Origin of the sequence: Pseudomonas sp. NCCP-436, from assembly GCF_019656335.1 — a bacterium.
Classification (GTDB): Bacteria; Pseudomonadota; Gammaproteobacteria; order Pseudomonadales; family Pseudomonadaceae; genus Aquipseudomonas.
Map to the genome: position 1 here is coordinate 1 of NZ_BPLZ01000015.1, position 56596 is coordinate 56596.

At 63.4% G+C, this 56596-nt stretch carries 49 protein-coding genes, 1 tRNA gene and 3 pseudogenes (1 of these 53 cut by a window edge); 26 read left to right on the forward strand and 27 right to left on the reverse strand.

Translation table 11 applies throughout. The features are described 5' to 3' along the window. Positions 1–211, forward strand: a pseudogene (gene glyA / locus NCCP436_RS14475) (serine hydroxymethyltransferase); the annotation flags it as partial. Between the two features lie 97 nt (positions 212–308). Further along, positions 309–1433: a glycine cleavage system aminomethyltransferase GcvT gene (gene gcvT / locus NCCP436_RS14480; protein ID WP_220804694.1), complete on the forward strand. Its 1125-nt coding sequence runs from the start codon at positions 309–311 to the stop codon at positions 1431–1433. A 55-nt stretch (positions 1434–1488) separates the two neighbouring features. Here gcvT and NCCP436_RS14485 read toward each other — a convergent pair whose 3' ends face one another. Both NCCP436_RS14485 and NCCP436_RS14490 read right to left on the reverse strand, forming a co-directional pair. Beyond that, positions 1489–1848, reverse strand: coding sequence for a glyoxalase superfamily protein (locus NCCP436_RS14485; protein ID WP_220804695.1), 360 nt, complete (start codon positions 1846–1848; stop codon positions 1489–1491). 58 nt (positions 1849–1906) lie between these two features. Next, the gene (locus NCCP436_RS14490) at positions 1907–2485 is read right to left on the reverse strand and encodes an NADPH-dependent FMN reductase (protein ID WP_220804696.1); all 579 of its coding nucleotides are present in this window, start codon (positions 2483–2485) and stop codon (positions 1907–1909) included. Between the two features lie 78 nt (positions 2486–2563). On the opposite strand from NCCP436_RS14490, the gene soxR reads away from it, so the two are divergent. Then, a complete protein-coding gene (gene soxR / locus NCCP436_RS14495) occupies positions 2564–3025 on the forward strand; it encodes a redox-sensitive transcriptional activator SoxR (RefSeq protein WP_220804697.1) in 462 nt (153 codons plus the stop codon). 88 nt (positions 3026–3113) lie between these two features. Here the strand turns inward: soxR and NCCP436_RS14500 are convergent, their stop codons facing one another. Further along, complete coding sequence (locus tag NCCP436_RS14500; RefSeq protein WP_220804698.1) at positions 3114–4241, reverse strand: M14-type cytosolic carboxypeptidase; 1128 nt, start codon at positions 4239–4241, stop codon at positions 3114–3116. Positions 4242–4393: 152 nt separating this feature from the next. Between NCCP436_RS14500 and NCCP436_RS14505 the strand changes: the two genes are divergently transcribed. Then, positions 4394–4930, forward strand: coding sequence for a tetratricopeptide repeat protein (locus tag NCCP436_RS14505; RefSeq protein ID WP_220804699.1), 537 nt, complete (start codon positions 4394–4396; stop codon positions 4928–4930). Between the two features lie 125 nt (positions 4931–5055). Here the strand turns inward: NCCP436_RS14505 and NCCP436_RS14510 are convergent, their stop codons facing one another. Beyond that, complete coding sequence (locus NCCP436_RS14510; RefSeq protein ID WP_220804700.1) at positions 5056–5775, reverse strand: UTRA domain-containing protein; 720 nt, start codon at positions 5773–5775, stop codon at positions 5056–5058. A 315-nt stretch (positions 5776–6090) separates the two neighbouring features. Between NCCP436_RS14510 and NCCP436_RS14515 the strand changes: the two genes are divergently transcribed. The 6 genes from NCCP436_RS14515 (at position 6091) to NCCP436_RS14540 (ending at position 11336) form a co-directional block, all read left to right on the forward strand. Next, a complete protein-coding gene (locus tag NCCP436_RS14515) occupies positions 6091–7149 on the forward strand; it encodes an ABC transporter substrate-binding protein (protein ID WP_220804701.1) in 1059 nt (352 codons plus the stop codon). A gap of 124 nt (positions 7150–7273) precedes the next feature. Continuing rightward, positions 7274–8080 carry an alkaline phosphatase family protein gene (locus tag NCCP436_RS14520; RefSeq protein WP_220804702.1) on the forward strand — a complete coding sequence of 269 codons (807 nt, stop codon included), beginning with the start codon at positions 7274–7276 and terminating at the stop codon, positions 8078–8080. Next, on the forward strand, positions 8077–8919 hold the full coding sequence (locus NCCP436_RS14525) for an ABC transporter permease subunit (RefSeq protein ID WP_220804703.1): 843 nt from the start codon (positions 8077–8079) through the stop codon (positions 8917–8919). The genes NCCP436_RS14520 and NCCP436_RS14525 overlap by 4 nt, the downstream gene beginning before the upstream one ends. Next, the gene (locus NCCP436_RS14530) at positions 8906–9700 is read left to right on the forward strand and encodes an ABC transporter permease (protein WP_220804704.1); all 795 of its coding nucleotides are present in this window, start codon (positions 8906–8908) and stop codon (positions 9698–9700) included. The genes NCCP436_RS14525 and NCCP436_RS14530 overlap by 14 nt, the downstream gene beginning before the upstream one ends. After that, positions 9697–10683, forward strand: coding sequence for an ABC transporter ATP-binding protein (locus NCCP436_RS14535; protein WP_220804705.1), 987 nt, complete (start codon positions 9697–9699; stop codon positions 10681–10683). Before NCCP436_RS14530 ends, NCCP436_RS14535 begins: the two co-directional genes overlap by 4 nt. After that, on the forward strand, positions 10683–11336 hold the full coding sequence (locus tag NCCP436_RS14540; RefSeq protein WP_220804706.1) for an HAD family phosphatase: 654 nt from the start codon (positions 10683–10685) through the stop codon (positions 11334–11336). Before NCCP436_RS14535 ends, NCCP436_RS14540 begins: the two co-directional genes overlap by 1 nt. Before the next feature lie 88 nt (positions 11337–11424). On the opposite strand, the gene NCCP436_RS14545 is transcribed toward NCCP436_RS14540, so the two are convergent. The 4 genes from NCCP436_RS14545 to NCCP436_RS14560 all read right to left on the reverse strand — a co-directional run bounded on the left by NCCP436_RS14545 (position 11425) and on the right by NCCP436_RS14560 (position 14999). After that, positions 11425–11919, reverse strand: a complete 495-nt coding sequence (locus NCCP436_RS14545) for a hypothetical protein (protein ID WP_220804707.1) — start codon at positions 11917–11919, stop codon at positions 11425–11427. A 96-nt stretch (positions 11920–12015) separates the two neighbouring features. Then, positions 12016–13767, reverse strand: coding sequence for a sodium:solute symporter family protein (locus NCCP436_RS14550; RefSeq protein WP_220804708.1), 1752 nt, complete (start codon positions 13765–13767; stop codon positions 12016–12018). Between the two features lie 6 nt (positions 13768–13773). Next, complete coding sequence (locus NCCP436_RS14555) at positions 13774–14031, reverse strand: DUF4212 domain-containing protein (protein WP_220804709.1); 258 nt, start codon at positions 14029–14031, stop codon at positions 13774–13776. A 110-nt stretch (positions 14032–14141) separates the two neighbouring features. Continuing rightward, positions 14142–14999 carry a LysR substrate-binding domain-containing protein gene (locus NCCP436_RS14560; RefSeq protein WP_220804710.1) on the reverse strand — a complete coding sequence of 286 codons (858 nt, stop codon included), beginning with the start codon at positions 14997–14999 and terminating at the stop codon, positions 14142–14144. Positions 15000–15135: 136 nt separating this feature from the next. Here NCCP436_RS14560 and NCCP436_RS14565 point away from each other — a divergent pair, with 136 nt between their 5' ends. Further along, positions 15136–15978 carry a bifunctional allantoicase/(S)-ureidoglycine aminohydrolase gene (locus NCCP436_RS14565; protein ID WP_220804711.1) on the forward strand — a complete coding sequence of 281 codons (843 nt, stop codon included), beginning with the start codon at positions 15136–15138 and terminating at the stop codon, positions 15976–15978. Positions 15979–16050: 72 nt separating this feature from the next. On the opposite strand, the gene NCCP436_RS14570 is transcribed toward NCCP436_RS14565, so the two are convergent. The 3 genes from NCCP436_RS14570 to ung form a co-directional block, all read right to left on the reverse strand. Further along, the gene (locus tag NCCP436_RS14570) at positions 16051–16353 is read right to left on the reverse strand and encodes a ribbon-helix-helix domain-containing protein (RefSeq protein ID WP_220804712.1); all 303 of its coding nucleotides are present in this window, start codon (positions 16351–16353) and stop codon (positions 16051–16053) included. A 37-nt stretch (positions 16354–16390) separates the two neighbouring features. After that, a complete protein-coding gene (locus NCCP436_RS14575) occupies positions 16391–16975 on the reverse strand; it encodes a DJ-1/PfpI family protein (RefSeq protein ID WP_220804751.1) in 585 nt (194 codons plus the stop codon). 80 nt (positions 16976–17055) lie between these two features. After that, on the reverse strand, positions 17056–17754 hold the full coding sequence (gene ung, locus NCCP436_RS14580) for a uracil-DNA glycosylase (RefSeq protein ID WP_220804713.1): 699 nt from the start codon (positions 17752–17754) through the stop codon (positions 17056–17058). 151 nt (positions 17755–17905) lie between these two features. On the opposite strand from ung, the gene NCCP436_RS14585 reads away from it, so the two are divergent. The 4 genes from NCCP436_RS14585 (at position 17906) to NCCP436_RS14600 (ending at position 22681) form a co-directional block, all read left to right on the forward strand. Next, positions 17906–18721 carry an HDOD domain-containing protein gene (locus NCCP436_RS14585; protein WP_220804714.1) on the forward strand — a complete coding sequence of 272 codons (816 nt, stop codon included), beginning with the start codon at positions 17906–17908 and terminating at the stop codon, positions 18719–18721. A gap of 248 nt (positions 18722–18969) precedes the next feature. After that, positions 18970–20217 carry a substrate-binding protein gene (locus tag NCCP436_RS14590; protein ID WP_220804715.1) on the forward strand — a complete coding sequence of 416 codons (1248 nt, stop codon included), beginning with the start codon at positions 18970–18972 and terminating at the stop codon, positions 20215–20217. Between the two features lie 438 nt (positions 20218–20655). Continuing rightward, positions 20656–21474, forward strand: a complete 819-nt coding sequence (locus tag NCCP436_RS14595; protein WP_220804716.1) for an enoyl-CoA hydratase — start codon at positions 20656–20658, stop codon at positions 21472–21474. Positions 21475–21577: 103 nt separating this feature from the next. Further along, on the forward strand, positions 21578–22681 hold the full coding sequence (locus NCCP436_RS14600; protein WP_220804717.1) for an enoyl-CoA hydratase/isomerase family protein: 1104 nt from the start codon (positions 21578–21580) through the stop codon (positions 22679–22681). A gap of 275 nt (positions 22682–22956) precedes the next feature. Here NCCP436_RS14600 and NCCP436_RS14605 read toward each other — a convergent pair whose 3' ends face one another. Beyond that, positions 22957–23349 (reverse strand): hypothetical protein, encoded by a 393-nt coding sequence (locus tag NCCP436_RS14605; protein ID WP_220804718.1) that lies wholly within the window; start codon positions 23347–23349, stop codon positions 22957–22959. 164 nt (positions 23350–23513) lie between these two features. On the opposite strand from NCCP436_RS14605, the gene NCCP436_RS14610 reads away from it, so the two are divergent. From NCCP436_RS14610 to NCCP436_RS14625, 4 genes are all read left to right on the forward strand, one after another. Then, positions 23514–23723, forward strand: a complete 210-nt coding sequence (locus NCCP436_RS14610; RefSeq protein ID WP_220804719.1) for a cysteine-rich CWC family protein — start codon at positions 23514–23516, stop codon at positions 23721–23723. A 78-nt stretch (positions 23724–23801) separates the two neighbouring features. Beyond that, positions 23802–24494 carry a pseudouridine synthase gene (locus tag NCCP436_RS14615; protein ID WP_220804720.1) on the forward strand — a complete coding sequence of 231 codons (693 nt, stop codon included), beginning with the start codon at positions 23802–23804 and terminating at the stop codon, positions 24492–24494. A gap of 354 nt (positions 24495–24848) precedes the next feature. Next, entirely contained in the window at positions 24849–25736 is an 888-nt protein-coding gene (locus NCCP436_RS14620) for an alpha/beta fold hydrolase (RefSeq protein WP_220804721.1), read from the forward strand. A gap of 85 nt (positions 25737–25821) precedes the next feature. Continuing rightward, positions 25822–25895, forward strand: a tRNA-Gly gene (locus NCCP436_RS14625). A 145-nt stretch (positions 25896–26040) separates the two neighbouring features. Here NCCP436_RS14625 and NCCP436_RS14630 read toward each other — a convergent pair. The 4 genes and pseudogenes from NCCP436_RS14630 to zwf all read right to left on the reverse strand — a co-directional run. Further along, a pseudogene (locus NCCP436_RS14630) lies at positions 26041–26198 on the reverse strand (IS3 family transposase); the annotation flags it as partial. 504 nt (positions 26199–26702) lie between these two features. Beyond that, positions 26703–27374, reverse strand: coding sequence for a bifunctional 4-hydroxy-2-oxoglutarate aldolase/2-dehydro-3-deoxy-phosphogluconate aldolase (locus NCCP436_RS14635; RefSeq protein ID WP_220804722.1), 672 nt, complete (start codon positions 27372–27374; stop codon positions 26703–26705). 1 nt (position 27375) lies between these two features. Next, positions 27376–28089 (reverse strand): 6-phosphogluconolactonase, encoded by a 714-nt coding sequence (pgl, locus tag NCCP436_RS14640; protein ID WP_220804723.1) that lies wholly within the window; start codon positions 28087–28089, stop codon positions 27376–27378. Beyond that, a complete protein-coding gene (zwf, locus tag NCCP436_RS14645) occupies positions 28076–29545 on the reverse strand; it encodes a glucose-6-phosphate dehydrogenase (protein ID WP_220804724.1) in 1470 nt (489 codons plus the stop codon). Before zwf ends, pgl begins: the two co-directional genes overlap by 14 nt. Before the next feature lie 224 nt (positions 29546–29769). Here zwf and NCCP436_RS14650 point away from each other — a divergent pair, with 224 nt between their 5' ends. Both NCCP436_RS14650 and sugE read left to right on the forward strand, forming a co-directional pair. Continuing rightward, on the forward strand, positions 29770–30630 hold the full coding sequence (locus tag NCCP436_RS14650; protein ID WP_220804752.1) for a MurR/RpiR family transcriptional regulator: 861 nt from the start codon (positions 29770–29772) through the stop codon (positions 30628–30630). Between the two features lie 133 nt (positions 30631–30763). Further along, positions 30764–31078, forward strand: a complete 315-nt coding sequence (gene sugE, locus NCCP436_RS14655) for a quaternary ammonium compound efflux SMR transporter SugE (protein WP_220804725.1) — start codon at positions 30764–30766, stop codon at positions 31076–31078. A gap of 54 nt (positions 31079–31132) precedes the next feature. On the opposite strand, the gene NCCP436_RS14660 is transcribed toward sugE, so the two are convergent. Then, the gene (locus NCCP436_RS14660) at positions 31133–33007 is read right to left on the reverse strand and encodes an MFS transporter (protein ID WP_220804726.1); all 1875 of its coding nucleotides are present in this window, start codon (positions 33005–33007) and stop codon (positions 31133–31135) included. A gap of 322 nt (positions 33008–33329) precedes the next feature. Between NCCP436_RS14660 and NCCP436_RS14665 the strand changes: the two genes are divergently transcribed. After that, positions 33330–34046: a 4'-phosphopantetheinyl transferase gene (locus NCCP436_RS14665; protein ID WP_220804727.1), complete on the forward strand. Its 717-nt coding sequence runs from the start codon at positions 33330–33332 to the stop codon at positions 34044–34046. Here NCCP436_RS14665 and NCCP436_RS14670 read toward each other — a convergent pair. After that, positions 34020–35660: an ATP-binding protein gene (locus NCCP436_RS14670; RefSeq protein ID WP_220804728.1), complete on the reverse strand. Its 1641-nt coding sequence runs from the start codon at positions 35658–35660 to the stop codon at positions 34020–34022. The genes NCCP436_RS14665 and NCCP436_RS14670 overlap by 27 nt on opposite strands. 7 nt (positions 35661–35667) lie before the next feature. Next, positions 35668–36423: a response regulator gene (locus NCCP436_RS14675; RefSeq protein WP_220804729.1), complete on the reverse strand. Its 756-nt coding sequence runs from the start codon at positions 36421–36423 to the stop codon at positions 35668–35670. 738 nt (positions 36424–37161) lie between these two features. Here NCCP436_RS14675 and NCCP436_RS14680 point away from each other — a divergent pair. The 3 genes from NCCP436_RS14680 to NCCP436_RS14690 all read left to right on the forward strand — a co-directional run bounded on the left by NCCP436_RS14680 (position 37162) and on the right by NCCP436_RS14690 (position 42592). Continuing rightward, a complete protein-coding gene (locus NCCP436_RS14680; protein ID WP_220804730.1) occupies positions 37162–40056 on the forward strand; it encodes a ribonucleoside-diphosphate reductase subunit alpha in 2895 nt (964 codons plus the stop codon). 378 nt (positions 40057–40434) lie between these two features. Continuing rightward, the gene (locus tag NCCP436_RS14685; protein WP_220804731.1) at positions 40435–41685 is read left to right on the forward strand and encodes a ribonucleotide-diphosphate reductase subunit beta; all 1251 of its coding nucleotides are present in this window, start codon (positions 40435–40437) and stop codon (positions 41683–41685) included. Between the two features lie 511 nt (positions 41686–42196). Beyond that, positions 42197–42592 carry an NUDIX domain-containing protein gene (locus NCCP436_RS14690; RefSeq protein WP_220804750.1) on the forward strand — a complete coding sequence of 132 codons (396 nt, stop codon included), beginning with the start codon at positions 42197–42199 and terminating at the stop codon, positions 42590–42592. Positions 42593–42621: 29 nt separating this feature from the next. On the opposite strand, the pseudogene NCCP436_RS14695 reads toward NCCP436_RS14690, so the two are convergent. The 8 genes and pseudogenes from NCCP436_RS14695 to malE all read right to left on the reverse strand — a co-directional run. Next, a pseudogene (locus tag NCCP436_RS14695) lies at positions 42622–42928 on the reverse strand (glucose-6-phosphate dehydrogenase); the annotation flags it as partial. Positions 42929–42935: 7 nt separating this feature from the next. Further along, positions 42936–43562 carry an alpha/beta fold hydrolase gene (locus NCCP436_RS14700; RefSeq protein WP_259651504.1) on the reverse strand — a complete coding sequence of 209 codons (627 nt, stop codon included), beginning with the start codon at positions 43560–43562 and terminating at the stop codon, positions 42936–42938. A gap of 802 nt (positions 43563–44364) precedes the next feature. Next, entirely contained in the window at positions 44365–45480 is a 1116-nt protein-coding gene (gene malK, locus NCCP436_RS14705) for a maltose/maltodextrin ABC transporter ATP-binding protein MalK (RefSeq protein ID WP_220804732.1), read from the reverse strand. Between the two features lie 358 nt (positions 45481–45838). Continuing rightward, entirely contained in the window at positions 45839–47467 is a 1629-nt protein-coding gene (locus tag NCCP436_RS14710; protein ID WP_220804733.1) for an alpha-glucosidase, read from the reverse strand. A 262-nt stretch (positions 47468–47729) separates the two neighbouring features. Further along, positions 47730–50474: an HTH-type transcriptional regulator MalT gene (gene malT / locus NCCP436_RS14715; RefSeq protein ID WP_220804734.1), complete on the reverse strand. Its 2745-nt coding sequence runs from the start codon at positions 50472–50474 to the stop codon at positions 47730–47732. Positions 50475–50619: 145 nt separating this feature from the next. Next, positions 50620–51510 (reverse strand): maltose ABC transporter permease MalG, encoded by an 891-nt coding sequence (gene malG, locus NCCP436_RS14720; protein ID WP_075748848.1) that lies wholly within the window; start codon positions 51508–51510, stop codon positions 50620–50622. A gap of 10 nt (positions 51511–51520) precedes the next feature. Continuing rightward, positions 51521–53053, reverse strand: a complete 1533-nt coding sequence (gene malF, locus NCCP436_RS14725; RefSeq protein WP_375709499.1) for a maltose ABC transporter permease MalF — start codon at positions 53051–53053, stop codon at positions 51521–51523. A gap of 101 nt (positions 53054–53154) precedes the next feature. Next, positions 53155–54342: a maltose/maltodextrin ABC transporter substrate-binding protein MalE gene (gene malE, locus NCCP436_RS14730; RefSeq protein ID WP_125881655.1), complete on the reverse strand. Its 1188-nt coding sequence runs from the start codon at positions 54340–54342 to the stop codon at positions 53155–53157. 254 nt (positions 54343–54596) lie between these two features. Here malE and NCCP436_RS14735 point away from each other — a divergent pair, with 254 nt between their 5' ends. Then, positions 54597–56596, forward strand: the 5' portion of a protein-coding gene (locus tag NCCP436_RS14735) for an alpha-amylase (protein ID WP_179591948.1). 64 nt of this gene lie beyond the right edge of the window; 2000 of the gene's 2064 nt are visible here — the first part of the coding sequence; its start codon is at positions 54597–54599; its stop codon lies off the right edge, out of view.

Genomic DNA, 56596 nt, shown 5'->3' on the forward strand with positions numbered 1-56596 from the left:
GCCGAACGATCCGCAGTCGCCGTTCGTGACTTCCGGCATCCGCATCGGCACCCCGGCGGTGACTACCCGTGGTTTCGGTGTCGAGCAGTGCCGGCAACTGGCCGGATGGATCTGCGACATCCTCGATGACCTGGAGAACCCGGCGCTGATCGAGCAAGTGCGTGGTCAGGTCGCCGAGCTTTGCAGCCGCTTCCCGGTCTACGCTGACTGAGTCACGGGCGGCGCTGCAGCGCCGCCGCAACCGTACAACGAGCCGCGGCCGCTGCGGCTCCCAACCGATGCGCAGCGCGCATTTACAGGAACCGTCCATGAGCACTGAAAACCTCGCCAAGACTCCGCTCCATGCCCTGCACCTGGAACTCGGTGCACGCATGGTGCCTTTCGCCGGCTACGACATGCCCGTGCAGTACCCGCTGGGCGTGATGAAGGAACATCAGCACACCCGCAATGCAGCCGGCCTGTTCGATGTCTCACACATGGGGCAGATCCTGCTGCGTGGCGAGAACGCCGCCCGCGCACTGGAAACCCTGGTGCCGGTGGACATCATCGACCTGCCGCAAGGCATGCAGCGCTATGCCATGTTCACTGATGAAAACGGCAACATCCTCGATGACCTGATGGTGGCCAACCTGGGTGACAACACCCTGTACCTAGTGGTCAACGCCGCCTGCAAGCATCAGGATCTGGCCCACCTGCAACAGCACATCGGCAACCAGTGCGAGATCCAGGCGCTGTTCGAGGAGCGCGCCCTGCTTGCCCTGCAAGGCCCCAAGGCCGCCGAGGTACTGGCCCGTCTGGCTCCGGAAGTAAGCAAGATGACTTTCATGCAGGTCGCCCGCGTACGCCTGCTGGGCAATGACTGCATCGTCAGCCGCAGCGGCTACACCGGCGAGGACGGCTTCGAGATTTCTGTGCCGGCCGATCAGGCCGAAGTCCTGGCCCGCAGCCTGCTGGCCGAAACAGAAGTCGAGGCCATTGGCCTGGGCGCACGTGACTCGCTGCGTCTGGAAGCCGGCCTGTGCCTGTACGGCCACGACATGAGCAGCACTACCACCCCGGTCGAGGCCAGCCTGCTCTGGGCCATTTCCAAGGTACGTCGTGCCGGTGGTGAGCGTGCCGGCAACTTCCCGGGTGCCGAGCGCATCTTCGCCCAGCAACGTGACGGTGTGGCCAGCAAGCGCGTTGGTTTGCTGCCGCAGGAGCGCGTACCGGTACGTGAAGGTGCGGAAATCGTCGACGCCGATGGCAATGCAATCGGCCAGGTGACCAGTGGCGGCTTCGGCCCGACCCTGGGTGCACCGGTGGCCATGGGCTACGTGGCACTTACCCACAGCGCCATCGACAGCGAGGTCTGGGCCGTGGTGCGCGGCAAGCGCGTGGCCATGAAAGTCGCAAAGACCCCTTTTGTAGCGCAGCGCTACTACCGCGGCTAACCCCGCCGCAGGTCGAGCCTGACGACAGAGCCCGGATATCCTCCGGGCTTTGTCGTTACTGGGTGTCGGTAAAGATCAGGCGGTTGCCGGACGGATCAGTCAACGTCAGGTCACGCCCCCAGGGCTGGCTTACTATCGCCGGGCGGGCGAATCCGTAGTCCCGGCCAGTCAGCTCTGCCAGCAGAGCGTCCAGATCAGCACAGAAAATGCGCAACGCCGCCCCCGGGCAGCAGTCGCCGTGATGCTCGGACAGATGCAGCACACAGTCACCACGGGAAACCTGCAGGTACAGGGGCAACGCGGGCTCGAAGCGATGCGCCCAATCCTCGACAAATCCGAGATAGTCAATATAAAACGCACGCGCGCACCCTTCATCGAAGCTGCGTAGCACAGGAATCGCGGCTGCCAGTCGCATGTGCCCTCCTTTGGCAAAGATGCCAGCTTCCACCTGACGACAACCGGATGCAAGCAACTTAGCCACGGATCCGCTCATAAGGCACCTGCCTGCGCCCCTCGCGCAAGGTACGTGCCCACCAGTTCAACTGCACCAGCATATGCGCCATGGCCGAGTTGGCCCGTCGCGGGTCGACCAATTTGCCCTGCTCGTCGAACTGTTCCCAGGCATTGGTAAAACTTACCGAACTGCGCACCGTCATCGCGTGCAGCTCCGCCAGCACCAGACGCAACTGTTCTACCGCACGCAGCCCGCCGGAGACCCCGCCATAGCTGACGAAGCCCACCGGACGCGCCTCCCAGGAGGCTGGCACCTCATCGATGAAACGCTTGAGCGCCGCCGGGTAGCCATGGTTGTACTCTGGCGTAACAATCACAAAGGCTTCGGCATGCAGCAGTTGCTGCTGTGCCTGATGGCGCAGTTGGGTGATGTCCGGCCCTTCGTCTGGCTCACGAAACATCAGCGCCGGATCGACTGTTGCCAGCTCGAATTCGTTGCGCTGAGCGATCTGCTCAGCCGCCCAGGCCACCACCTGATCGCAAAAGCGTTTCTCGCGCACACTACCGTAAATCATCACCAGCCGAATCGACTCCTGCATGACCTCGTCCCTATGGTTGTCTATCGAGGCCAGCAAGGGTAAAACCTCAACTTAACTTGAGGTCAAGAGACATTTGTCATGAAAAACCCAACCTGTGGCGGCCCGGAACAGCCCCTGACTGTCGGCCAGGTCGCCCGGCGCAGCGGCCTGCCTGTCTCCACCCTGCACTTCTACGAAGCCCGGGGGCTGATCCACAGCCAACGCAACGCCGGCAACCAGCGGCGCTACCGGCGTGAGGTTCTGCGCCGAGTAGCAATCATCAAGGTGGCACAGCGCCTGGGCATTCCCCTGGCCGAGATAGGTGCGGCCCTGAGCAGCCTGCCCGACGGGCAAACCCCATGCGCGCAAGACTGGCAGCGCCTGTCGGCCAAGTGGCAGCAGGATCTGAATGAGCGGATCGAAAAACTGGTCCGCCTGCGCGACCAACTTACCGGCTGCATCGGCTGCGGCTGCCTGTCGACCGAGCTGTGCCCGCTGCGCAACCCTGCCGACACTCTGGCCTGCCGCGGCCCCGGCGCCCACCTGCTGGAGAACGACTGAGGCCGTATCTCATCTGCCCCATGCGCCTGCAGCATCAGTCATGGGAGGCCAGCCGATGACGGCAGGCGGACACTTTCCGTACAAAAACCTAGCGCAGTTTTCCGACCATTTGCGCCATCACCCGGATAACGTCTCGCGCCAGCTTGGCGGAGCGGGCGCCATTCCAGCCGGTACTCGGCTGTGGATTGTCGTCGTGATCCTTGAACGGCATCTCCAGCGTCAGCGATAGACAATCGAAGGCCTGTCCTACGGCATTGCAAGCCAGGGTCAGATTGGCCTGTCCCTGCTCGTCACGTGGATAGCCATAACGCTTCTGGAACTCCGCGCCGTTGTCGATCAGCCGCGTGCGGAACTCGTCCTCCAATGCAGCCAGACGCGGGGTGTAGCCCGGGTTGCCTTCACAGCCGGCAGCAAATACGTGGGGAATTTCTTCGTCGCCGTGGATATCCAGAAACAGATCCACGCCGATCCGCCGCATGTGCTGCTGGACGAACAGCACTTCGGGGCTGCACTCGGTACTGGCCGACTGCCAGGCGCGGTTAAGATCCTGCCCGGCGTAATTGGTGCGCAGATGGCCACGCCAGGCACCGTCCGGGTTCATGTTCGGCACCAGGTACAGCTCGGCCTGAGCCAGCAGTTGCACGACCTCGGTATCCTGCGGATCCTGCAGACGCTCGATCAACCCTTCCATAAACCATTCGGCCATATGCTCGCCCGGATGCTGCTGAGCAATGATCCACAGCTTGCGTGACCCCGGAGCCGCAGCGCCGATACGCAGCAGCGGGATATCGCGCCCTTCCAGGCTGCGACCGCAGGCCACCAACTCGGCCCCCTGTGCCAGTGCCGTGGCAACCAGGTGTTCGTGGCGCAACCGGGGATAAGGCTCGAAGTAAGCGAACCAGGCCTGCTCCTGCTCGGCCTGCAAGTGAAAATGCAGCTGCCCGTCCTCGAACCGAGTCGGCACCCGGAACCAGTTCTGCTGGTCGTAGCTGGCTACAGCCTGATAGCCGTCCCAAGCATGGTTATAGGCCGACTGACCAGCATTGGTCAGGACGAAACCATGGCTCTGCCCCGGCTGCAGCCCCTGTACCCGGAAATGAAACCACTGGAAATGCCCACTGTTGAGATCCGGCCGAATGGCCAGCAGCACCTGCTGCGGGTTGCCGGCATCGATGACCTGGATGTTGCCACTATCGAAGTCCGCACTGATCTTCATGACTGCCTCGTAAATCAAAACGACCTTCAGGATTGCAGCTACTCGCCGCAGTGTGAAGTCGCGTGCGACAGGACGACATGCAAAGCGAACTATACGCGTTGCAGCCGGCCTAATGCCCAGCCCCAACATACTTTTGCCACGGAGGCCTTGCCATGCCCAGTCCGACCCACGCACTTCATCTTGCCGGCGTCCTGCTCGCCCTGGCCGTTCTGGCCGGCTGCAGCGGACGAGCGCCGACGTCTGACGAATCGGCAACCAGCGTGCCCGAAGTACAAACAGCACCACAGAACGAGACGGATCAACTACAACAGCAGGCCCGTCGTGGCGACCTGGAAAGCCAGTTCCAGCTGGGCAGCCAATATTTCGTCGGACAACCGCAACGTGACCTGCACCAGGCCGAATACTGGTGGAAGCAGGCTGCCGACAAGGGCCACTCGATGGCCGCTGTGAGCCTGGCCTACCTCTATACCGGGCGGGACGCTCCGGAGCTGGCCAACCAGCGCGACATGCTGCGCTACCTGAACCAGTCGGCAGCAGCAGGCAATGCCATGGCCCAGCACATTCTCGGCAACCTCTACCGGCGCGGCGAAGGCGGCGTGCCACGCGACCCGGATCAGGCCCGGCGCCTGTACCAGAGCGCCTGTCTCCAGGATTACGAACCGTCCTGTACAACGCTCAAACAGCTCTAGGAACTACTCCCCCGAACCGGCAACGCCGTAGATCGCGCCCCCTCGCCCCGGGGGCGGCGCCTCTGTAAAAGCCACAACCTCGCGGCGAACAGAGCTGCACCGCATGGCGCAGCGAAAGGAACCACTTACAGATCCGGCACCTCGACGCTGACGTGAATGGCATCGTGACGCCAGAACTCCACATCGCAATCGATAACCCGCCCGTGCTGGTCACGGTTGACCCGGGTGATACGCAACGCCGGGCTGCCCGCTGCCACCCTCAGGCTGGCAGCGGCCTCTGCGTGCAGAGCGGTAGGCACCATGTCAAAGCGAACCCTGCCGTAGTGAATGCCGTACTGACTGGCATACAGATCCGTCAGCGAACGGGTCAGATCAAAATCGAGAATGCCCGGGAAATAGGCCGGATTGAGGTAATGCTCGACGTACAGCACCAGACGCCCATCGATCCGCCGAGCCCGACAGATCTGGTAGACACCGGACAACGCCGGCAATTGCAGCACTTGGCAGATCTGCGCACTGGCCGGCACCAACCGTGCACCAAGCACCTCGGTAGCCGGCTGCCGCCCCTGCCCAGCGACCATGGCGTGGAAGTGGCTGCGCACCAGCGGGTTGTAGGCCAGCCGCGCCGGTGAGACGAACCAGCCGCGCCGCTCCTCACGATAGACCAGCCCCTGAGCCTCCAACTGGCCAAGTGCCTCACGCAGGGTAATGCGCGTGGTGTCGAACAATTCGCTGAGCCTGCGTTCGGCCGGCAGCTTGCTACCGGGCGGCAACAGGCCCTGGTCGATCTGCTCCTGCAAGGCGCGGCATATGAGGCTGGCAGCTCGCGGCAGTTCTTCGCGCATCAATTTGTTTCCCTTGGACTAGTCCAGCCCCAATTCAGAGCACGACTTTATTGTGCAGAAAGGTGACAAGTTTAGGCAGTTTAGATGACGAGGCAGTGACAGAACGGTAGCAAGCACGCCACATGCCACGTTTTGTCAAAGCTGTCGCTCAGAAAATCAGCCATTTATCCATGGTCTACGCTTGATGAGCACACCAGCCAGATACGGCTGAGGCCTTGCCACCCGAGGCCGGACATAAAAACGTCACAGAAAATGCCTAGATTGGCTCGGGTATTGCTGATCTAGACCAACACTCTCACTGCAAAGGAGTTTCCAATGAAACAACTGCTGCTGGCTTCACTGATGGGCTCGGCCATCGCCCTGGCGACCTCCGCCATGGCCGAAGGCACCGACTTGCAGGCACTGGAAAAGGCCGCACGCGCCGAAGGCGCGGTGAATAGCGTGGGTATGCCCGACAGCTGGGCCAACTGGAAAGACACCTGGGCCGACCTGGCCAGGCTCTACGGCCTCAAGCATCAGGACACCGACATGAGTTCGGCGCAGGAAATCGCCAAGTTCGCCGCCGAGAAGGATAACGCCACCGCCGATATCGGCGATGTCGGCGCCGCCTTCGGCCCCATCGCCGTGCAGCAGGGCGTGACTCAGCCGTACAAGCCGAGCACCTGGGATCAGATTCCGGACTGGGCCAAGGATCAGGACGGCCACTGGTTGCTCGCCTACACCGGCTCGATCGCCTTCATCGTCAACAAGCAACTGGTCAAGGACGTGCCACGCTCCTGGGCCGACCTCAAGACCGGCACCTACAAAGTCGCCGCCGGTGACGTCAGCACCGCCGCACAGGCCACCAACGGTGTACTGGCTGCGGCCATTGCTCTGGGCGGTAACGAAAGCAACATCCAGCCTGCTCTGGATCTGTACGCGGACCTGGCCAAACAGCGCCGCCTGTCGCTGGCCAACCCGACCATCCAGACCCTGGAGAAAGGCGAGGTGGAAGTCGGCGTGGTGTGGGACTTCAACGGCCTGTCCTACCGCGACCAGATCGACCCCGAGCGCTTCGAGGTGCTGATCCCGTCCGATGGCTCGGTGATCTCCGGCTACAGCACCATCATCAACAAATGGGCGAAGAACCCCAATGCGGCCAAACTGGCCCGCGAGTACATCCTCAGCGACGCCGGCCAGATCAACCTGGCCAAGGGTCACGCCCGTCCGATCCGCGCCGAGCATATCGACATGCCGGCCGAGGTACAGGCCAAGCTGCTGCCGCAGGAGCAGTACGCCAAGGTTCAGCCGGTCAAGGACGCCGCTGCCTGGGAAGCCACCTCCAAAGCCCTGCCGCGCCTTTGGCAGGAGCACGTGATCATCAACATGAACTGATGTCCGCCTCCCCTCTCCCGTTTACGGGAGAGGGGCCGGGGGAGAGAGGCATGGGCACCACACCCTGCCAGATCTGAACGGATCCCCGGATTGGATCGGGGCTACGACCGAACGAGAGAACCCAATGAAGCACAACGTCATCCTGGTGGTACTGGATGGCCTGAGCTATCAGGTGGCCCAGCACGCGCTGGGCCACCTGTTGGCTTACTGCCAGGCCGGACGCGCCGCGCTGTACAAGCTCGACTGCGCACTGCCGGCACTGTCCCGCCCGCTCTATGAATGCATCCTCACCGGCGTGCCGCCCATCGACAGCGGCATCGTGCACAACGATGTGGTGCGCCTGTCGAATCAGCGCAGCGTCTTCCATTACGCCCGTGATGCCGGTCTGACGACCGCCGCCGCGGCCTATCACTGGGTCAGCGAACTGTACAACCGAGCGCCCTTCCAGGCCGCACGCGACCGCCACACCAGTGACGAGACGCTGCCAATCCAGCACGGCCACTTCTATTACGCCGACCACTATCCGGACTCACACCTGCTGGCCGACGCCGAAAGCCTGCGCCAGCGCCACAGCCCGGACTTTCTGCTGGTGCACCCGATGAACATCGACGACGCCGGCCATAAGCATGGCCTCGACAGTCCGCAGTACCGCAACTCGGCACGCATGGCCGACGTGCTGCTGGCCGAATACATCCAGACCTGGCTCGACGCCGGCTACCAGATCCTGGTGACGGCCGACCATGGCATGAATGCCGACCGCAGCCACAACGGCCTGCTACCGGAAGAGCGCGAAGTGCCGCTGATCGTCATCGGCAGCGCCTTCAGCCTCGATCCGGCGGCCCGTCCGCAACAGACCGAACTGTGCGGCACCATCTGCCAACTGCTCGGCGTGGCCCACGACAAACCCTGGTGCAGGGAGCTGCTCGCATGAAGTCGTCCATCTCCAGCAAGGGCTGGGCACTGCTGTGCCTGGTGCCCTTCGCCGTGTTCTTCTTCGCCTTCCAGATCGCGCCGCTGGCCTGGGTGGCGAGCAACAGCCTGAACACCAGCGCCGGCTGGGGCCTGGGCAACTTCCAGCAGGCCTTTTCCTCGCCCTTCTACCGCCAGGCCATGCGCCACAGCCTGGAAGTTGCCTTCTGGTCGAGCCTGTTCGGCATCGTCATCGCCATCATCGGCAGCTATTCGCTGCGTCAGGTCAGCAGCCGCCTGCGCGATTTCGTCATGGCCTTCTCCAACATGACCAGCAACTTCTCCGGCGTGCCGCTGGCCTTCGCCTTCATCATCCTGCTCGGCTTCAATGGTGCGCTGACCATCCTGCTCAAGCAGATGGGCGTGATCGAGGACTTCAACCTCTATTCCAAGACCGGTCTGATCGTTCTCTACACCTACTTCCAGATTCCGCTGGGCGTGCTGCTGCTCTACCCGGCCTTCGACGCCCTGCGCGAAGACTGGCGCGAGTCGGCCGAGCTGCTCGGCGCCAGCAACTGGCAGTTCTGGCGCCACATCGGCCTGCCGGTGCTGACCCCGGCGCTGCTCGGCACCTTCGTCATCCTGCTGGCCAATGCACTCGGCGCCTACGCCACGGTGTATGCGCTGACTACCGGCAACTTCAACATCCTGCCGATCCGTATCGCTGCGATGGTCTCCGGCGACATCTTCCTCGACCCGAACATGGCCAGCGCACTGGCGATGGTGCTGGTCGGCCTGATGACCCTGATCACCATCGTCCACCAATGGCTGCTGCGCCGGAGCTACCATGTCGCCCGCTGAAAAACGCTCGCCGCTGTTCCACCAGCTGGTGGTCTACCTGCTGTTTCTGATCCTGCTGCTGCCGCTGCTCGGCACCCTGGTGTATTCGCTGTCCACCAGCTGGTCGGCAACCATCCTGCCCAGCGGATTCACCTTCAAGTGGTACGTGGCGCTGTGGAGCGATGCGCGCTTTCTCGCCGCCTTCGGCCGCTCGCTGCTGGTGTGCTTCGGCGCCCTGGCCCTGGCGCTGCTGCTGATCCTGCCGCTGCTGTTCGTGGTCAACTACCACTTCCCCAAGCTCGATGGCGTGATGAACGTGCTGATCCTGCTGCCGTTCGCCATTCCGCCAGTGGTGTCCTCGGTGGGTCTGATGCAGCTGTTCGCCGCCGGTCCACTGCCGATCCTCGGCACGCCGTGGATCCTCATCGGCTGCTACTTCACCATCGCACTGCCCTTCATGTACCGGGCGATCACCAACAACCTGCAGGCGATCAACCTGCGCGATCTGATGGATGCCGCCCACCTGCTTGGTGCCAGCACCTGGCGCGCGGCGTTCATGGTGGTGCTGCCGAATCTGCGCAAGGGCCTCATGGTTTCGGTGTTCCTGTCCTTCAGCTTTCTGTTCGGCGAGTTCGTCTTCGCCAACCTGCTGGTGGGCAGCCGCTACGAAACGCTGCAGGTGTACCTGTACAACATGCGCAACGACAGCGGCCACTTCACCAGCGCCCTGGTGATCTCCTACTTCATGTTCGTGCTGCTGATGACCTGGGCGGCCAATCGTCTGAACAAGGAAAAGTCATGAGTTTCCTGCATATCCGCAACCTGCATAAAAGCTACGGCTCAACGCAAATCTTCAGCGACATCGACATCGAAATCAGCCGGGGGCAATTCATCACCCTGCTCGGCCCGTCCGGCTGCGGCAAGTCCACTCTACTGCGCTGCATCGCCGGTCTGACCGAGGTCGATGGCGGACAGATCCTGCTCGACGGCCAGGATCTGGTGCCCATGCCGCCGCAGAAGCGCGGCGTCGGCATGGTGTTCCAGAGCTATGCACTGTTTCCCAACATGACCGTGGCGCAGAACGTCGCATTCGGCCTGCGCATGCAGAAGGTGCCTGGCGCCGAGGCTAGCAAGCGGGTCGCCGAAGCACTGGAACTGGTGGAGCTGAACGACTACGCCGCGCGCTATCCGCACCAGCTTTCCGGGGGCCAATGCCAGCGTGTGGCTCTGGCCCGTTCACTGGTTACCCGACCACGCCTGCTGCTGCTCGACGAACCGCTGTCGGCACTGGATGCTCGTATCCGCAAGCACCTGCGCGAACAGATCCGCGCCATCCAGCAGGAACTTGGCCTGACCACCATCTTCGTCACCCACGATCAGGAAGAAGCACTGGTGCTGTCGGATCGCATCGTGCTGATGAACTCCGGACGGATCGTCCAGAGCGGCGATGCAGAAACCCTCTATACCGCGCCAGCCGATGCCTTCGCCGCCGGTTTCATCGGCAACTACAACCTGCTCGATGCAGAAACCGCCAGCCGCCTGCTGCAACGTCCGGTCAGCCAGCGCGTGGCGATTCGCCCGGAAGCCATCCACTTCACCAGCGACGGCATCGAAGGCACCATCCTTGGACGCAGCCTGCTAGGCAACGTGGTTCGATATAGGGTAGAAGCCCATGGCGTGGAGCTGCTGGTCGATGTTCTGAACCGCTGCGCCGACGACTTACACAACAACGGCCAGCGCGTTTGCCTGGCTATCAGTGCCAATGCGATACGGGAGGTAGCTTAATGGCTCTGGCAATTTTCGATCTCGACGACACCCTGATCCACGGCGACTGCGCCAGCTTGTGGACGGAGGAAATGGTCAGGCAAGGATGGGCCGACGGCGAATCCTTCATCGTCCACGAACAGGAACTGATGCGTCAATACGCGGCCGGCACCCTGTCCATGGAAGACTATATGGCCTTTACCCTGTCGCCGCTGGTCGGCCGCACGCCGGAAGAGGTCGCCTTCGTCGTCGAGCCTTTTGTCGAGGAAGTGATCGAACCACTGTTCTACAGTGATGCCTGCCGCTGCCTGGCCAGCCACCGCGAGGCAGGCAACCGTCTGCTGGTTATCTCCGCCTCTGCGCACTTTCTGGTCAGCGCCATCGCCGCCCGTCTCGGTATCGAAGAAGTACTGGCCATCGATCTTGAGCTGCGTGACGGCCTCTACACCGGCCGAACCCAAGGCGTACTGACCTACCGCGAAGGCAAGGTGACCCGCCTGCAGCAGTGGCTGGCCGAGCAGGGTGAAAACCTGGCCGGTGCCAGCTTCTACTCCGACTCACGCAACGACCTGCCACTGCTGCAACAGGTGGACAAGCCGCACACCGTCAACCCGGATCCGACCCTGCGCGCCCATGCCGAACAGGCCGGCTGGCCGATTCTGCACTGGCGTTGAGCACTCCCCAGACAGGCCGGCGACAGGCAAGCAGCGTCCGGTCCGACTTTCAGTCGACGTTGAGCGGCCGGCAGCAAGCCGGTTCCGCTCAGCGGCAGATCACCCGGAACAGCTCGTCGTCACGTGCCAGGCTGCGCAGCGCTGCCTGCGCAGAATCCACTGCCACCAACTCGGCCCGCGCACAGTTGAGCAGATAGGCCTGGTGAGTCAAACGGTCGATGTACTCGCGCTCGAAGCGGTAGAGGATGAACTGCCCGATACGCTCACCATTCTGCTCAAGATGCTGGACATTGCCGGTATCCACCACGCTGAAGCCAACGGTCAGGGGAAACAGGTAAGTCCAAGGCCGCAGGATCTGCTGCTCGTGCTCCAGGGCCACCACCGCCGAGCCCGCTGGCAGTTGCGCCTGCTTGTGCCCGAACCAGGAATATTCGTAGTAGATCTGATAACTCAGCATGCCCACACCGGCGCAGGCCGGGATAATCCAGCCCGGCAGGCGCCTGCGGCTTAGCGCACGCAGCAAGAAACCGAAGCCCGCCGCCCCCAGGCCTGCGGACAGCAAAGCGACCAAGTGCCAGATCATAGTGTTTCCCGAAAGTAAGGCGGGCTTCCTTTTCAGGGGAAGCCCGCTGGCTCAGAGAGAACCGGCATCCTGTCCCGGCTCGTCCAGAGAGGTCAATCAGTGGCTGATGGCAGCACCGGCACCTTTCGGGTAGCGGACGCTTTCCACCAGTTCCTGAACCTCCTTCGGCGGCGCTGCAGTAACCCGCGAGACGGCGAAGGCCACAGCGAAGTTGATCAGTGCACCGACGCTACCGATGGACAGCGGGGAGATACCCAGCAGCCAGTTGTCCGGTGTGTTCGGCAGGTTGTTGGTGCCCGGAATGAAGAACCAGCCCAGGTAAATGAAGATGTAGATCACGGTGAACAGTAGACCGGCCACCATGCCGGAAACGGCACCTGTGCTGTTAATACGCTTGGAGAAAATCCCCATCATCAACACCGGGAAGATCGACGACGCGGCAATACCGAAGGCCAGCGCCACCACCTGCGCGGCGAAGCCCGGTGGATTGAGCCCAAGGTAGGTCGCCACCAGAATCGCCACGGCCATGGAGATACGCGCCGCGAGCATTTCCGACTTTTCACTGATCTTCGGATTGATGATCGTCTTGATCAGGTCATGACTGACCGCCGACGAGATTGCCAGCAGCAGACCGGCAGCGGTTGAAAGTGCCGCTGCGATGGCACCGGCGGCAATCAGGCCGATGACCCAGCTCGGCAGGTTGGCGATTTCCGGGTTAGCCAGCACGAGGATGTCGGAGTTCACTTCCAGTTCGTTGCCGTTCCAGCCGCGCTCGGAGAAGTCGGCGGTGGGGTTGTACATCTGGATACGACCATCGTTGTTCTTGTCCTCGAACTTGATCAGGCCGGTGTTTTCCCAGTTCTTCACCCATTCCGGACGCTCGGCATATTCCAGCGACGGCTGCTCGACACCCTGCGGATACACAGTGGTGATCAGGTTCAGACGCGCCATGGAGGCAACGGCCGGTGCAGTGGTGTACAGCAGGGCAATGAACACCAGGGCCCAGCCTGCCGAGGAACGTGCATCGGAAACCTTCGGCACGGTGAAGAAGCGGATGATTACGTGCGGCAGGCCGGCGGTGCCGATCATCAGCGACAGGGTGAACAGCACCATGTTCAGCTTGTTCGACACATCGGCGGTGTAGTCCTGGAAGCCCAGATCGCGCACCACTTCATTGAGCTTGGCCAGCAGCGGAATACCGGATTCGCTATGGGTACCGAACATGCCCAGTTGCGGGATCGGGTTGCCGGTCAGTTGCAGGGAGATGAACACCGCCGGGATGGTGTAGGCCACAATCAGCACCACGTACTGAGCTACCTGGGTGTAGGTGATGCCCTTCATCCCGCCGATCACGGCGTAGACGAATACCACCGCCGAGGCAATCCAGATACCGGTGGAGTTGCTCACTTCCAGGAAGCGGGCGAAGGCCACACCGGCACCGCTCATCTGACCGATCACATAAGTGATGGAGGTGAGCAACAGGGCAATGACCGCAGTCAGCCGTGCGCCCTTGCTGTAGAAGCGGTCACCAACGAAGTCCGGTACGGTGAACTTGCCGAACTTGCGCAGGTAGGGGGCCAGCAGCATGGCCAGCAGCACGTAGCCACCGGTCCAGCCCATAAGGAAAGAGGAGTTGACGTAACCGACCGAAATCAGGCCCGCCATGGAAATGAAGGAAGCTGCGGACATCCAGTCCGCCGCAGTGGCCATACCATTGGGGATGGGACCGACGCCCCCACCCGCCACGTAGAACTCCTTGGTGGAGCCCGCGCGCGCCCACAGGGCGATCCCGATGTAGACAGCAAAAGATGCCGCTACGAACAGAATATTGATCGTGAACTGGCTCATGCGGGCTTACTCCTCGAGGCCGTATTCTTTGTCGAGTTTGTTCATTCTCCAGCTGTAGTGGAAAATCAACACGACGAAGGTAAGGATCGAGCCCTGTTGTGCGAACCAGAATCCGAGATCCGCACCACCTACGGAGATGCCTGCCAGCAAGGGTCTGAGGACGATGCCGAAACCGTAGGAACAGACCGCCCAGATCACCAGACTCCAGAAGATCAGGCGAAGATTCGCCTTCCAGTAGGCTTCCGCGTTGCTTTTATCAACCATGAGTATTGCCTCTTTCATTGTTGTTATTGGGTCTAGAGGACTCCATCCTACAAAGGGACGTTAAGAGGCGAACTACGACATTAGTCGGGATAGCCGAACCGGCACGGTCTTCAGAACATCTCCATGATGCCGTCGCACGCAGCGATCAGCGCCGCCGCCAGCTCTCGCGCATAGCTCGGCAGTTGCGGGCGCGCATGCAGCGCCACTTCCACCGGCGCAACCGCGGCAAACCCCTCGGCCTCGCCCAGTTCACGGTGACCGGGAGAAATCAGCCGGCGCGGCAACAAGGTCAACCCCAACCCCCCCTCGGCTGCAGCGCTGACACCCGGCAGACTGCTGCTGACATAAGCGATACGCCAGGGCTTGCCCATGGCATCCAGGGTGTGGGTCATTTCCAGGCGATACAGGCCGTTGGGAGGAAACACCGCCAGCGGCACCGGATTGCGCCCGAGCACCGGTCTTTCCCGACTGTCCAGCCAGGCCAAGGGTTCGGCCCAGCTGGCCAGCCCCTTGGCACTGCCAGCCCGCTGCTTGATCAGCGCCAAATCCAGCTCGCCAGCGCTGAAGGCACGCCAGACGTCATGGCTGAGGCCACTGGTGATTTCCAGGCGGACACCCGGGTGGGCATCGGCGAAATCGGCCAGGTAGGGAGTCAGGCTGTTGGCCGCGAAGTCATCCGGCACGCCTAGACGCACCTCCCCCTCCACCGCGCTCTGGCCCAGCGCCAGCATGGCCTCGTCCATCAGGGCGATGATCCGTCCGGCATAGCCCAGCAGGCGCTCGCCTTCGGTGGTGGGCACCACGTAGCGCCCACTGCGATCGAGCAACTCGGCTCCCAACTGCTCCTCCAGCCGGCGTACCTGCTGGCTGACGGTGGACTGGGTAAGGTGCAGACTGGCCGCTGCCCGGGTAAAACCGCCGGTCTGAACCACAGCCAGGAAGCTACGCAACAGCACTGGATCGAGCATGAATGCCACCCATTACAAAATCCACTGAATGATATTCTACTATTTAATTTCAGAATCCACCTGGAAGTTCCTATAGTGCAGATGAGCCATTTCCCGCGCAGCTCCCCTGCGCCCCCATCCACCGAGGCATCACTCGATGAGCAAAACGCCCTACTACTACGCCCCCCATGGCGGCCATCCCGGTCAGGAGCAGTTGCTGACCGACCGCGCCATGTTCACCGACGCCTACGCCGTGATTCCCAAAGGCGTGATGCGCGACATCGTCACCAGCCACCTGCCGTTCTGGGACAACATGCGCATGTGGGTCATCGCGCGGCCGCTGACCGGCTTCGCCGAGACCTTCTCGCAGTACATAGTCGAAGTCGGCCCCAACGGCGGCAGCAACAAGCCGGAACTGGATCCCACCGCCGAAGGCGTGATCTTCGTCGTCGAAGGTCAGTTCAGCCTGACCCTCAACGGCACCGAGCATGCCATGCGCCCGGGCAGCTACGCTTTCATCCCGCCACAGAGCGACTGGTCGCTGCGCAACAACGGCAGCGAAGCGGTACGTTTCCACTGGCTGCGCAAGGCCTACCAGGCCGTCGAGGGTGTGCCCTACCCGGAGGCCTTCGTGGTCAACGAGCAGGACATCGAACCTATCGTCATGCCGGGTACCGAAGGCCGCTGGAGCACCACCCGCTTTGTCGACATCAGTGACATGCGCCATGACATGCACGTCAATATCGTCAACTTCGAGCCGGGCGGCGTGATTCCCTTCGCTGAAACTCACGTCATGGAGCACGGTCTGTACGTACTGGAAGGCAAAGCCGTGTACCGCCTGAACCAGGACTGGGTGGAGGTCGAGGCCGGCGACTTCATGTGGCTGCGCGCCTTCTGCCCGCAGGCCTGCTATGCCGGCGGACCTGGCCGCTTCCGCTACCTGCTGTACAAGGATGTGAACCGCCACATGCCGCTGACCCTCGGCGGCCTGAAGCGCTGAAACACCTGCCGCGGCGCCGTTCTTCCGGCGTCGCGGCATGGTCAAGGTAGGGCCGCCGGCTCTTCCGGCGCCCTACACCGCACGCCCGACCAGCCGCAACGGCACTGAGCGTCCCGCTTTCTGCGCCAGGTAGCGCGTGCAGCTGACGCGCAGGAAGGAAGCGAAGTTGACCACCTCGCCGCGCAACTCGAGGATTTCCTCATACAGCTTGGCGATCAGCTGATTGGTGGTCATGCCGTCCTCTTCGGCGATCTCGCTTAGAATGTCCCAGAACTGGTTCTCCAGCCGCAAAGTGGTGACCACACCACGAATGCGCAGCGAACGCGAGCGCGACTCGTAGAGGATGGGATCGGCCTTCACATACAGCTCGCACATGCAATCGCCCTCCTGCCGATGGCCGGACGCCAGATGACTACAGCCGGATTTCGGTTCCCAGCACGCGCAGGAAAGCAGCCAGCCAGGCCGGATGCGCCGGCCAGGCGGGGGCAGTGACCAGATTGCCCTGCACGTGTGCCTGATCCACCGGGATTTCCACATAACGGCCGCCGGCCAGACCGACCTCCGGAGCACAGGCCGGGTAGGCACTGCACTCACGACCCTGCAGCACACCAGCCGCAGCCAGCAGTTGCGGGCCGTGGCAAACGGCAGCGATGGGCTTGTCGGCAGCAGCAAAAGCCTTGACCAGCGCCACCACCTCGTCGTTCAGACGCAGGTACTCCGGAGCACGCCCGCCCGGCACCAGCAGCGCGTCGTAATCCTCCGCGCGCACCTTGTCGAAGTCGAAATTCAGGGCAAAGTTGTGCCCCGGCTTCTCGCTATAGGTCTGGTCACCCTCAAAATCGTGGATGGCCGTGCGCACCGTCTGCCCAGTCTGCTTGCCGGGGCACACCGCATGCACGGTATGGCCCACCATCTGCAGCGCCTGGAACGGCACCATGGTTTCGTAGTCTTCGGCGTAATCGCCGACCAGCATGAGAATCTTTTTGGCAACCATGATCTTCTCCTTGAGGTGAGTGGAGCGAAATCATTATTGGCCGGGTTTGTCACCACGGGGTAACAGCCCGGTACTACATCAGCCTAAAGCTTCTGGAGCGGCGGGATGCGCCAATCGATGGAGCTCATGCCATGCTGCTCAAGGAACTGGTTGCAGCGGCTGAAGTGGCCGTTGCCAATGAAACCGCGATGCGCCGACAGCGGCGACGGGTGCGGCGAACGCAAGACCAGATGCTTGGTCGGGTCGATCAGCCGCTGCTTGCTCTGGGCATGACTGCCCCAGAGCAGAAAGGCCAGATGCGGGCGCTGCTCACTGACCACTTCGATCACCCGGTCGGTAAAGAACTGCCAGCCACGATTGGCATGCGAACCGGCATTGCCACGCTCGACGGTCAGCGATGTGTTGAGCAACAGCACGCCCTGCTCGGCCCAGCTTTGCAGACAACCGTGTGCCGGGATCTCGATGTTCAGGTCGCGTTTGAGTTCCTTGTAGATGTTCACCAGCGATGGCGGAGTCTGCACGCCAGGCTGTACGGAAAAGCACAGACCATGTGCCTGCCCCGGGCCGTGGTAGGGATCCTGACCGAGAATTACCACCTTGACCTGATCAAGCGGGGTGGAATTGAGGGCATTGAAGATCAGCGGCCCCGGCGGATAGATCTCCTTGCCGGCAGACTTCTCCGCCCGCAGAAACTCGCCCAGCTCCTTCATGTAGGGCTTGTCGAATTCCTCACGCAGCGCCTGCTTCCAACTTGCCTCAAGTTTGATGCGATCATCGCTCATCCGGGTGTCCTGCAAGACCTGAAACACGAAGCAGGCAAGCTAGAGAAGGGCTCCTGGCAAGTCAAGGCAAGCCGCACGGCATCGGCTTTTGCCGAATGCTCTGCTAGCATCAGTGCATTCTGATCCGCTGCATACGGTAAATTCCGCCATCATGTCGCTGTCCCTGGAAGCCGTCCGCTTCGCCCTGCTCACCCGTTTTCTCAAAGGACAGGCCAAGGTACCGCAGATGCCGGAGGCCGCCGTACGCATCCGCCAGCTACTGAGCGACCCGCGTACCTCTCTGGAACATCTGGCACGCGTGATCAACAGCGACCCGCCGCTGTCAGCCTACCTCATGCAGTTTGCCGAGAGCCCACTGATCCGCGGCACCCGTCCCTGTGTATCAATGCGCGACCTGCTCGCCCGGCTCGGCACCCGCCAGCTTGGCGCACTGGTGCTGGGTTTCACCGTGCGCAACCTTTTCATCAGCAAGGAAAAGCCCCTGCAACAAGCTTTTCGCCAGCGCTGGAGCAAAGCCCGCGAACGGGCAGCCTATAGCGCCGCACTCGCCCAGCGCTGTCGCCAGCCACTGGACGAGTCCATGCTTGCCGGCCTACTGCAGGATATCGGCAGCCTGCCTCTGCTGGCCGAACTGGAGCACTGGCCGGATTTTCCGCGCGATGCTCAGTCGCTGGATAGTCTGTGCGACCACCTTTCCGGAGACATCGGCGCCCTGGTGCTGACCCGCTGGCAGGTGCCGACCTCACTGATCGAATGCACCCGGCACCGCAACCAGTGGCAGCACCAGCACGATGGCCCGGGCAACCTGACGGATCTGGTACTGCTGGCCAGCGCGCTGCAGGCGCAATCCGTGGCGATTGCCGAACCGCTGCCGGCACAGATCCGCCTGGGGCTGGAACAACCGCTGGCCAGTCTGCGCGAGGAACTGCATGGCGAACAGCAGCTATGGCTGCGCCTGCTGGCCTGATCAGGTCAGGGCGTCATCGCCGCACGGCTCCACCTACTCATCCGCCTTGCCATCCGACACGCCTCAATACCCCTCGGTCGGTAATGGCCATTCAACTGAAATAAAGATCACCAGTCATATCCCCATGCAACTGCCAATGCACAGTCATGTGCGGCTCGGCTCTTAGACCAATAGATGATCATCAGGGCCGGACGAGCAGCGTAAAAAGTCTCCTATCCACAACAAAAACAGCAAGGAGCACTGCCATCATGCGCCGACTGCCTGCCATCCTGGCCCTCTGGGCCGGACTTACTGCCTGTACGCAGGCTGCTGACCCCATCACCCTCGGCCTCAACTACCCGCGCACCGGCCCCTACAAGGAAGAGGGATTGGCGCAAATGCGTGGGGCCCTGCTGGCCATCGACGAACTCAATGCACAGGGCGGCGTGCTCGGAAGACCCCTGCGCCTGTCGAGCAAGGACACTGCCTCACGCCCGGCCAAGGCCGAGAAAAACGTCGACAAGCTGGCCGCCGAAGGGGTGGCAATGCTTTTCGGTGGTGTCTCCAGTGCCGTCGCCATCGCCGCCGGCAAACGTGCCCGGCAGCACGGGCTTTTGTATTTCGGCACGCTCACCTATTCCAACGACACCACCGGCAAGGATGGCCACCGCTACATGTTCCGCGAGTGCAACAACGCCTGGATGAGCGCACGGGTGCTGGGTCAGTACCTGAACAAGACATTGCCGAACAAGCGCTATTTCTACGTCACGGCCGATTACACCTGGGGTCACACCAGCGAACGATCTCTGCGCCAGGAAACCTCCACCCAGGACGCCAGCCACCATGCCGGCGTGCGCATCCCCTTCCCGGGTGCCCGCCTGGCCGACTATCAGGACGCCCTGGCCCAGGCTGCTTCAAGCAACGCCGAGGTGCTTGCCCTGGTCCTGTTCGGTGAAGACCTGGTGCGCGCCATGCGCATCGCCAAGGATCTCGGGCTGACCGAACGCATGCAGATCGTGGTTCCCAACCTGACCCAGAGCATGGTGGAACAGGCCGGGCCCAGCCTGATGCAGGGCGTTCTCGGCACCGAACCCTGGACCTGGCGGGTTCCGGCCCTGGAGAAATCCGCTCGCGGCGAAACCTTCGTCAAGGCTTTCACCAGCCGCTACGAAATCTACCCTTCCAGTTCCGCCGCCTCGGCCTACAGCATCGTCCATCAGTGGGCCGATGCCGCCCGCCGCGCCGGCAGCCTGGACAGTGAGGCACTAATCAAGGCACTGGAGGGGCATCGCTACACCCTGCTGAAGGACGAACAGCAGTGGCGCGCCTTCGATCACCAGAACCTGCAGACGGTCTATGCCGTACGGGTCAAACCGCGTGACCAGGTGCTCAAGGATCCGCTCAAGCAGGATTTCTTCGAAATTGTCGACCGCCTCGATGCCGGCAGCGCACTGCCCAGCCTCGCAGCCTGGCAGGCCGAGCGCAGGGCTGGTGGCCAACCCCTGACCTTGCAATGAAATGCCATGGACTTCGGCTTCTTCGCCAGCCGCAAGTCGGCTCCTTACGTAGCACAAGCAGATCATCCCTGGAGGTAACGCAGCGGAACAGGGCTAGCCCTGTTCCCGCTCGAAAAGAACAACGCTCCGGGCCTGCAGCCTTCCTCCTGCTCGCTGCAGCCTTGAACAACCGGATCGACCTGCAGCGAACTGCCGGCCACCTGCTTCCGGATCTAGAACGACGCCAGCTACGGCACTCCGAATAATCATCCGCTCAAGCGCCGCCCCCGGCGCCCGTGTCCTCCAGATACGGAAGCCAGCAACATCGTCGTCTGCAGCAGCGGGGTGGCCTGCCCGATCGCCTGTTGTAATCTGAGCCTCTACACAAGCAGGCTACTTTCCATACCAAGCCTTGAGCCCTCTCCTGCGGGGAAGGGAAACACCGACACGAGGACAGCCATGAGCACTGCCATCGAAACCTACAAGCCCGGCCTCTTCGACCTGACTCACAAACTTACCGTGGAAAAGCACGGCCATACCGCTCTGCTCACCATCAACCACCCGCCAGCCAATACCTGGGACCGCGATTCACTGATCGGCCTGAAGCAGGTAATCGAGCACCTCAACCGCGACGACGACATTTACGCCCTGGTGGTGACCGGTCAGGGGCCGAAGTTCTTCTCCGCCGGCGCCGACCTGAACATGTTCGCCGACGGCGACAAGGCCCGCGCCCGCGAGATGGCCAGGCGCTTCGGCGAAGCCTTCGAAAGCCTGCGCGACTTTCGCGGGGTATCCATTGCCGCGATCAACGGCTACGCCATGGGTGGCGGTCTGGAGTTCGCACTGGCCTGCGACATCCGCATCGCCGAACGTCACGCGCAGATGGCTCTGCCGGAAGCGGCGGTCGGCCTGCTGCCTTGTGCCGGCGGCACCCAGGCGCTGCCCTGGCTGGTTGGCGAAGGCTGGGCCAAGCGCATGATCCTCTGCGGCGAACGCGTTGACGCCGAAACCGCCTTACGCATAGGCCTGGTAGAGCAAGTGGTGGACACTGGCGAAGCCCGTGGCACGGCGCTGCTGCTGGCGGCCAAGGTGGCGCGGCAAAGCCCGGTAGCAGTGCGCACCATCAAACCATTGATCCAGGGCGCGCGCGAGCGCGGGCCGAACACCTGGCTGCCGGAGGAACGCGAACGCTTCGTCGACCTGTTCGACGCTGACGACACCCGCGAGGGCGTCAACGCCTTCCTGGAGAAACGCGAGCCGCAGTGGCGCAACAAGTAAGCCCAACAGTTGCACGCTCGTATGGGGGACGTCGCCTGTCACGCCCACCACAACACACGCGGTGGATGGAAAAAGCGCCATCCACCCTACGCGGGAAACACGCATGAATCTGCAATTCGAAGAACGTCCCAGCCTACATGGCTACCGCATCGGCATCGCCAGCCTGGACGCCGAGAAGAGCCTCAATACTCTGTCGTTGCCGATGATTCTGGCCCTCGACGAGCGCCTGCAAGCCTGGGCCGAAGATCCTGAAATTGCCTGCGTACTGCTGCGCGGCAACGGTCAGAAAGCCTTCTGCGCTGGCGGTGACGTGGTACAGCTGGTGAACCAGTGCCGCGAGCACCCTGGTGAGGTGCCGTCTCTGGCGCGGCGTTTCTTCGCCGAGGAGTATCGCCTGGACTATCGCATTCACACCTATCCCAAGCCCTTTATCTGCTGGGGCCACGGCCACGTACTCGGCGGCGGCATGTGCCTGATGCAGGGCGCAGCCATCCGCATCGTCACCCCCAGCAGTCGCCTGGGCATGCCGGAAATCAACATCGGACTGTACCCGGATGTCGGCGGCAGCTGGTTCCTTGCCCGCCTGCCAGGACGCCTGGGCCTGTTCCTTGGCCTTACTGCCGCCGGCATCAACGCCCGCGATGCCCTTGATCTGAACCTGGCCGACCGCTTCCTGCGCGATGATCAGCAAGAAGCCCTGCTGGTCGGGCTGATACAGCTGAACTGGCGCGAACAAGCGACCGCCCAGCTACACAGCCTGCTGCGGGCGCTGGAACAGCAGGCCCTAGCAGAACTGCCCGCTGCCCAGTGGCTGCCACGCCGCGAACGCATCGACACACTGCTCGATGTCGCCGACCTGCCTGCGGCCGTGCAGACACTCAGTGCCCTGCAGGAAGATAACGACACATTGCTGGCACGCGCAGCCAAAACCCTGGCTGGCGGCTGCCCGCTGACGGCACACCTGGTCTGGGAGCAAATCCGACGCGCCCGGAACCTGTCACTGACCGAAGTATTCCGCATGGAATACGCCATGAGCCTGAACTGCTGCCGCCACCCGGAATTCCCGGAAGGCGTGCGTGCCCGTCTGATCGACAAGGATCAGAAACCGCACTGGCACTGGCCGGATGTCGCAACCATTCCCAGAGCCGTGGTCGAAGCCCACTTCACTCCAGCCTGGGCGGGTGAACACCCGCTGGCCGATCTGTAGCTCTCTGCACGGGCTCTGCATTGAAGACGGCGCCCTTCGCCGGAAAACGCGATTGTTCAGCACTACGGGCAAGGACGCCTTCCCTGCGGGCCAGGCTGGGGCCGGCCAGATGATCCGGGACTCGGGCAGTCGTCGAGCGCAGGCACCTTTTAAATCTCAGGCAGGGAACCGCAACAGTGCCCCATGGAGCACTGGCGCTGCAGCTCTACCGCCTGCTACTCAACGTCAGGACTTCTCCGTAGTACAACAACTGTTCATATAAACAACGAGGGATATCAACGCCGGCGTACCTCACCCTGCCAACGCTTGCCGGCATCACGATAACGCGCGTTGTCTGGCTGACTCCATGCCCTGCGAATCGGCTGATGCGCCGGGCTGCGCTGAACCGGCCGGCCCGGCACCACGAGCGGCTTGTGCGGCGCCTTGCCGTAGTGATGCCCGGGCGGCGGCGCCGGCACATAACGCGGTGCAGACGGCCGCTTCTTGCGATGCTCCTCGTAATGGCGCGGCACCACGTACACTCTCGGTGCAGGGTAGTCGCGCCGGTAACTGGACGGATAGGAGTAACCGTGGCCGTAGTAATAGCCGTGGTTATAACCGCCACCCTGAACGGCGCAACCGGACAGCAGTAACAGCGCGAATGCAGAAAACAACAGTTTGCCAGTCATGGCGGCCTCCTTTTGACCGCAGCGAGAGTGCCGGCGAGTACCGGCTAGCGGAAAGCGATTCCATGGCCATCAGACAGCATTCGGAACGATTGGTGCTGATCGACGCCTACGCGCTAGTCTCCTCACAGGCCTTACAATCTGCCGCCCTCTTACCGGAGCCCCATATGACCGATCACCAGCGCTGCCCCCTGTGCCAACGCAGCAACCAGTGCAGCCTGGCCGCCGGACGCGAAGACCTGCCCTGCTGGTGCTTCGAGGTTCAGGTCAGTCCCGACGCCCTGGCGCAACTCAGTGAAGCCCAACGCAACCGGGCCTGCCTGTGCCCGGACTGCGCCAGTGCTGCACGCCCAGCCGGCACGGAGCCAGCGAAATAGCCCCCGACGCCATCGACAAGCCCGTCAATCCGCGTAAACTGCCCCGCCGAATCCCCCCGGGAGCACCTCGGATCCGTCATGCGCCTGGATCGCTTTCTCAGCAACCTGCCCCGCTTCAGTCGTCAGGACAGTCGCCTGCTGATCGCCGCCGGTCGCGTCCGGGTCGACGGCCTCATTACCTGCGACCCACGCTGTGAAATCCGCACCTTCCAGCGTGTCGAACTGGACGGTGAACTGCTCCAGGCCGGCCGCACCGCCCGTTATTGGATGCTGCACAAGCCGGTAGGGGTAGTCAGTGCCACCGAGCACGACAGCCATCGCACCGTGCTCGACCTGCTCGACGAAAACCACAGGCACGACCTGCACCTAGCTGGCCGGCTCGACCTGAATACCAGCGGCCTGCTGCTGCTCACCAACGATGGTCAGTGGTCGCGCCGGATCACCCAGCCGCAGCAACGCAAACCCAAGGTCTACCGGGTGCGCACCGAACGCCCCATTACCGCGGAATATGTCGAAGTTTTCGCTCGCGGCCTGTACTTCGCCTATGAAAACCTCACCACCCTGCCCGCCGAACTGCAGTTGCTCGACAGCCATAACGCCCGCCTGACCCTGTACGAAGGCCGCTACCATCAGGTCAAGCGCATGTTTGGCCACTTCCGCAACCGCGTCCTGGCCCTGCACCGCGAACGTATGGGCGAGATCGCTCTCGACCCGGCTCTGGCACCCGGCGAATACCGCCCGCTCAACCCGACCGAAATCGCCAGCGTCTAGAAAACCGACCAGCGGCAGACGAAAACCCTTCCGCCATCCGAACCGCGCTTGCACGCCCCGCCAGCCACTGCTTAAATCCAGCGCAAGGCCTCGAAATGACCAATGGGTCAAAATCGCTGGTCACCTCCAAGAGTCGGTTGTTTAGTTCCCGCGCAAACGGGATTCCTGCCTGATAACGCTGCCCTGCCCGCTGCTCCCCGAAGACGGCGCGCACGCCCTTTTCAATCAATAAATTATTGAAAAATAACAATTTCTTTCCTGACATCAGCCTGTCACGTCCAGGCGTTTTCCTACTGCCTAGCCACACGCGCCATAACACGCGCGCCCGCTCCATTGGCGCCAGGAGGAAACGACATGAGGCCAGAAACCGGAGTTGTCGAGATTTTAGGGAAGTATCAGGTACACACTGAGTTCTACCGTAGCCCGTCCGCCGCCAAGACCATCATTCTGGTCAACGGCTCCCTGGCGACCACCGCCTCGTTCGCACAGACGATCAAATACCTGCAGCCACAGTTCAACGTACTGGCCTTCGACCAGCCCTATGCCGGCCAGTCGAAACCCTACAACCTCCGTCTGCCGTTACTCAGCAAGGAGGACGAAGCGGAAATCCTGCTGCGTCTGATCGAACACTACCGGGCGCACTATCTACTGTCGTTCTCCTGGGGTGGCGTCGCCGCAATGCTCGCTCTGGCGCAGCGCCCCGTCAGCCTGGAAAAGGCCGCGATCTGCTCCTTCTCACCGACTCTCAACGTGCCGATGCTCGACTATCTGCACCAGGGCCTGCGCTTTCTCAACGCACTTGATCGCGACAACATCGCCCTGTTGGTCAACAGCACCATCGGCAAGCACCTGCCCTCGTTGTTCAAACGCTTCAACCACAAGCACGTCAGCAGCCTGGACGAACATGAATACCGGCAGATGTACGCCCATATCAAACAGGTACTGAGCATGGAGGCGCACTGCCGTCTGGATTGCCTGCAGGCCATCGACATCCCGCTACTGTTCGTCAATGGCGAGCGCGACGAATACACCTCGGTGGAGGACGCCTACCTGTTCGCCCGGCATATCGAACGCTGCCAGTTCGCCGTAATCGACAACGCCGGCCACTTCCTCGACATGGAACACAAGTCTGCCTGGCTGCAAACCCGGCGAACCCTGCTGGAATTCTTCAACAACCCCGGGAAACGTCTATGGCAACCCGCCAGAAGCAGCCTGCACAACCTCCAGAGATTCGCCGTATAACCGCCACAGCAACGCGAAGCGAGTGCAGCAGAGCATCGCTTCGCGCTTCATTTCCGCGCCGAGTTCCGGTATAAAGGCACCCGCTGCGGGTGTCGTATAATGGTAATACCCTAGCTTCCCAAGCTAGAGCCGTGGGTTCGATTCCCATCACCCGCTCCAGAATCGCAAAGTTAAGGCCCTGTTTTTACAGGGCTTTTTCGTTTCCGGGTTTTGGAAGTGTCGATAAAGTGTCGAAGATGGGATTCAGCCGCACCACGTTCTGCAGGTGATCTGTAGGCAGGTTCGCATAGGCGCAGGGTGGATGGCGACGAATCCAGCCATGCAGGGTTTGCGCTGCGCAGCCGATCTTCGGTGCTATCGCCTCGATGGCCGCCCACTCGGATGGTAGTCGTTCAGGTGTTCCAGAACCATGCGCACGGCACGTTCACGGACTTCAGGGGAGTAGGTCGCGGTCTTTCTCATGGCCTCATCTTCTCAAGAGTTGAGGCCTCCACGAAACCCCGGGGCGATTCAACGAGACATTAAGCCAATGTTTTAAAAGGGTTTTATTGCAGACTATTGGTTTGCAGAAGATGGGGGTCATACCGTAGTACGACAACGCAGCCAGCGGTGGAGATGTGCCGGAAAAATCAAACGCTGATCGAGCGTTATTGGCGGCAGCCAGCTGAAATAAGAAGGGCTGTTCGGGAACGGCCTGCACTCCTGAAGTAGGCCACTACACACCCCCCAGCGCAGGGCCGGTAGTATGCGAAAATTCCCCGTGGCGATAACCGCCCCCCTCAAGACTTCGCCGAGAAAGGTCAGGCAGGCGAAACAACGCGGTATAGGTGTTGTGATTGGCATTGCGGACTGTTTTTAATGCCGCATCACCACGCGCTGGCACTTTTCGTACACAGCCTGGCGGGAAGAAACTCGGACGTCGCCCCGGCCCCGCCGCGTAGTGCAGTAGGGCCGCCAGCGGCTGGTTCAGGCCAGCAGTTGCAGTGCTTCGCTGCTGCACTGGGCGATGCGCGTCCAGTCGCCCTGCTCGACCCATTCCCGGCGGAACATCCAGGTGCCGCCCACGCACATGACATTGGGCTCGGCCATATAGTGCTGCAGGTTGTCGGTAGAGATACCACCAGTAGGGCAGAAGCGCACTCCGCCGAATGGTCCGGAGAAAGCCTTGAGCGCCGCCACGCCACCGCAGATTTCTGCCGGGAACAGTTTGAAGCGGCGATAGCCCAGGGCGTAGCCGACCATCAGTTCCGAAGCGCTGCTAATGCCGGGCAGCAGCGGTAGCGGGTTGTCCAGCGCCGCTAGCAGCAGCTCGCGGGTGCTGCCCGGGGTAACGATGAATTGCGCGCCGGCCTCGGTGGCGGCCGCCAGCATCCCCTCATCCAGCACGGTGCCGGCGCCGATGCACAGCTCGGGGCGCTCGGCTCGCAGGCGGCGGATCGCTTCCAGGCCAAACTTGGAGCGAAGGGTTACTTCCAGAACCGTCAGGCCACCAGCAGTCAATGCGTCGGCCAACGGCAGAATGTCTTCCTCACGGGCGATGGTAATGACCGGCATAATCCGGGCCTGGGCGCAGATACGGTCGATTTCGGCGATTTTTTCGGCCATGCGCGCAGGCAGGCTCAGGTCAGGGCTGGTCATTTCAGTGGCACCAGTAGATTTCAAGGGGGGAATGAAGGAAGGCACGGATCGGCAAACTGGCCACCTCACCAGGCTCAAGAGCCTCAGCCAGGGTCGCCAGCTTGGCCGGTCCCTGGATTGCCAGCAGCGGCAGACGGGCGCGGCCCAGCACGGACAGGGTCAGCGTCAGGCGCTGACGCGGTTCAACCGGTGCCAGCATCGGCAATACACGGCGGCTGCCTTCCGTCTGCAACGCCTGCTCCAGCAGCGGGCTGTGCGGAAATAGCGAGGCGGTATGGCCGTCGTCTCCCATCCCCAGCACCAGCACGTCGATCTGCGGCAAATCGGCAAAGGCCGCATCGGCCAGTTCAGCGGCCTGCTCCAGGCAGCCGGCTACCTGATAGAGGCTGAACAGCCGCGCTTCGGCGGCCGCGCCGCGCAGCAGATGCCGGCGAACCAGCGCTTCATTGCTGGAGGCATGGTTGACCGGCACCCAGCGCTCGTCGGCCAGGCTGACCAATACTTGCGCCCAGGGCAGCGACTGCTGTGCCAGGGCCTCGAAAAAGGCTACCGGGCTGCGTCCACCAGACACCACCAGGGTCGCACTGCCGCGCGCCTCGATGGCCTGGCGCAATGCCCCGGCTACTCGCAGAGCCAATGCCTCGGCCATTTGCCCGGCGTCAGCATGGCTGCAAGCGATGACGCCCTGCGGCAGTTCCAGTTCAGAGATCCCCATACCAGTTCCTCCCGTCACGGGTAATCAGGGCCACGGCGGCCATCGGCCCCCAGCTTCCGGCTGTATAGGGTTTCGGCGCCTCACCGAGACGCTGCCAGCCGGCAATCAGTTGGTCGCACCACTGCCAGGCATGCTCGATTTCGTCCTTGCGCACAAACAGGTTCTGATTGCCGCGCATCACTTCCAGCAACAGACGTTCGTAGGCATCGGGAATCCGTTCACTGCGGTAGGTATCGGAAAAGCTCAGTTGCAGCGGCCCGCTGCGCAACTGCATGCCTTTGTCCAGGCCCTGATCCTTGGTCAGCACCTGCAGGCTGATACCCTCGTCCGGCTGCAGGCGGATGACCAGCTTGTTGCCGATCAACTGACGCTGCTCGGGGGCGAAGATGTAGTGTGGCGGTGCCTTGAAGTGAATGACGATCTGCGACAGCTTCTGCGGCATGCGCTTGCCGGTACGCAGGTAGAACGGCACGCCGGCCCAGCGCCAGTTGCCGATGTCTACCCGCAGCGCGACGAAAGTCTCGGTATCACTGCGGGTATTGGAGTTTTCCTCCTCCAGATAGCCCGGCACCGGCTTGCCGTCACAAACGCCGGCCACGTACTGGCCACGCACCAGGCGCTGTCCGAGCTGCTCGGCGCTGATCGGCTGCAATGCCTTGAGCACCTTGACCTTCTCGTCGCGGATGCTGTCAGCCGAGAGATCGCTGGGCGGATCCATGGCGATCAGGCAGAGCAACTGCAGCAGGTGATTCTGGATCATGTCGCGCAGTTGCCCGGCCTGATCGAAATACCCCCAGCGGCCTTCGATACCGACTTTCTCGGCCACGGTGATTTCTACGTGGGAGATGTGGTTCTGGTTCCACTGCGTTTCGAACAGGCTGTTGGCAAAGCGCAGAGCAATCAGGTTCTGCACCGTCTCCTTGCCCAGGTAGTGATCGATGCGGTAGACGCGGTTTTCCGGAAACACCTGAGCCACGGCGTCGTTGACCGCTCGGGATGAGGCCAGGTCATGACCGATGGGCTTTTCCAGCACCACCCGTGTGCGTTCGGCCAGGCCGACCGCCGCCAGGTTGGCGCAGATACCGCCATAGACCGCAGCCGGCGTGGCGAAGTAGGCAATCAGTGGTGTGTGGCCGTCCACCTGCTCGGCCAGAGCCGGATAGGCCTCGGCATCGAGAAAATCCATGCGCAGGTAGCTCAGGCGCGCCATAAAGCGCTCCAGTCGGGCGGTATCCTGCTCCGCCGGTGGCACATGCAGGCACAGCGCCCGAGCGATGGTGGTCAGGTGGCGCTGCGGCTCACCGTCATCACGCGCCAGCGCCAGGATGCGAGTGTTCTCATGCAGCAGGCCGGCACAATCGAGTTGGTACAGCGCCGGGAACAACTTGCGCAGGGCCAGATCGCCGAGCGCGCCGAACAGCGCCAGCGTACAGGGTTCAAGCTTCAGTGCAGTCATGATTTTTTATTATTTTACCAAGATACACTAGAAATACCGCTTAAATTCGGTTTGATCAAGCAAAAATATTGTAATAGCAACAACATTTCTCAGAGAGACAGGAGAAGCAGTGGTGAGCATCGATTCCGATCAGTAGGATAAGCCAGCCCGGAAGGGGTGCCCGGCCCCTGCCAGCGGCGCCCGCCGACCTCTCCAACGTCCTGTCAGGAGCCCCCATGGACCGCATGCGCAACCTACTGGAACAGATCCAAAGCCGCCTGAACGATCTGAACAAGGCCGAACGCAAGGTGGCTGAAGTGATCCTGCACGATCCCCAGCAGGCCACCCGCCTGAGCATCGCGGCCCTGGCGCAGGCAGCAGGCGTCAGCGAGCCGACGGTCAACCGCTTCTGCCGCTCCTTCGGTGCCAACGGCTACCCCGAGCTGAAGATGCAACTGGCCCAAAGCCTGGCCAGCGGCGCCGCCTATGTCAGCCGTGCGGTGTCGGCTGACGACGGTCCCGATGCCTATACCCGGAAGATTTTCGGCAGTACCATCGCCTCACTCGACGCCGCCTGCCAGAGTCTCGACCCGCAGCACATCAGCCGCGCTGTCGACCTGCTGATCCAGGCACGACAAATACACTTCTTCGGGCTTGGCGCCTCAGCCTCGGTGGCGCTGGACGCGCAGCACAAGTTCTTCCGCTTCAACCTGGCCGTTTCAGCCCACTCCGATGTACTGATGCAGCGCATGATCGCCTCGGTGGCACACACCGGCGACCTGTTCGTGATCATTTCCTATACGGGGCGCACCCGTGAACTGGTGGAGGTGGCACGCCTGGCCCGGGAAAACGGCGCCTCGGTGCTCGGCCTGACCGCCGCCGATTCACCACTGGCCCGGGTCAGCACCCTGAGTCTGGACATCCCGCTGCCAGAGGACACCGACATCTACATGCCGATGACCTCGCGCATCATCCAGCTCACCGTGCTCGACGTGCTCGCCACCGGTGTTACCCTGCGCCGCGGCGTGGACTTCCAGCCACACCTGCGCAAGATCAAGGAAAGCCTCAGCGCCAGCCGCTATCCGGCAGATGAGGAACCGCTGTAACCGGGTGTTCTCGCCAGCTTGCCTGGCGGTTCAGGATGTGCAAAATTCCGCCTTCGCGAGGACGACCTCCGCACCGCCAGCCAGGCGGTGAACCACCCGGGGACGGCCCCTTCAGCAAAAGAAGGAGTTCACCATGTCCTGGATCATTCTGCTTCTGGCCGGTCTGTTTGAAGTCGGCTGGGCCATCGGCCTGAAGTACACCGACGGTTTTAGCCGCCCCCTGCCCACTTTTCTGACATTGGCGGCGATGGCGGTCAGCATCGGCCTGCTTGGACTGGCCATGAAGGAGTTGCCGCTGGGCACCGCTTATGCGGTGTGGACGGGCGTAGGCGCTGTGGGCACAGTGATTGCCGGCATTATCCTGTTCGGCGAGTCCATGGCGCTGATGCGTCTGGCCAGTGTCGCACTGATTATCACCGGGCTGGTCGGACTGAAGCTCAGTCACTGACGGCACTACGTACTGGCTGCCGGCAAAAGACCGGCAGCGCTCCTCCCAGAAAACTCAGCGCCAGTCGCCGCGCAACTCCGCCACCCGCGCCTGCAGCTCCTCGCGCCTGGCCTGCTCGGCCGCAATGGGCTCGCCCGCCACCAGGCACACCCGCGACCACAGCCGACGGAAAAAGCCCTTGTTCGGATCACGACTGAAGAAGCTGCCCCACAACCCTTGCAGCGCCATGGGAATTACCGGCACCGGATTCTCCGCGAGAATGCGCTCGACTCCGCCCTTGAACTCGTTGATCTCGCCATCGCCGGTCAGCTTGCCCTCGGGGAAAATGCACACCAGCTCGCCGTTGCGCAGATACTCGGCGACCTTTCTGAACGCCGCATCGTAGATCAGCAGATCCTCATGACGCCCGGCAATCGGCACGGTGCCAGCCGTGCGGAAGACGAAGTTGAGCAGCGGCAGGTCGTAGATCTTGTAGTACATGACGAAGCGCACCGGCCGGCGCACCGCACCGCCGATCAGCAGCGCATCGACGAACGACACGTGGTTGCACACCAGCACCGCTGGGCCCTCTTCGGGAATGGCCTGCAACCCCCTGTGCTCGACGCGATACAGCGAATGTCCCAGCAGCCAGATAAGAAAGCGCATGCTGAATTCGGGGACGATCTTGAAGATATAGCTGTTGACCGCCACGTTCATCAGCGACACCACCAGAAACAGCTGCGGGATCGACAGCTCGGCAACGCTGAGAAAGAGGATCGCAACAACGGCTGAAACCACCATAAACAGCGCATTGAGGATATTGTTGGCGGCGATCACCCGGGCCCGCTCGTGCTCGGCGGTGCGCGACTGGATCAGCGCATACAGCGGCACGATGTAGAAGCCGCCGAACAGACCGATGCCGAGAATGCAGCCAAGGATCCACCAGGCCTGAGTATGGCCCAGCAGAGCCTGCCAGTCGTGCGGTATCGCACCCATGGGAAAGCCGCCGGAGAGCCACCACAGCAGCATGCCGAACAGCGTCAGGCCGATGGAGCCGAACGGCACCAGACCAATTTCCACCTTGTGCCCACTCATTCGCTCGCAGAGCATCGAGCCCAGGCCGATACCCAGCGAAAACACGGTAAGGATCAGCGTCACCACGCTCTCGTCACCGTGCAGCCACTCCTTGGCATAGGCCGGAATCTGCGTCAGGTACACCGCACCGAGGAACCAGAACCAGGAGTTGCCCACCAGCGAGCGCGACACCGCCGGACGCTGGCCGAGCCCCAGCTTCAGCGTTACCCAAGTCTGACGCAGGATGTTCCAGTCCAGCCGCAACTGAGGCATTGCCGGCTGTGCCCTTGGGATGTTGAGGCTTGCCAGATAGCCGAACAGCGCCACCGCCACCACCGAGCCGGCAACGATCGCCGCATAGTTGTCGCTGGCCATGATCACGCCAGCGCCGATGGTGCCGGCGAGAATGGCGAGGAAGGTTCCCATCTCCACCAGCGCATTACCGCCCACCAGTTCGTTCTCGCGCAGGTGCTGCGGCAGGATCGAGTACTTCACCGGGCCGAACAGCGCCGACTGGGTGCCCATGGCGAACAATACCGCAAGCATCAGCGTCAGGTTGTTCAGCAACACCCCGGCCGCGCCGACGAACAGGATCAACACCTCGGCCAGCTTGAGCCTGCGGATCAGCGCATCCTTGGCGAACTTCTCGCCAAACTGCCCGCCCAGCGCGGAGAACAGGAAGAACGGCAGGATGAACAGCAAGGCGCAAAGGTTGACCAGCAGATCCCGGTCTGCATCGATATTGAGCCTGAACAGGATGACCAGTATCAGCGACTGCTTGAAGACGTTGTCGTTGAAGGCGCCAAGCAATTGCGTCACGAAAAATGGCAGGAAACGCCTCTTGCCAAGCAGGGCGAATTGCGATTGTTGAGTCATCGTCCTTGGTCCTCGCGGGAGTCGAAAGGCCCGCACAAGGCATTTGACTGCAACTGGCCCTGCAAAAGCCACACTATCGGGCTCAGCGCTTTCCAGCGCCGGGAGGACGTCCACATAACTTGCAGGCAAAAAAAACGGCAGCCCACTGGGCTACCGTCCTCGAACTCAGAGAAAACGTCAGTACCCTCGCACTGACTACAACCTCACCTGCAGTCCCGAAGGAATGCCCGTATAGTCTGCCCAATGCGGGGAGCACCGTCCGTTGATCTTTGTTATTGCCCTGCAAAGAAATGTAACCAGCCACTGACCGACCGGTTCGCCCATGACCGAGCCCACACCCTTCTCTCCTCCGCCCTGCTGCAGCGCCTTCGATGACCATGACCGGCTGCCGAAGCCGCTGGCCGGCAGCCATCTGATCGGCCTGCACTTCGACCCGCTGCGCTTTACCCCCGAAGACTTCGCCCACTGCGACATATCGCCGGTGCCTGGAGTAGCCAAGCGCCAGTGCGAATATCTGGCCGGACGGCTCTGCGCCAGAGAAGCGCTGCGCCGGCTCAAGGGTTACGATTTTGTGCCGGCGGTCGGCGCCGACCGTGCCCCACAGTGGCCGCCCGGCATCAGCGGCTCGATTACCCACGGCGACAACTGGGCGGCGGCGCTGGTGGCCGAAACCAGGCATTGGCAAGCCATTGGTCTGGACGTTGAGCGACTTATGGGCCCCGAACGGGCCGAGCGCCTGCAGCAGGAGATTCTCACCAGCGAAGAGTGTCGGCGCCTGCTGGAGCTGGACGAAGCAGCCCGCGCCCTGCGCATCAGCCAGACCTTCTCGCTCAAGGAGAGCCTGTTCAAGGCGCTCTATCCGCTGACGCTGACACGCTTCTACTTCCACGATGCCGAACTGCTGGAATGCAACAACGGCAGCGCGCGCCTGCGCCTGCTGACGGATCTGAGCCCGCAGTGGCGCGCCGGCCGCGAGCTGGACGGGCAGTACAGCCTGTTCGACGGGCGCGTGCTAAGTCTGGTCGCGGTCGCCGCCTGAACCTTCCTCTTCGCCCTGACAGCGCGGCCACACCAGGCTGAAGCGTGCGCCGCCCAGGCTTTCGCTACGATTGATCTGTGCCCGTCCACCGTGCCAGTAGATGATCCGCCGAACGATGGACAAACCCAGCCCATGCCCACCCGAAGCCCGCGTTCGGCTGTCGTCAAGACGTAAAAAGGGGCTGAACAGACGCTCCCAGGCTTCTTCCGGCACGCCCGGCCCGTCATCCTCGACATCGATCCGGCAACGTTTGTAGCCCACCTGGCAACTGATCAGCACACGCTTCTCGGCATAGCGCATGGCATTGCTGACCAGGTTCTGCAGTGCCCGATGCAGATAGCGCGGTTCGGCCTCGACCCAGCAACTGGTGTCGGCCTGCACACTGAGCACTGCACCACGCTCGATGCGCACGCTGCTGCTCAAGGGCGCCAGTTCCTCGATCACCTGATCGATCAGCGACCGCAGCTCCACCGGCTGGAAGTTCAACGCCGGCGACCCCTGTTCCAGACGGGCGTAGGTGAGCATCTCGTCCACCAGCTTGTCGAGATCCTGGATATCACTGTCCATGCCGTCCATGTACTTGCGCCGGGAAACCTCGTCCTCGGCATCGGCAATCATCTCCAGGCCGAAACGCAGCCGCGCCACCGGCGTGCGCAGCTCGTGCGACACTGCCCGCACCAGCTCGCGCTGGGTGCTCAGGGAAGTCTGCAGGTGCTCGGCCATGGCGTTGAAGCTATTGGCCAGACGTCCGACCGAGTCATTGCCGGTGGCCGGCACCCGCGCATCCAGGCGGCCACTGGCAATTCGCGTAGCGGCGCCCTCCAGCGCTCGCAGTCGCTGCTCCAGCGAACGCACCAGCAGGTAGACGATCAGACCGATCAGACTCAGACCGAGAGCGCAAATCAGTACCAGCAACTGCGGCGGATAGGGATTCATCTGGTACAGCGGGCCGATCTCCAGCACCCATGGCGTATCCACCACTCCGGACAGCACATGGATCGAATCACCACCACGGCCCAGCGCCATCACCGTATCGCCTTCGTCGATACGGCGGCGCTGATCCACATCCAGCTCGGCTTCCTCCAGACGTACCAGGCGCAGGTCGAAACCAAACTGCTTGGCCTCCTTCAGCTCGGCCAGACGTTGCGGCTGCTCATCCGCCGGGTAGCGCACCAGCTCGTCGATCAGCAGGTAGTTGGTGGCTCGCGCCAGTTGCTCGCTGACCTGACGAATTTCGCCGGTCAGCAATAGCGGCTGCTGCTCGTTCAGCAGACCGTAGACCCAAGCCGAGTGCGGGCCGGTCTGCTGCACCAGTACATGACCGCGCTGCAAACGCTTGCGCTCGCCCGCCTCCAGTTGCACTTCATCCAGCTCCTGCAGACGCAGCGGAATGCCCAGCAGACGCGACCAGACCGCCAGAGCTCGACGCCGCTCCACCTCGCTCATGCCCAGCAGATTGTCCGCCATCAGGCGAAAGGTGCCGCGCGCCAGCCCTTCGCGATACTGATCACTGCGCACCTCGTTGACCAGTTGCAGGGTGCCGACACCGAGCAACGCCACCAGCACCAGTGCGGCCAGCATGCCGCCATAGATTCGCAGGAAGATCGAATTCATGTGCAGTTCAGCCGGCAGTCGGGGCGGCATCGCGGGCCGACAGAGCCTCGGCAGCCTCGGCCACGAACAGGTAACCCTTGCTGCGAACCGTCTTGATCAGCCGTGGATGCATCGGGTCATCGCCGATTTTCGGCCGGATGCGGGAAATCCGTACGTCGATGGAGCGATCCTGACCGTCATACTCGATGCCGCGCAGCGCTGCAAAAATTTCCTCTCGCGAGAGGATGCGCCCGGCATTGACCGCCAGCAGCCAGAGCAAGTCGAATTCGGCGCTGGTCAGTTCGATGCTCTGCTCACCCAGCCAGGCCTCGCGCATGGCCTTGTCGACCACCAGCAGGCCGAACTGCAAGCGCCGCGGCTCGCCGTCATCCCGCTCGGCCTCGCTACCCTGGCGCCGCAGCAGCGCGCGAATGCGCGCCAGCAGCACGCGCGGACGCACCGGTTTGCACACATAGTCGTCGGCGCCCATCTCCAGTCCCAGCACCTGATCCATATCGTCGGTGCGGGCGGTCAGCATCAGCACCGGCCCCTTGTAGCCGTTGCGTATCTTGCGGCAGATGCTCAGGCCGTCCTCGCCCGGCAGCATCAGGTCGAGCATCACCAGATCCGGCTGCTCGGCAAGAATCCGCGCTGCCGCTTTGGCGCCGTTGGCCTCGATTGCCACCCGCAGCCCGTTACCCTCCAGGTAATCGCGCGTCAGTTGTGCCAGTCGCTGGTCGTCCTCAACGATGAGAATCTGCCAGGCTTCTTGTTGTTGTTCCAATTCGTCTCTCCCTGCATCCGAACCATGGCCGGAAAACACCCGGCATTCTACCAGCCCCACCGTCTCTCGCCGTTCGACTAGAAAGTGGCCGAAAGACACTACATATAGTGGTAGGCTTGGCGCTGCCACGAAGCCGGACCGACCTCGCCAAAGCCACTAGGAATCGGCGACAAACGGTCATCTGCGGGCAGAGCCAGATATTACGCGGGCTTGCCGTCGCCACCCTGGCCACACCCGGCATCACTCACAAAACAATCACATCTTATCCACAGGTTGTTCCTTTCTCACACCTTGCATTGACCTTGCAGGCGCACTATCTTGTATCCCCATTAGCAGCCACCCACCAGATATAGGGTTAACGCAAAAAACTGGATACGAGAATCTCGCTTTGCGCAAGTCTCTTGCGCAAGGTTTTTCCGGCCGTTATTGCAGTTGATTTAGCCAAGCTCAGGCCCGGCCTGGGCTACCGCCACTGAGCACCATTCTGAATGGTTACGTGGCAGGCTCGGCGGTGAATCCAATCACCGACCGACCACTATATATAGTAGGCGTGGCGCCAGCGCCCCGCGTTCACTTCGGCCCTTGCGGCCGCAGGAACGATGCCCCGCCCGCCTTTGCGACGCCCGTAACGGCCATGTGCCTCATACGGTTCAGTTGTAGCAGCACCGTTGTACGACGGACAGACCACGGGCTCTCCCGGACTGTCCAACCAGAGAATTACAGAACACGGAGATCCCCATGCATACCGACACCACTCGCGAGAACCCGCAGGCCACTGCGCCGCAGGCCGCCGACGCCGTTCAGGATCTGGCTGCCACCGCTCCCGGCCAACTGCGAGTGATCAAGCGTAACGGCACTGTCGTCCCCTATACCGACGACAAGATCACCGTCGCCATCACCAAGGCGTTTCTTGCAGTGGAAGGTGGCACCGCCGCCGCCTCGTCGCGCATTCATGACACCGTGGCGCGGCTGACCGAGCAGGTCACCGCCACTTTCCGCCGGCGCATGCCCTCCGGCGGCACCATCCATATCGAGGAAATTCAGGATCAGGTCGAACTGGCCCTGATGCGCGCCGGCGAGCACAAGGTCGCCCGCGACTACGTGATCTACCGCGAGGCCCAGGCCGCCAAGCGCAAGAGCGCCGCCGCCAGCGAGATCGCCCAGCCGCACCCGAGCATCCGCGTCACTGCCGCCGACGGCAGCCTGCAGCCACTGGACATGGGCCGCCTGCAGACCATCATCCGCGAGGCCTGCGAAGGTCTGGCCGAGGTGGACGGCTCGCTGATCGAGCGTGAAACCCTGAAGAACCTCTACGACGGCGTGGCCGAGAAGGACGTCAATACCGCTCTGGTAATGACCGCCCGCACCCTGGTCGAGCGCGAGCCGAACTACTCCTACGTCACCGCCCGTCTGTTGATGGACAACATCCGCGCCGAAGCCCTGGGCTTCCTCGGCATCGGCACCAGCGCCACCCACCACGAAATGGCCGATCTCTACGCCAAGGCCCTGCCGGCCTATGTGGAAAAAGGCGTGGAATTCGAACTGCTCGACCCCAAGCTCAAGGAATTCGATCTGGAGCAACTGGGCCGCGCCATCAACCACGAGCGTGACCAGCAGTTCACCTATCTCGGCCTGCAGACACTGTACGACCGCTACTTCATCCACAAGGACGGCATCCGCTTCGAACTGCCGCAGGTATTCTTCATGCGCGTGGCCATGGGCCTGGCCATCGAGGAGCCGCAGAAGAACGAACGCGCCATCGAGTTCTACAATCTGCTGTCGTCGTTCGATTACATGGCCTCGACCCCGACCCTGTTCAACGCCGGCACCCTGCGTCCGCAGCTTTCGTCCTGCTACCTGACCACCGTGCCGGACGACCTGTCGGGCATCTACAACGCCATCCACGACAACGCCATGCTCTCTAAGTTTGCCGGCGGTCTGGGCAACGACTGGACCCCGGTGCGCGCGCTGGGCTCCTACATCAAAGGCACCAACGGCAAGTCCCAGGGCGTCGTGCCCTTCCTGAAAGTGGTCAACGACACCGCCGTGGCGGTGAACCAGGGCGGCAAGCGCAAGGGCGCCGTGTGCGCCTACCTGGAAACCTGGCACCTGGATATCGAGGAATTCCTCGAGCTGCGCAAAAACACCGGTGACGACCGTCGTCGTACCCACGACATGAATACCGCCAACTGGATCCCGGATCTGTTCATGAAGCGCGTCTTCGAGGACGGCAAGTGGACCCTGTTCTCGCCGTCCGAAGTGCCAGACCTGCACGACCTCACCGGCAAGGCCTTCGAGGAACGCTACGAGTACTACGAGGCGCTGATCGAGTACGGCAAGATCAAGCTGTACAAAACCGTCCAGGCCAAGGACCTATGGCGCAAGATGCTCTCGATGCTGTTCGAGACCGGCCACCCATGGCTGACCTTCAAGGACCCGTGCAACCTGCGCAGCCCGCAACAGCACGTGGGCGTGGTGCACAGCTCCAACCTGTGCACCGAGATCACCCTGAACACCAATGCCGACGAGATCGCCGTGTGCAACCTGGGTTCGATCAACCTGGTCAACCACATCGTCGACGGCAAGCTGGACGTCGAGAAACTCGGCCGCACCGTGAAAACCGCTGTACGCATGCTCGATAACGTTATCGACATCAACTACTACAGCGTGCCGCAGGCGCGTAACTCCAACCTCAAACACCGTCCGGTCGGCCTGGGCCTGATGGGCTTCCAGGACGCCCTGTACCTGCAGCACATTCCCTACGGCTCCGATGCCGCCGTGGAATTCGCCGACCGCTCCATGGAAGCGATCAGCTACTACGCTATCCAGGCATCCTGTGACCTGGCCGAAGAGCGCGGCGCCTACAGCACCTTCGAAGGTTCGCTGTGGAGCCAGGGCATCCTGCCGCTGGACTCCATGGAGATCCTGATCGAGCAGCGCGGCGCCAAGTACATCGAAGTCGACCGCAGCAGCACCCTGGACTGGGCTCCGGTGCGCGAGCGCGTGAAGAAAGGCATCCGCAACTCGAACATCATGGCCATCGCCCCGACCGCGACCATCTCCAACATCATCGGCGTGTCGCAGTCCATCGAGCCGACTTACCAGAACCTGTACGTGAAATCGAACCTCTCCGGCGAGTTCACCGTGATCAACCCCTACCTGGTGCGCGACCTGAAGAACCGCGGCCTGTGGGATCCGGTCATGGTCAACGACCTGAAGTACTACGACGGCTCCGTACAGCAGATCGAGCGCATCCCGCAGGATCTGAAAGACCTCTACGCCACCGCCTTCGAAGTGGAAACCCGCTGGATCGTCGATGCTGCCAGCCGCCGCCAGAAGTGGATCGACCAGGCCCAGTCGCTGAACCTCTACATCTCCGGCGCCTCGGGCAAGAAGCTGGACGTGACTTACCGCATGGCCTGGTACCGTGGTCTGAAAACCACCTACTACCTCCGTGCCCTGGCCGCCACCAGCACCGAGAAGTCCACCATCAACACCGGCAAGCTCAACGCCGTGTCCGCTGGTGGTGACGAAGGCTTTTCCGCCAAGGCCGCTCCGGCTGCCGCACCGGCCCCGGCTCCGGTTCCGAAGGCCTGCTCCATCGATGATCCGGACTGCGAAGCCTGCCAGTAAGGCGAGACAGGGATCTGAGCGGCATTCGCGGCGTTACCAGGCGACTGCTCGCTCAGTTGCCCGCCCGAAAGCCTGATGCAGCTCCGCCCACTCCTGCTTGCGGGAGTGGGATCGGCAGAGGGCAAGGCTCTTCTGACGATACGGTTCCCGCCGCAAAGCTCGCGGACCAGCCATTTCTGTCAGAAGCTGCCCTCCAGCCAACGAATTCCCGCCCTCTTCCTCCGGGTCGAGAGGCAAGGATCAGCCGGCAATTGATCGCCTGCTGAGCAGTAGTAACCGTTTAGCCCTTGCGCGCATCACGCAACGGAACATAATTCAAAAATCTGTATATCCATACAGGCCGGCTTTTCCCGCCGGCCCTCACGCAGGAGCCAAGCCATGCTGAGCTGGGATGAATTCGACAAGGAAGACGGCGCTGAAGCCGTCACTGCAAGCAAAGCCCCCGTACACAATGCCGCACCTCAGGCCGACCACCTCGACAACGAGGCCGCCGGCTCGGTCGAACAGGCACGCGCCGTCGACGCCAGCGACTCCGACGCCGTAGCCCGCGCCAAGAAGGCACTGAACGACCTCGACATCCAGGAGGGCCTGGACGAGCTGGAAGGTGAAGCCGCCCGCGTACAGGTCAGCGACAAGCAAATGATCAACGCCCGCGCCGACCTCAACCAACTGGTGCCCTTCAAGTACGACTGGGCCTGGCAGAAGTACCTCGACGGCTGCGCCAACCACTGGATGCCGCAAGAGGTCAACATGAACGCGGACATCGCGCTGTGGAAAAGCACCGATGGCCTGACCGAAGACGAGCGCCGCATCGTCAAGCGCTCGCTGGGCTTCTTCTCCACCGCCGACAGCCTGGTGGCCAACAACCTGGTGCTGGCCGTTTACCGCCTGATCACCAACCCCGAGTGCCGCCAGTACATCCTGCGTCAGGCTTTCGAGGAAGCGATCCACACCCACGCCTACCAGTACTGCATCGAGTCACTGGGCATGGATGAAGGCGAGATCTTCAACATGTACCACGAGATCCCGAGTGTGGCGAAGAAAGCCTCCTGGGGCCTGAAGTACACCCGCTCGATCTCCGACCCGACCTTCCAGACCGGCACCCCGGAAACCGATCGTCAGTTCCTCAAGAACCTGATCGCCTACTACTGCGTACTGGAAGGCATCTTCTTCTACTGCGGCTTCACCCAGATTCTCTCCATGGGCCGCCGCAACAAGATGACCGGCACCGCCGAGCAGTTCCAGTACATCCTGCGTGACGAGTCCATGCACCTGAACTTCGGCATCGACATGATCAACCAGATCAAGATCGAAAACCCGCACCTGTGGGATGCCGAGATGAAGGACGAAGCTACCCAGATGATCCTGCAGGGCACCCAGCTGGAGATCGAATACGCGCGTGACACCATGCCGCGCGGAGTACTGGGCATGAACGCCGCGATGATGGAGGACTACCTCAAGTTCATCGCCAACCGCCGCCTGACCCAGATCGGTCTGAAGGAAGAATACCCGGGCACTACCAACCCGTTCCCGTGGATGAGCGAGATCATGGACCTGAAAAAGGAGAAGAACTTCTTCGAGACCCGCGTGATCGAGTATCAGACGGGTGGAGCGTTGAGCTGGGATTGACTCCTGAGTCTAGACCGTTAGGACAGATTAGAAAGCGCTTTACCTGAGTACGGATGTTCGGGGTAGCGAGAAAACTAGAAGCCCCGCCTAGTGCGGGGCTTCTAGTTTCTCCAACGACATACTGTCTTGATCACTACAAATCAGGCTCCGAGTTGCCTGGTGTTTTTTGCACCACGCGCGGGAATACAGCCCTGTAGGGTGGAAAACGCCGAAGGCTTTTCCACCATTGGCTAACGCGAAACCTGGATGGTGGATGGCTTCGGCCATCCACCCTACGCACTCAGCCTCCTGACAGGGACTTGCGCTCCGAGTTGCTTGCCAGCCTGATCGTTCCCACGCTACGCACGGGAATGCAGCGAGTAGGACGTAGGGTGGACAACGCGAAGCTTGTCCACCGGCATGTTCGGCTGAACCAGCTGCGTAGAAAGGAATCTGCCGGATGCCTAGGCAAGATGACTGAAGCCTATTGCGCCACAATCTTCACGACTTCAACCACTCCACCAGACAACAGATGACCAGCAAAATCACCATTTCCGCCGCCTGCCTGTTTGATGCCGAAGGCAGGCTCCTGCTCGTTCGCAAGCGTAATACCCTTGCCCTGATGCTGCCCGGCGGCAAGCCGGAACCAGGCGAGGACACCCTCACTGCGCTGCAGCGCGAGTTGGAGGAAGAGCTCAAGCTGCAACTGCCTGCCAGCGCCCTGAGCTCCCTTGGCCGTTTCGAAGCCCAGGCTGCCAATGAACCCGGTTGCCGGGTGGAGGCCAGTCTGTTCAGTGCCCGCCTGCCCCACTCCGTCAGTCCGGCTGCCGAACTGGAGGAGCTGCACTGGCTGGCGCCGGGCGAAACATTGCCTGAAACCCTCGCCCCACTGGTACGCGAACAGGTGTTGCCACTGATCTGGCCCTGAGCCCGGAATGAAAAAAAACCCGCCGGACCGGAGCACCTCCAGCAGCAGACGTTCGTAGGCATCGGGGATGCGCGCACTGCGGTAGGTATCGGAGAAACTCAGCTGCAGCGGGCCGCTGCGCAACTGCATGCCCTTGTCCAGCCCCTGATCCTTGGTCAGCACCTGCAGGGCGATGCCCTCGTCCGGCTGCAGGCGGATGATCAGCTTGTTACCGATCAGCTGGCGTTGCTCCGGAGCGAAGATGTAATGCGGCGGCGCCTTGAAGTGGATGACGATCTGCGAAAGCTTCTGTGGCATGCGCTTGCCGGTGCGCAGGTAGAACGGCACACCGGCCCAGCACCCGTCAGACGCCGGCCTTGGCGTAATCGATGCGGCCGATGGCGGCACTGGAGCGCTGGCGTTCGCGACGGCCATTGCGCACGGCACGCCAGAGCTGGGGCAGCAGGCTGCGCGCTGCCGGGTCGACAGTCGGCCCCTGCAGCACCAGGCGCTCCACCCGCTCGGGGTGGCGCACGGCCAGGGCCGTGAGGATCTGGCAGCCGTAGGAATTGCCGATGAAGGTGGCCTTGTCGATGGCGCAGGCGCTGAGCCAGAGGTCGAGCACATCGGCCAGTTGCTCGACGCTCAGCACGCGCCGTGGCGTGCCCGTCGCGCTCTCGCCGTAGCCCGGCAGGTCCGGCGCCAGCACGCGGTAGCCGTTGTCGGCCAGCGGCTCCATGTAGCGACTGGAGATGACCAGCCCGTGCACCAGCACCACCACCGGTGCATCGGCAGCGCCGACACTGCGGGTGAACAGCCCCCAGGGGCCGGCCTGAACATGATGACCGTCGATGCCCAGGGCGCGACTGGTGTCGCTCAGCGCCGGCGCGCTCGCCAGTTGCCGATAGCGACGCGTGGCTTCGAAGGTGCCGAGCGCGACGGCGATACCGACCAGGGCGCGGATCCAGGTGCGTGATGGCTGATGAGGCATAAGGAATCCGATGACGACGAACCTGTCTCTTTCGAGGTCCGGCGTATCGTCGAAGTGCCACCTATTTTGGTTCTTCGTATTCTCGCGGGGAGGACACGCTTGATACCGGACTGGCAATTACGTGTTAGCTGTCGATGACTTGGCACTATCCCTTAGCGTGTCGTCTGATCTGCTGGGTTTCGCCCCTTACGGGCGACTCACTTTCTTTGCTTGTGCAAAGAAAGTAAGCAAAGAAACACACCCCTGCATCCGAGCTAGGCGCCCCCGCCCTGCTGCGCCGGGGTTCCCTCGCTCCATCACCGCTCCAGGGGCACGACCGGATGCGGCCCACTGACGAAGGGCCATCCCTGGCCCATCGCAGCTCTCGCGACATCCATGTCGCTCAACCCCTTCCACGGTGATTCCACTCGGCCTCCTGAAGGGGACTTGGGCGTCGTCTGTTCCATCGCAGTTGAAGAGCAAAGGCAAAAGCCAGACACCGCCAATTTCAACTTCGCAAAGATTATGCAAGCTCGCGCCTCGGTCCCGTCAGGAGGCCGAAACGTAGCGCAGCGGAGTGACAGCCGCAGGCAGGCCCGAAGGGTGAGCGCAGCGAATCAAGGTGTGGCGCCTGTAAGGGGCGCAACCCAAAACGTTCAACCGACGCGGTAGTGTAGGGTGCTAAGCCAGTAAGCGATACGCACACAAACTTGCCAGTCCGGGGTCAACCCGCACTTTCCCCTGAACCCGCGAAGCCCACCTTTTTGGGCTCGGCAGCGTAGAGGCAGCCGCCAGCGCCGGCTCGGTACGCCACACGCCGTGATCAGCCGTAGATCGCCGGCTCGCGGTAATGCCGCGGGCAGGCCTGGCCGTCGGCGCGGAACAGGTGGCATTTGTTGGCCATCAGCCCGGCGGCGAAGGTCTCGCCCACCGCCACGCGGCGGTCGCCATCCGCGCGCAGGGTGATGATGTCCTCCACCCCTTCCAGGCTCAGGTAGATCAGGTTGTGGTCGCCCAGGCGCTCGGCCACGCTGATCTGCCCGTAGAAGGCGAAGTCGGCCTGCTCGGCGGCGACGAAGTGCTCCGGGCGCACGCCCAGGGTCAACTCCTCGCCGGGCTCGACGCCGGTGCCGTCGACCAGCACTTGCATGCGGTAGCCGCCGGGCATCTCGATCTCCACCGCCTCGCTGCTGGCGCTGAGCGCGCGCACCTGGAGGAAGTTCATCTGCGGCGAGCCGAGGAAGCCGGCGACGAAGCGGTTGCGCGGGTAGTGGTAGAGCTCCAGCGGCGCACCGACCTGGGCGATGCGCCCGGCCTCGAGCACGACGATCTTGTCGGCCATGGTCATGGCTTCGACCTGGTCGTGGGTGACGTAGATCATGGTGGACTTCAGGCGCTGGTGCAGGCGCGAGATCTCGATGCGCATCTGCACGCGCAGGAAGGCATCGAGGTTCGACAGCGGCTCGTCGAACAGGAACACCTTGGGCTCGCGCACCAGGGTACGGCCGATGGCCACACGCTGACGCTGGCCGCCGGAAAGGTCCTTGGGCTTGCGTTCGAGCAGCGCATCGAGTTGCAGGATGCGCGAAACCTCCTCCACCTTGCTGCGGACCTGCGCCTTGCCAATCTTCGCCAGCTTGAGGCCGAAGGCCATGTTCTCCGCCACCGTCATGTGCGGGTAGAGGGCGTAGGACTGGAACACCATGCCCACCGAGCGATCCTTGGGCGGCAGGTCGTTGACCCGCTGACCGTCGATCAGCAGCTCGCCGGAGCTGATCTCCTCCAGCCCGGCGATCAGCCGCAACAGGGTGGACTTGCCGCAGCCGGACGGCCCGACGAAAACCACGAATTCGCCGTCCTCGATGTCCAGGTCGATGTTGCGGGTGATGGCGGTGCCGTCGTAGTGCTTGCAGATGTTGCGCAGGGTAACGCTGGCCATGGGATACCTCTCGAACGGGGCCGGGAACCTATGGATTGGGCCCGGCCGGAAAGCTTAAGAACCTGCAGGAGCCGGACAGGCTCCTGCAAACGCAAGGGGCCTAGTGTCGCGACAACCATGAGATGTCGATCGCTGTAGGGTGGGTTAGCGGCGCCAACCGCCGAACGCCCGGACACTCCCAGGGTGGCGCGCCGCGTAACCCACCAAGCGATTGACCGCGTTGCGCCAATGGTGGGTTACGCCGCGTCACTTATGCGCTGATGCCGGTTAATGGCGGTATGCGGCTAACCCACCCTACGGGGGATCGCAGTAGCTGGGTAAGACCGCGATCAACCAACACTTCATGCATGTCGCGGCACTAGCCCAGCAGCCGGGCGAAGCCGAACCCATGGGCCGGCAAGTGTACCCAACTACCGAGGAACTCGGCCGTGCTGGACGGCACGCCCTCCAGCGGCTCGACCATCAGCGGCAGGTCGTAGCGGCGCTCGCGGTCGCCCAGATTGAACAGGCACAGCCAGGCCTGCTCGCCCAGACGCCGTTCGAACACCAGCAGGTCGTCGTCGTGGTAGCGCACCTGGATATCGCCGTCGATCAGCAGCGGCTGCTCCTGGCGCCAGGCGAGAAAGCGCCGGTAGCTGTTGAGCATCGAGGCCGCGTCGGCCTCCTGCACGTCCACCGCCAGGGCGCGGTGGCGTTCGTCCAGCGGCAGCCAGGGCCGCTCACTGGAGAAGCCGGCATGGACGCCGTCGCGTACCCAGGGCATCGGCGTGCGGCAGCCGTCGCGCCCCTTGAACTCGGGCCAAAAGGTGATGCCGTAGGGGTCGACCAGATCCTCGTAAGCCAGCTCGGCCTCCGGCAGGCCCAGCTCCTCGCCCTGGTACAGACACACGCTGCCGCGCAGCGACAGCAGCAGCGCCATCAGCAGGCGACCGCGCGCCGGGCTCTCTTCGCCGGCCAGGGCCCAGCGGCTCATCACCCGCACCACATCGTGGTTGCCCACCGACCAGCAGGGCCAGCCGTCGCTGAGTTCGCGCTCGATGCTCTCGATGGTGTGGCGGATGAACGCCGGGCTGCACTGCGCGGTGAGCAGGTCGAAGGAATAGGCCATGTGCAGGGTATCGCCGCCACTGGTGTAGGCGGCCATGGTACGGAGCGAATCGTCGCAGCCGATCTCCGCCACCGTGGCGGTGCCGGGGTAGCGCTCCAGGAGCGCACGCAGGCGGCGCAGGAAGTCGAGGTTCTGCGGCTGGGTCTTGTCGTAGAGGTGGCGCTGGTAGGCGTAGGGGTTGTCGACGCGCACACCGATGCCGCCCTCGCGGATGTCCAGGTTCGGCGGGTTGTTGCGCAGCGCCTGGTCGTGAAAGTAGAAGTTGGCAGCGTCCAGGCGGAAGCCATCGACGCCCAGCTGCAGCCAGAACTCCATGTCGTCGAGCAACTGCTGCTGCACCGCCTCGCAGTGGAAGTTGAGGTCCGGCTGGCTGGCCAGGAAGTTGTGCAGGTAGTACTGCTTGCGCCGGCCCTCCCAGGTCCAGGCCGAACCGCCGAATACCGACAGCCAGTTGTTCGGCGGCGTGCCGTCCGGGTTGGGGTCGGCCCAGACGAACCAGTCGGCCTTGTCGTTGCTGCGGCTCGAACGGCTCTCGGCGAACCAGGGATGCTGGTCGGAGCAGTGGTTGAGCACCTGGTCGATGATGATGCGCAGGCCGCGCTCGTGGGCGGCCGCCACCAGGGCACGGAAGTCGTCGAGGGTGCCGAACAGCGGATCGACGCCACGGTAGTCGGAGACGTCGTAACCGAAATCCTTCATCGGCGAGGTGAAGAACGGCGACAGCCAGATGGCGTCGACGTTGAGGCTGGCGATGTAGTCGAGCTTGGCGATTACGCCGGGCAGGTCGCCGACGCCGTCGTCGTTGCTGTCGAGAAAACTGCGTGGGTAGACCTGGTAGATGACGCCGCCGCGCCACCAGTCCTTGCGAATAACAGCCATACAGCAAGCCTTTTGTTGTTCGTGATGACAGCTCCACTCTAGGCAAGAGGGCAAGGCGTCACATCCTCCCCGCCGGGGTTTTCGACGGCGTAGCTGGTGGCGGGCAAGGGGGAGGAGTTTTGGGGGTGGGGATCGTGCGCGCGAAGCCGGGCCGTAGGGTGCGCTGTGCGCACCAACCCGCGCCTATCGAGGCATCAACATATTCGTCAGACACCCGACCCCGCAGCGGTGCGCACGGCGCACCCTACGGTTGGGTATCCCCCTACTCCCCCTGGATCTTGCTCAACAGGCTGCGCGCCAGCTGCACCGCTTCGCTGCGCTGGGTGATGGCGAGCTTCTGGTAGATGCTGCGGATATGCGTCTTGATGGTGGTCGGGGCGACGTTGAGGTGTTCGGAGATCTGCTCGTTGGACAGCCCGGCGTGAATCAGGCTGAGCACCTGCCATTCGCGCCGGGTCAACGGCGAATGGCGGATCAGCTCGGGCACGTCGGGGCGGTTGATGATGTCCTGAATCACCGCCTCGTCCAGGGTGATGCGGATCGCCCGGCTGAAGTCGCGCTGCTGCTGGGCCAGCTGGATCAGGCGCTCGGCGCGCTGGTGTTCCAGCTCGTCGAGGCGACGCTCGTGCTGCAGTGCCTTGAGCATGGCGATCAGCGGCTTGCCCAGGCGCAGGAAGCTGCCGATGGCGCCGGTACCGCTGGCCAGGGTCAGCGCCTGGTGCAGATGGTCGAGGCTGCTCTGGCGTTCCTCGCGCTGCCAGTAGGCCAGCGCCTGGAGGATATGGTTGCGGTTCTGGTCCATCACCAGCTGGTGGCGCTCGGCATCGAGCTGTAGCTGACGCAGGATCGGTAGCGCGCGGTCGCCCTGGTTCAGCGCCAGGTAGGCGCGCACATGGTTGCGCGCGTTGCCCTGGGCGAAGTGGTTGGCCCCCGGCTTGAGCGGCGGCGCGGTGGCAAGCCACTGGCGGATGCTGTCCTTGTCCTGGGTCGAGTCCCAGTAGGTGAGCATCACCGCGTGGGCGTTGGCCTGCCAGTCGATGTGGTAGTCGTCGCCGGCCAGCAGCGTCTTGAGCCGGCCGATGTAGTCGGCACACTGGTTCTGCTGGCCGCGCGCATGGGCAACGCGGGCGAGCAGCACGTAGCACTGCAGGAACCAGTGGTCGCCCACCGTATCGAGTATCTCCAGCCCCTGCAGGGCGCACTGTTCGGCGGCATCGAGGTGGTGCCACTCCAGCAGCACCTGGCCGCGCACGCGGTGGATGAATTCCATGATCGGGGTGACCGGCAGCTTTTCCTGCTCGATGTACTGCAGCGCCCGCTCCTGCAGGTTGTAGGCCTTCTGCAGGTGGCCCTGGGCGACGGCGATCTCCGACAGCTGGCCGAGGCTCCACAGCACCGGGTGCGAGGCGTTGATCTGCTGCGCGCGGCGCACGTTTTCCTCGTGCTGATGCTGGGCCTTGGCCAGATCGCCCTGGACGAAGTGCGACTCGGCCAGCACCGACAGCGCCGCGACGCGGGAGGTGCGCATGGTCAGCGGCTCGAGCGCCAGTGCCTGGCGGGCGAAGGCCATGGCACGCTGCTGGTCGCCCTGGTTGATCGCCACCTGGGCGCGCACCGCCTGGTATTCGGCCTCGATGCGCTGCCACTGCTCGGCACTGAACTGCTCGCGCTGCACCGCCTCGCCGGCCTGCAGCCAGCGTTCGACCTGATCGCTCTGGTACTGGTTCTGCGAGGCCCAGGCCTGCAACAGGGTGAACAGCGGCGACTCGGCCACACGGCTCTCCGGCAGCACGGCCAGGCAGCGCTGCAGCAGCTCCAGACGCCCCTGGCGATAGAAGTGACGGCCGTGGGTCTCGAGAATCTGCGCCACTCGCTGCGGATCATGCGCCAGCAGCGCATGGCGGGCGGCCTCCTCGGCCATCTTCTCCTCGAGCAGCGCCTCGGCGGCGCGCAGGTGCAGTTCGCCCATGCGCTGCGGATGATGGGTGGACAGCTCGTTGCGCAGGAAGCTGGCGAACAGCGGGTGGTAGGCGAACCACTGACGCAACGGATCCACCGCCTGGATAAACAGGCCGCTGCGTTCGAGGTTTTCCAGCATCTCGCGGCCGTTGCAGCTGTCGGTCAGGCGGTCGGCCAGCGGCGCGCTGAAGCGCTCGAGCAGGCATGTGGACTGCAGAAAATCCTGGGTGGCGCCGTCCAGGCCGTAGAGCACCTGCTCACGGAAATAGTCGCGCACGTAAGGATGGCCGAGTTGCAGCGCCTCGAGAAACAGGTCCATGCCGCGCCCGGTCTGCACCTCCTGCAGGGTCAGCTGCAGCGCGCAGGGCCAGCCGCCGATGCGCCGGTTGAGGCGCTCGACCTGCTCGCGGTTGATGGCGATCGGCAAGCCCAGATCCAGTAGCGCCTGCACTTCGTCCAGCTCGAAGGCCAGGTGGCTGGCGTCCAGCGCCAGCAGCTGACGCTTGACCCGCAGCTCGGCCACGCCCAGGTCCGGCAGGCCGCGGCTGCACACCAACAGGGTCAGCCAGGGCGGCGTGTTGCGCAGGAAGAAGCGCAGCGCGGCGATCACCTCGCGGTTGCGCAGCGCCTCGAACTCGTCGAGCACCAGCAACAGCGGCGGATGCTCGGCCGGCAGTTCGGCGAGCAGGCGGGTGAGCAGACCGTCGAGGCCGTCGTCGCCCTGCTCGGCGCGATTGACGCACTGCGGACAACCGCCCTCGAGCTGGCGATGCAGGGCATTGAGCAGGTAGCGGCCGAACTGCCGCGGGCTGTTGTCGTTGCCGTCGAGATTGAGCCAGGCCACGGCGCCGGCAAAGGCTGCGGCCCACTGGCTGGCCAGCACGGTCTTGCCGAAGCCGCTGGGCGCCTGCAGCACGGCCAGGCGCACCTGGGGCAGGCGCTGCAGCCACTCGTCGAAGCGCGGCCGCGGCAGCAGGCCGGGATGAATGGACGGCGCGGCCAGCTTGGCCGGTATCAAAGGCAGTGGCGGACGGGCCGCTGTGGTCATGATCCTCTCCCGTTATTTATCGTTGTCCGGGTTTTGGCGAATCTTACATCGGTATCGGGTGGCGGGTTTCAACCGCCCTGCGGCTGATCACGCCTAACCCGTAGGGTGTCGCGGGGCCGCCTAGGCCGTGCGCACCAAATCGTGGCTACCCCTTAACGCCCCCCGCGGTCAGCCCACCGACTATCCACTTCTGGCAATAGAGGAATACCAGGGTGATCGGCAGACCGGAGAGCACGGCGGCGGCGGCGAAGTCGCCCCACAGGTAGTTCTGCTCGTACAGGTACTGCTGCGCGCCGACCGACAGGGTCAGCTTGTCCACGTCCAGCAGCAGCACCGAGGCCATGGGGTATTCGGTGATGCTGGTGATGAAGGCGAGGATGAACACCACGGCGAGGATCGGCACGCTCATCGGCAGCAGGATGTGCACGAAGGCCTGCCAGGTGGTGGCGCCGTCGACGATGGCGGCCTCCTCCAGCGAGGCGTCGATGCTTTCGAAGTAGCCCTTGATGGTCCAGATATGCAGGGCCATGCCGCCGAGCGAGGCGACGATCACCGCGCCGTGGCTGTTCACCCCGAGCCAGCCGGCGTGCTTGCCGAGCTGGTCGAACAGGGCGTAGATGGCCACCAGCGACAGCACCGGCGGGAACATCTGGAAGATCAACATGCCCTTGAGGATCGGCCCCTTGCCGGCGAAGCGCATACGGGCGAAGGCATAGGCGCTAGTGGTCGACAGCAGCAGGATCAGCGCCGAGCTGATGAAGGCGATCTTCACCGAGTTCCACAGCCAGGTCAGCACCGGGAACGGCGGCTGGGTCACCGAGCCATCGGCATGCTGGTAGGGAATGCCAAGGGCCAGCGACCAGTGCTCCAGGGTCGGGTTGTCCGGCAGCAGGCTGCCGGTGGCGAAGTTGCCTTCGCGGAAGCTGATCGACACCACCATCAGCAGCGGGAAGACGATCAGCGCGATGAAGCCGAGCAGACCTGCATGGGTCAGCCACAGGCGGTATTTCACGGATTTCGGTTGCACCATCGCCATGGCGGGTTCCTCAGACTTTGACTTTCGACAGTTTCAGGTTGAGCCAGGCCAGCGCGCCCACCACCAGGAAGATCAGCGTGGCGATGGCCGCCGCCAGGGCGAAGTTCTGCCCCGAGTCCTGGAAGGCGATGCGGTAGGTGTAGCTCACCAGCAGATCGGTGGTGCCGGCCGGGGTGGTGGCGCCGATGATGTCCGGGCCGCCGCGGGTCAGCAGGGTGATCAGCACGAAGTTGTTGAAGTTGAAGGCGAAGCTGGCGATCAAAAGCGGCGCCAGCGGCTTGATCAGAAGCGGCAGGGTGATCTTCAGCAGGTTGTCCAGGGGCGTGGCGCCATCCATCGCCGAGGCCTCGTAGAGGTCGCGCGGAATGGCCTGCAGCAGGCCCATGCACAGCAGCAGCATGTAGGGGTAACCCAGCCAGGTGTTGACCATCAGGATCATCGAGCGGGCCAGGGTCGGGTCGCTGAACCAGTCCGGGCGGATGCCGAACAGGCCGTTGAGCAACAGGTTGATCTCACCGAAGTTCTGGTTGAACAGGCCGCGGAACACCAGGATGGAGATAAAGGCCGGCACCGCGTAGGGCAGGATCAGCATCAGCCGGTAGAACGCCTTGCCGCGCACCAGATCCCACTGCAGCAGGCTGGCCAGGACCAGGCCGACGGCCAGGGTGAAGAGCACGGTGAGGCCGGCGAAGGCCACGGTCCAGACGAAGATCTCGAGGAAGGGCCCGCGGATGCTCGGGTCGGTCAGTACCCGGGTGAAGTTGCTGGTGCCGGCGAACACGGTGAAGCCCGGCGCCACCTTGTTGCCGTGGCTGTCGAGGTAGAAGCCGGTGGTATGGTCGGGCTCCAGGCGCTCGTTGCTACGCGTGTTGAGCAGGTCGCCGTTTTCCAGCAGGCGGTACAGCGGCTTGACCGCCGCCACCTCGCGCAGGCCGTACAGACGCAGCAGCTCGCCGTCGCTGCCGCGCAGCACCCACTGCTCCAGCTCGGCGCGGCGCTGGATCACCTCGCGCAGCGCCAGTGCCTCGCCCAGCTCGCCGGGTTCGCGTTCGGCCCTGAGCGCCAGCGGCTCGCCGGCCGCGTCGCCGGTCGCATCCCCAACGAGAGGCGGCGAGACGAACGCGCCGCGCTCGCCCTTGTCGACGCGCAAACGCAGCTCGCCGGCCTCATCGCGGTGCAGGCTGAAGGCGTAGCGCTCGCCGGCCAGGTAGGTCTGGCGCAGGTGATAGCGCTGCACCTGCTCGAAGCTCAGCAGATTGCTGCCGCTGTAGTTGGTGAAGCCGATGCCCACGGTGTACAGCAGCGGAAAGATGACGAACACCAGCATGCCCGCCAACGCCGGGTAGATGTAGCGATGGGCGTAGGTGCGGCGGCTGATGAACACGTAGCTGGCGATGCCGGTGACCACCAGGCCGAGCAGGGCGAAGGCCAGTTGCTGCTGGGCATAGAGCGCCAGCACCAGGTACAGCGCCAGGGCGTTGAACAGGCCCCACAGGCTCCAACGCAGGCCGGCACGCAGGGATGGCAGGGAAAACAGTTTCATGGGCGTACTGGCCACGGCGGCGGAAAGATTGACGACGGACATCAGGTTTATAGCCTCGGAGCGGGGCCGCCGCGACGCCAGGCGTCGACGGCGGCCGGATTTCACTTGGCGATGCGCTTGGCGGCGTCGTCCAGCGCGGCGTCCACGGTCTGCCGACCGGAGGTGATGTTGCTCAGCGCCGGCGCCATGGCCGACCAGAAGGCGCCCATCTCCGGCACGTTGGGCATCGGCTGGCCGAGCTGGGCGTTGTCGAAGGTGGCCTTGATCAACGGGTCGCTGGCCAGCTCGGCCATATAGGCCTTGTTCGGCACGGCGCCGAGCGGCACGTCGGCGCTCACGGTCTTGAGCCCCTCGACCTGCAGCAGGTAGTTCTCGAGGAACTCCACGGCCAGCGCCTGGTTGGGGCTGGCGGCGTTCAGCGCGGCGGCCATCACCCCGCTGAAGGGTCGGCTCGGCGCGTCGCCGACCGCGGGAATCGGCGCCACGCCGAAATCGATGCCGCTCTTCTTGGCGTTGGCCCAGGCCCAGGGGCCGCTGATGAACATGGCCGACTCGCCCTTGTTGAAGGCGGCCTCGGCGACGCTGTAGTCGGCGCCCTTGGGCATCACCCCGGCGTCGATCAGCGCCTTGAGGGTCTGCGCGCCCTGCTTGGCGCCGGCGTTGTTGACCCCGGTGCGACTGGTGTCGTAGCCGCCCTCGGCGGCGGCGAAGGCATAGCCGCCGTTGGCGGCCAGCAGCGGCCAGGTGAAGTAGGTGTTGTTGTAGTCCCAGAGGATGGCGCGCTTGCCGGACTTGGCCAGCTCGGCGTTGAGCGCCAGCACCTCGTCGAAGCTGGCCGGCGGGGTCGGCACCAGCGCCTTGTTGTAGAGCAGGCCGATGGCCTCGACCGCCATCGGGTAGCCCCACAGCTTGCCGCCGTAGGTCACCGCCTCCCAGGCGAAGTCCTCGATCTCGCCTTGGACCTTGGCGCTGGGGGTGATCGGCGAGATCAGCCCGCTCTGCGCCCATTCGCCGAGGCGGTCGTGGGCCCAGATGAAGATGTCCGGGCCGTTGCCGGTGGCGGCGGCCTGCTGGAACTTGTCGGTGGCACTGTCCGGATGGGCCACCTCGACGGCGATGCCGGTGTCGGCGGTGAAGCGCTCGCCGACCTTGGCCAGACCCTTGTAACCCTTGTCGCCGTTGATCCAGATGACCAGCTTGCCCTCCTCGATGGCGGCCTGGGCCGGCAGGGAATGGCTCAGGGTGGCGGCGAGGCCGATGGCGACTGCGCTGAGCAGCGTCTTGTTCATGTCTTGTTGTCCTCGTGGCTTCTTGTTTTTGATCCACAACCGCGGCGAGCCGGTGAGCGCTCTGCCAGCCCGGTCATCCTCGACCGAAAGGGCAAGCGCCACATCCTCCCCGGTCGCGCTCTCGAGGGCGTAGAAGCGGGGGCGTAGTCTGCCAGCGCCTCCCTGAAAAAAGTATGCACCCCTGCCCCTTCTGCGCCTGTTGCAGGCGGCGTGGAGCGGGTGTACTGGAGGCTCACCAGTTGCGGGAGAACCCCATGCGCCGCCCTTCGTTGCCGACTTCGCTCACCACCCTGGCCTGCGCCCTGCTCTGCCAGTTTGCCAGCGCCGAGCCGCAGCTGCAGGCCTGGCTGGATCAACGGCCAGTGCCGCTGCAATGGAATAACTCCGCGCCGCAGCGCTACAGCGTCGAGCTGGACCTGAGCGCCGGCCAGTTGCGTCTGCAGGCGCCCAATGCCAGCGGCAGCGCCCAGCCGCTGGCCTTGTACCAGCGTCAGGACTGGCACGCGGGCAGCTCACTCAGCCTGCAGATCGGCGAGCCCGGCCGCTATCGCCTGCTGTTTCAGGAAGACGCCCAGCCCCATCTGCGCCTGCTGCCGCTGCGCGAGCAGGCGCCGCGCAGCACCTGCCGCACCTGGCAGGGCGAGGCGCTGAGCGTCGCGGTCGGCCAGGTATTCGCCGATGGCGAGGTGCTGCGCGATGCCTACAGCGGCCAGTTGGCCACGGTGGAAAACGGCCGTATCGAGCTGACCCCGGCGGCGCATAGCGACGGCCTGCTCCTGCTCGAGCCAACCGAGCCGGCGCCAGCGCCCGCCCACGACTGGCGCAATGCCACGGTGTATTTCGCTATCACCGACCGCTTCGCCAATGGCGATACCGGCAACGACCGCAGCTACGGGCGCCAGCCCGACGGCGAGCAGGAGATCGGTACCTTCCATGGCGGCGACCTGCGCGGCCTGACCGGCAAGCTCGACTACCTGCAGCAGCTGGGGGTCAACGCACTGTGGATCAGCGCGCCCTTCGAGCAGATCCATGGCTGGGTCGGCGGCGGTGACAAGGGCGATTTCCGCCATTACGCCTACCACGGTTACTACGCCCTGGACTTCACCCGCCTGGACGCCAACATGGGGACGGAAGACGAGCTGCGCGAGCTGATCGCCCAGGCTCACGCCCGCGGCATCCGCGTGCTGTTCGACGTAGTGCTCAACCACCCCGGCTATTCGACCCTGGCCGACATGCAGGCGCTCGGCTTCGGCGCGCTGCGCGGCGGCATGCAGCAGTACCTGCCGCCGCGCTGGAGCGACTGGCAGCCGGAGAGCTTCGAGAACCTGCACGCCTACCACAACCTGATCGACTACCAGCACGACGCCTGGCGCCAGTGGTGGGGCAAGGACTGGGTACGCGCCGACATCGCCGACTATGACAGCCCGCCCAGCGTGCTGGTCGACCCGCGCCAAGGCTCGCTGGCCTTCCTCCCCGACTTCAAGACCGAGAGTCAGCAGCCGGTGTCCCTGCCGCCCTTCCTGCTGCGCAAGGCCGACACCCGCGCCGTGCCACGCGAGGGCTACCGGGTGCGCGACTATCTGGTGGAATGGCTGAGCTTCTGGGTGCGCGAATTCGGCGTCGACGGCTTTCGTGCCGATACCGTCAAGCACGTCGAACTGGAGAGCTGGGCGGCGCTGCGCCAGGCAGCCGACAAGGCGCGCGCCGAGTGGTCGGCGGCCAACCCCGATGATCCCATGAGCGGCAGCCCGTTCTGGATGGTCGGCGAGGTGTTCGGCCACGGCCCGCAGGCCAGCGTTTACCAGGACCACGGCTTCGACGCGCTGATCAACTTCGACTTCCAGGGCGAGCTGGCCGCCAGGGGCAGCGAGTGCCTGCGCCAGATCGAGGACGGCTACCGCGACTACGCCGAGCTGCTGGCCAACGACGCGCGGCACAACTTCATGAGCTACGCCTCGTCCCACGACACCTCGCTGTTCTTCGCCGACCAGGGCCATCAACTGGCGCGCCAGCGCGGCCTGGCCGGAGCCCTGCTGCTGGCACCCGGCGCGGTGCAGATCTACTACGGCGACGAAAGCGCGCGCCCGCTCGGGCCCACGGGTTCGGACCCGCACCAGGGCACGCGCTCGTCGATGAACTGGGACGCCCAGCAGCAGGCGCCCATCGCCGAACTGCTGGCGCACTGGCGCCTGCTCGGCCAGTTCCGCGCGCGCCACCCGGCCATCGGCGCCGGCCGCCACCAGCAGCTGTCCAC

What these genes read in the sequence shown, in the direction of transcription:
- gcvT (WP_220804694.1), top strand. Translation starts at nt 309, where the DNA reads ATGAGCACTGAAAACCTCGCCAAGACTCCGCTCCATGCCCTGCACCTG.
- NCCP436_RS14485 (WP_220804695.1), bottom strand. Translation starts at nt 1,848, where the DNA reads ATGCGACTGGCAGCCGCGATTCCTGTGCTACGCAGCTTCGATGAAGGG.
- NCCP436_RS14490 (WP_220804696.1), bottom strand. Translation starts at nt 2,485, where the DNA reads ATGCAGGAGTCGATTCGGCTGGTGATGATTTACGGTAGTGTGCGCGAG.
- soxR (WP_220804697.1), top strand. Translation starts at nt 2,564, where the DNA reads ATGAAAAACCCAACCTGTGGCGGCCCGGAACAGCCCCTGACTGTCGGC.
- NCCP436_RS14500 (WP_220804698.1), bottom strand. Translation starts at nt 4,241, where the DNA reads ATGAAGATCAGTGCGGACTTCGATAGTGGCAACATCCAGGTCATCGAT.
- NCCP436_RS14505 (WP_220804699.1), top strand. Translation starts at nt 4,394, where the DNA reads ATGCCCAGTCCGACCCACGCACTTCATCTTGCCGGCGTCCTGCTCGCC.
- NCCP436_RS14510 (WP_220804700.1), bottom strand. Translation starts at nt 5,775, where the DNA reads ATGCGCGAAGAACTGCCGCGAGCTGCCAGCCTCATATGCCGCGCCTTG.
- NCCP436_RS14515 (WP_220804701.1), top strand. Translation starts at nt 6,091, where the DNA reads ATGAAACAACTGCTGCTGGCTTCACTGATGGGCTCGGCCATCGCCCTG.
- NCCP436_RS14520 (WP_220804702.1), top strand. Translation starts at nt 7,274, where the DNA reads ATGAAGCACAACGTCATCCTGGTGGTACTGGATGGCCTGAGCTATCAG.
- NCCP436_RS14525 (WP_220804703.1), top strand. Translation starts at nt 8,077, where the DNA reads ATGAAGTCGTCCATCTCCAGCAAGGGCTGGGCACTGCTGTGCCTGGTG.
- NCCP436_RS14530 (WP_220804704.1), top strand. Translation starts at nt 8,906, where the DNA reads ATGTCGCCCGCTGAAAAACGCTCGCCGCTGTTCCACCAGCTGGTGGTC.
- NCCP436_RS14535 (WP_220804705.1), top strand. Translation starts at nt 9,697, where the DNA reads ATGAGTTTCCTGCATATCCGCAACCTGCATAAAAGCTACGGCTCAACG.
- NCCP436_RS14540 (WP_220804706.1), top strand. Translation starts at nt 10,683, where the DNA reads ATGGCTCTGGCAATTTTCGATCTCGACGACACCCTGATCCACGGCGAC.
- NCCP436_RS14545 (WP_220804707.1), bottom strand. Translation starts at nt 11,919, where the DNA reads ATGATCTGGCACTTGGTCGCTTTGCTGTCCGCAGGCCTGGGGGCGGCG.
- NCCP436_RS14550 (WP_220804708.1), bottom strand. Translation starts at nt 13,767, where the DNA reads ATGAGCCAGTTCACGATCAATATTCTGTTCGTAGCGGCATCTTTTGCT.
- NCCP436_RS14555 (WP_220804709.1), bottom strand. Translation starts at nt 14,031, where the DNA reads ATGGTTGATAAAAGCAACGCGGAAGCCTACTGGAAGGCGAATCTTCGC.
- NCCP436_RS14560 (WP_220804710.1), bottom strand. Translation starts at nt 14,999, where the DNA reads ATGCTCGATCCAGTGCTGTTGCGTAGCTTCCTGGCTGTGGTTCAGACC.
- NCCP436_RS14565 (WP_220804711.1), top strand. Translation starts at nt 15,136, where the DNA reads ATGAGCAAAACGCCCTACTACTACGCCCCCCATGGCGGCCATCCCGGT.
- NCCP436_RS14570 (WP_220804712.1), bottom strand. Translation starts at nt 16,353, where the DNA reads ATGTGCGAGCTGTATGTGAAGGCCGATCCCATCCTCTACGAGTCGCGC.
- ung (WP_220804713.1), bottom strand. Translation starts at nt 17,754, where the DNA reads ATGAGCGATGATCGCATCAAACTTGAGGCAAGTTGGAAGCAGGCGCTG.
- NCCP436_RS14585 (WP_220804714.1), top strand. Translation starts at nt 17,906, where the DNA reads ATGTCGCTGTCCCTGGAAGCCGTCCGCTTCGCCCTGCTCACCCGTTTT.
- NCCP436_RS14590 (WP_220804715.1), top strand. Translation starts at nt 18,970, where the DNA reads ATGCGCCGACTGCCTGCCATCCTGGCCCTCTGGGCCGGACTTACTGCC.
- NCCP436_RS14595 (WP_220804716.1), top strand. Translation starts at nt 20,656, where the DNA reads ATGAGCACTGCCATCGAAACCTACAAGCCCGGCCTCTTCGACCTGACT.
- NCCP436_RS14600 (WP_220804717.1), top strand. Translation starts at nt 21,578, where the DNA reads ATGAATCTGCAATTCGAAGAACGTCCCAGCCTACATGGCTACCGCATC.
- NCCP436_RS14605 (WP_220804718.1), bottom strand. Translation starts at nt 23,349, where the DNA reads ATGACTGGCAAACTGTTGTTTTCTGCATTCGCGCTGTTACTGCTGTCC.
- NCCP436_RS14610 (WP_220804719.1), top strand. Translation starts at nt 23,514, where the DNA reads ATGACCGATCACCAGCGCTGCCCCCTGTGCCAACGCAGCAACCAGTGC.
- NCCP436_RS14615 (WP_220804720.1), top strand. Translation starts at nt 23,802, where the DNA reads ATGCGCCTGGATCGCTTTCTCAGCAACCTGCCCCGCTTCAGTCGTCAG.
- NCCP436_RS14620 (WP_220804721.1), top strand. Translation starts at nt 24,849, where the DNA reads ATGAGGCCAGAAACCGGAGTTGTCGAGATTTTAGGGAAGTATCAGGTA.
- NCCP436_RS14635 (WP_220804722.1), bottom strand. Translation starts at nt 27,374, where the DNA reads ATGACCAGCCCTGACCTGAGCCTGCCTGCGCGCATGGCCGAAAAAATC.
- pgl (WP_220804723.1), bottom strand. Translation starts at nt 28,089, where the DNA reads ATGGGGATCTCTGAACTGGAACTGCCGCAGGGCGTCATCGCTTGCAGC.
- zwf (WP_220804724.1), bottom strand. Translation starts at nt 29,545, where the DNA reads ATGACTGCACTGAAGCTTGAACCCTGTACGCTGGCGCTGTTCGGCGCG.
- NCCP436_RS14650 (WP_220804752.1), top strand. Translation starts at nt 29,770, where the DNA reads ATGCGCAACCTACTGGAACAGATCCAAAGCCGCCTGAACGATCTGAAC.
- sugE (WP_220804725.1), top strand. Translation starts at nt 30,764, where the DNA reads ATGTCCTGGATCATTCTGCTTCTGGCCGGTCTGTTTGAAGTCGGCTGG.
- NCCP436_RS14660 (WP_220804726.1), bottom strand. Translation starts at nt 33,007, where the DNA reads ATGACTCAACAATCGCAATTCGCCCTGCTTGGCAAGAGGCGTTTCCTG.
- NCCP436_RS14665 (WP_220804727.1), top strand. Translation starts at nt 33,330, where the DNA reads ATGACCGAGCCCACACCCTTCTCTCCTCCGCCCTGCTGCAGCGCCTTC.
- NCCP436_RS14670 (WP_220804728.1), bottom strand. Translation starts at nt 35,660, where the DNA reads ATGAATTCGATCTTCCTGCGAATCTATGGCGGCATGCTGGCCGCACTG.
- NCCP436_RS14680 (WP_220804730.1), top strand. Translation starts at nt 37,162, where the DNA reads ATGCATACCGACACCACTCGCGAGAACCCGCAGGCCACTGCGCCGCAG.
- NCCP436_RS14685 (WP_220804731.1), top strand. Translation starts at nt 40,435, where the DNA reads ATGCTGAGCTGGGATGAATTCGACAAGGAAGACGGCGCTGAAGCCGTC.
- NCCP436_RS14690 (WP_220804750.1), top strand. Translation starts at nt 42,197, where the DNA reads ATGACCAGCAAAATCACCATTTCCGCCGCCTGCCTGTTTGATGCCGAA.
- NCCP436_RS14700 (WP_259651504.1), bottom strand. Translation starts at nt 43,562, where the DNA reads ATGCCTCATCAGCCATCACGCACCTGGATCCGCGCCCTGGTCGGTATC.
- malK (WP_220804732.1), bottom strand. Translation starts at nt 45,480, where the DNA reads ATGGCCAGCGTTACCCTGCGCAACATCTGCAAGCACTACGACGGCACC.
- NCCP436_RS14710 (WP_220804733.1), bottom strand. Translation starts at nt 47,467, where the DNA reads ATGGCTGTTATTCGCAAGGACTGGTGGCGCGGCGGCGTCATCTACCAG.
- malT (WP_220804734.1), bottom strand. Translation starts at nt 50,474, where the DNA reads ATGACCACAGCGGCCCGTCCGCCACTGCCTTTGATACCGGCCAAGCTG.
- malG (WP_075748848.1), bottom strand. Translation starts at nt 51,510, where the DNA reads ATGGCGATGGTGCAACCGAAATCCGTGAAATACCGCCTGTGGCTGACC.
- malF (WP_375709499.1), bottom strand. Translation starts at nt 53,053, where the DNA reads ATGAAACTGTTTTCCCTGCCATCCCTGCGTGCCGGCCTGCGTTGGAGC.
- malE (WP_125881655.1), bottom strand. Translation starts at nt 54,342, where the DNA reads ATGAACAAGACGCTGCTCAGCGCAGTCGCCATCGGCCTCGCCGCCACC.